Annotated in this window: 49 protein-coding genes and 3 pseudogenes (1 of these 52 running past the window's edge); 19 read left to right on the forward strand and 33 right to left on the reverse strand. The window is 34.1% G+C overall.

Translation table 11 applies throughout. From position 1 onward, the window contains the following. From MK119_RS16440 to MK119_RS16450, 3 genes are all read left to right on the forward strand, one after another. Positions 1-927: S8 family serine peptidase (locus MK119_RS16440; protein WP_290680783.1), on the forward strand; the 927-nt coding region annotated here is incomplete at its 5' end. Positions 928-1,075: 148 nt separating this feature from the next. Next, on the forward strand, positions 1,076-3,268 hold the full coding sequence (locus MK119_RS16445) for a prolyl oligopeptidase family serine peptidase (RefSeq protein WP_290680785.1): 2,193 nt from the start codon (positions 1,076-1,078) through the stop codon (positions 3,266-3,268). A 323-nt stretch (positions 3,269-3,591) separates the two neighbouring features. Next, positions 3,592-7,119, forward strand: a complete 3,528-nt coding sequence (locus MK119_RS16450) for a reprolysin-like metallopeptidase (protein ID WP_290680787.1) — start codon at positions 3,592-3,594, stop codon at positions 7,117-7,119. A gap of 176 nt (positions 7,120-7,295) precedes the next feature. On the opposite strand, the gene MK119_RS16455 is transcribed toward MK119_RS16450, so the two are convergent. From MK119_RS16455 to MK119_RS16465, 3 genes are all read right to left on the reverse strand, one after another. Beyond that, on the reverse strand, positions 7,296-8,855 hold the full coding sequence (locus MK119_RS16455) for a class I SAM-dependent methyltransferase (protein ID WP_290680788.1): 1,560 nt from the start codon (positions 8,853-8,855) through the stop codon (positions 7,296-7,298). A gap of 577 nt (positions 8,856-9,432) precedes the next feature. Beyond that, the gene (locus MK119_RS16460) at positions 9,433-9,564 is read right to left on the reverse strand and encodes a hypothetical protein (RefSeq protein ID WP_290680790.1); all 132 of its coding nucleotides are present in this window, start codon (positions 9,562-9,564) and stop codon (positions 9,433-9,435) included. 210 nt (positions 9,565-9,774) lie between these two features. Further along, complete coding sequence (locus MK119_RS16465) at positions 9,775-11,445, reverse strand: ABC transporter ATP-binding protein (RefSeq protein WP_290680792.1); 1,671 nt, start codon at positions 11,443-11,445, stop codon at positions 9,775-9,777. A gap of 343 nt (positions 11,446-11,788) precedes the next feature. Here MK119_RS16465 and MK119_RS16470 point away from each other — a divergent pair, with 343 nt between their 5' ends. Then, a complete protein-coding gene (locus MK119_RS16470) occupies positions 11,789-14,593 on the forward strand; it encodes a S8 family serine peptidase (RefSeq protein ID WP_290680794.1) in 2,805 nt (934 codons plus the stop codon). 6 nt (positions 14,594-14,599) lie between these two features. Then, a complete protein-coding gene (locus MK119_RS16475; protein WP_290680795.1) occupies positions 14,600-15,382 on the forward strand; it encodes a T9SS type A sorting domain-containing protein in 783 nt (260 codons plus the stop codon). 645 nt (positions 15,383-16,027) lie between these two features. On the opposite strand, the gene MK119_RS16480 is transcribed toward MK119_RS16475, so the two are convergent. From MK119_RS16480 to MK119_RS16500, 5 genes are all read right to left on the reverse strand, one after another. Further along, entirely contained in the window at positions 16,028-16,741 is a 714-nt protein-coding gene (locus MK119_RS16480; protein WP_290680797.1) for a 3'-5' exonuclease, read from the reverse strand. Between the two features lie 38 nt (positions 16,742-16,779). Next, positions 16,780-17,307, reverse strand: coding sequence for a DUF4442 domain-containing protein (locus MK119_RS16485; RefSeq protein ID WP_290680799.1), 528 nt, complete (start codon positions 17,305-17,307; stop codon positions 16,780-16,782). A gap of 200 nt (positions 17,308-17,507) precedes the next feature. Further along, a complete protein-coding gene (locus tag MK119_RS16490) occupies positions 17,508-17,810 on the reverse strand; it encodes a hypothetical protein (RefSeq protein ID WP_290680801.1) in 303 nt (100 codons plus the stop codon). A gap of 966 nt (positions 17,811-18,776) precedes the next feature. Then, a complete protein-coding gene (locus tag MK119_RS16495; protein WP_290680803.1) occupies positions 18,777-19,262 on the reverse strand; it encodes a methylated-DNA--[protein]-cysteine S-methyltransferase in 486 nt (161 codons plus the stop codon). Positions 19,263-19,478: 216 nt separating this feature from the next. Then, on the reverse strand, positions 19,479-20,558 hold the full coding sequence (locus tag MK119_RS16500; RefSeq protein ID WP_290680805.1) for a CNNM domain-containing protein: 1,080 nt from the start codon (positions 20,556-20,558) through the stop codon (positions 19,479-19,481). Between the two features lie 298 nt (positions 20,559-20,856). On the opposite strand from MK119_RS16500, the gene MK119_RS16505 reads away from it, so the two are divergent. After that, on the forward strand, positions 20,857-21,204 hold the full coding sequence (locus tag MK119_RS16505) for a hypothetical protein (protein ID WP_290680807.1): 348 nt from the start codon (positions 20,857-20,859) through the stop codon (positions 21,202-21,204). Between the two features lie 46 nt (positions 21,205-21,250). Beyond that, positions 21,251-22,057, forward strand: a complete 807-nt coding sequence (locus MK119_RS16510) for a hypothetical protein (RefSeq protein ID WP_290680809.1) — start codon at positions 21,251-21,253, stop codon at positions 22,055-22,057. Positions 22,058-22,814: 757 nt separating this feature from the next. On the opposite strand, the gene MK119_RS16515 is transcribed toward MK119_RS16510, so the two are convergent. The 3 genes from MK119_RS16515 to hemB form a co-directional block, all read right to left on the reverse strand. Continuing rightward, positions 22,815-23,447, reverse strand: a complete 633-nt coding sequence (locus MK119_RS16515) for a DinB family protein (protein ID WP_290680811.1) — start codon at positions 23,445-23,447, stop codon at positions 22,815-22,817. Between the two features lie 116 nt (positions 23,448-23,563). Then, entirely contained in the window at positions 23,564-23,962 is a 399-nt protein-coding gene (locus tag MK119_RS16520) for a cytochrome c (RefSeq protein ID WP_290680814.1), read from the reverse strand. A 9-nt stretch (positions 23,963-23,971) separates the two neighbouring features. Then, on the reverse strand, positions 23,972-24,946 hold the full coding sequence (gene hemB / locus MK119_RS16525) for a porphobilinogen synthase (RefSeq protein WP_290680817.1): 975 nt from the start codon (positions 24,944-24,946) through the stop codon (positions 23,972-23,974). Between the two features lie 68 nt (positions 24,947-25,014). Between hemB and MK119_RS16530 the strand changes: the two genes are divergently transcribed. The 3 genes from MK119_RS16530 to MK119_RS16540 all read left to right on the forward strand — a co-directional run bounded on the left by MK119_RS16530 (position 25,015) and on the right by MK119_RS16540 (position 28,762). Continuing rightward, on the forward strand, positions 25,015-26,817 hold the full coding sequence (locus tag MK119_RS16530; protein ID WP_290680820.1) for a DEAD/DEAH box helicase family protein: 1,803 nt from the start codon (positions 25,015-25,017) through the stop codon (positions 26,815-26,817). Positions 26,818-26,823: 6 nt separating this feature from the next. Beyond that, a complete protein-coding gene (locus MK119_RS16535; protein WP_290680823.1) occupies positions 26,824-27,669 on the forward strand; it encodes a hypothetical protein in 846 nt (281 codons plus the stop codon). 148 nt (positions 27,670-27,817) lie between these two features. After that, positions 27,818-28,762: a hypothetical protein gene (locus MK119_RS16540; RefSeq protein ID WP_290680825.1), complete on the forward strand. Its 945-nt coding sequence runs from the start codon at positions 27,818-27,820 to the stop codon at positions 28,760-28,762. Here MK119_RS16540 and MK119_RS16545 read toward each other — a convergent pair. The 20 genes and pseudogenes from MK119_RS16545 to hemA all read right to left on the reverse strand — a co-directional run bounded on the left by MK119_RS16545 (position 28,752) and on the right by hemA (position 44,219). After that, positions 28,752-29,978 carry a tetratricopeptide repeat protein gene (locus tag MK119_RS16545; protein WP_290680828.1) on the reverse strand — a complete coding sequence of 409 codons (1,227 nt, stop codon included), beginning with the start codon at positions 29,976-29,978 and terminating at the stop codon, positions 28,752-28,754. The genes MK119_RS16540 and MK119_RS16545 overlap by 11 nt on opposite strands. Continuing rightward, complete coding sequence (locus MK119_RS16550; RefSeq protein WP_290680831.1) at positions 29,978-31,270, reverse strand: AAA family ATPase; 1,293 nt, start codon at positions 31,268-31,270, stop codon at positions 29,978-29,980. The genes MK119_RS16545 and MK119_RS16550 overlap by 1 nt, the downstream gene beginning before the upstream one ends. A gap of 90 nt (positions 31,271-31,360) precedes the next feature. Then, entirely contained in the window at positions 31,361-31,771 is a 411-nt protein-coding gene (locus MK119_RS16555) for a hypothetical protein (RefSeq protein ID WP_290680834.1), read from the reverse strand. Then, positions 31,768-32,199, reverse strand: a complete 432-nt coding sequence (locus MK119_RS16560; protein ID WP_290680837.1) for a PaaI family thioesterase — start codon at positions 32,197-32,199, stop codon at positions 31,768-31,770. Before MK119_RS16560 ends, MK119_RS16555 begins: the two co-directional genes overlap by 4 nt. Positions 32,200-32,227: 28 nt before the next feature. Further along, positions 32,228-33,274 (reverse strand): annotated as a pseudogene (locus tag MK119_RS16565) (DUF4421 family protein). A 214-nt stretch (positions 33,275-33,488) separates the two neighbouring features. After that, positions 33,489-33,980: pseudogene (locus MK119_RS16570) on the reverse strand (site-2 protease family protein); the annotation flags it as partial. Between the two features lie 90 nt (positions 33,981-34,070). Continuing rightward, entirely contained in the window at positions 34,071-34,973 is a 903-nt protein-coding gene (hemF, locus tag MK119_RS16575) for an oxygen-dependent coproporphyrinogen oxidase (RefSeq protein WP_290680839.1), read from the reverse strand. 134 nt (positions 34,974-35,107) lie between these two features. Further along, positions 35,108-35,308 carry a hypothetical protein gene (locus MK119_RS16580; protein WP_290680842.1) on the reverse strand — a complete coding sequence of 67 codons (201 nt, stop codon included), beginning with the start codon at positions 35,306-35,308 and terminating at the stop codon, positions 35,108-35,110. Positions 35,309-35,425: 117 nt separating this feature from the next. Continuing rightward, positions 35,426-35,599: a hypothetical protein gene (locus tag MK119_RS16585; RefSeq protein WP_290680845.1), complete on the reverse strand. Its 174-nt coding sequence runs from the start codon at positions 35,597-35,599 to the stop codon at positions 35,426-35,428. Between the two features lie 84 nt (positions 35,600-35,683). Beyond that, entirely contained in the window at positions 35,684-36,271 is a 588-nt protein-coding gene (locus MK119_RS16590) for an EI24 domain-containing protein (RefSeq protein ID WP_366512836.1), read from the reverse strand. Continuing rightward, on the reverse strand, positions 36,187-36,426 hold the full coding sequence (locus MK119_RS16595; RefSeq protein ID WP_290680848.1) for a hypothetical protein: 240 nt from the start codon (positions 36,424-36,426) through the stop codon (positions 36,187-36,189). Before MK119_RS16595 ends, MK119_RS16590 begins: the two co-directional genes overlap by 85 nt. Positions 36,427-36,429: 3 nt before the next feature. Further along, positions 36,430-37,254, reverse strand: a complete 825-nt coding sequence (locus MK119_RS16600) for a hypothetical protein (RefSeq protein WP_290680851.1) — start codon at positions 37,252-37,254, stop codon at positions 36,430-36,432. 23 nt (positions 37,255-37,277) lie between these two features. Next, entirely contained in the window at positions 37,278-37,802 is a 525-nt protein-coding gene (locus MK119_RS16605; RefSeq protein WP_290680854.1) for a GNAT family N-acetyltransferase, read from the reverse strand. 37 nt (positions 37,803-37,839) lie between these two features. Beyond that, positions 37,840-38,844: a hypothetical protein gene (locus tag MK119_RS16610; RefSeq protein WP_290680857.1), complete on the reverse strand. Its 1,005-nt coding sequence runs from the start codon at positions 38,842-38,844 to the stop codon at positions 37,840-37,842. A 333-nt stretch (positions 38,845-39,177) separates the two neighbouring features. Then, positions 39,178-40,200, reverse strand: a complete 1,023-nt coding sequence (gene hemE, locus MK119_RS16615) for a uroporphyrinogen decarboxylase (protein WP_290680860.1) — start codon at positions 40,198-40,200, stop codon at positions 39,178-39,180. Positions 40,201-40,225: 25 nt separating this feature from the next. After that, entirely contained in the window at positions 40,226-40,351 is a 126-nt protein-coding gene (locus MK119_RS16620) for a hypothetical protein (RefSeq protein WP_290680863.1), read from the reverse strand. A 9-nt stretch (positions 40,352-40,360) separates the two neighbouring features. Then, positions 40,361-40,873, reverse strand: a complete 513-nt coding sequence (locus MK119_RS16625) for an alpha-ketoglutarate-dependent dioxygenase AlkB (protein ID WP_290680865.1) — start codon at positions 40,871-40,873, stop codon at positions 40,361-40,363. A 33-nt stretch (positions 40,874-40,906) separates the two neighbouring features. Next, positions 40,907-41,263 (reverse strand): annotated as a pseudogene (locus MK119_RS16630) (four helix bundle protein). A 122-nt stretch (positions 41,264-41,385) separates the two neighbouring features. Continuing rightward, entirely contained in the window at positions 41,386-42,963 is a 1,578-nt protein-coding gene (gene hemC / locus MK119_RS16635; protein WP_290680868.1) for a hydroxymethylbilane synthase, read from the reverse strand. Further along, entirely contained in the window at positions 42,960-44,219 is a 1,260-nt protein-coding gene (hemA, locus tag MK119_RS16640; RefSeq protein ID WP_290680870.1) for a glutamyl-tRNA reductase, read from the reverse strand. Before hemA ends, hemC begins: the two co-directional genes overlap by 4 nt. A gap of 203 nt (positions 44,220-44,422) precedes the next feature. On the opposite strand from hemA, the gene MK119_RS16645 reads away from it, so the two are divergent. The 4 genes from MK119_RS16645 to MK119_RS16660 all read left to right on the forward strand — a co-directional run bounded on the left by MK119_RS16645 (position 44,423) and on the right by MK119_RS16660 (position 47,108). Next, positions 44,423-45,307 carry an AraC family transcriptional regulator gene (locus MK119_RS16645; protein ID WP_290680873.1) on the forward strand — a complete coding sequence of 295 codons (885 nt, stop codon included), beginning with the start codon at positions 44,423-44,425 and terminating at the stop codon, positions 45,305-45,307. A 312-nt stretch (positions 45,308-45,619) separates the two neighbouring features. Next, the gene (locus tag MK119_RS16650) at positions 45,620-45,760 is read left to right on the forward strand and encodes a hypothetical protein (protein WP_290680876.1); all 141 of its coding nucleotides are present in this window, start codon (positions 45,620-45,622) and stop codon (positions 45,758-45,760) included. 59 nt (positions 45,761-45,819) lie between these two features. Next, positions 45,820-46,749, forward strand: coding sequence for an aminotransferase class V-fold PLP-dependent enzyme (locus MK119_RS16655; RefSeq protein ID WP_290680878.1), 930 nt, complete (start codon positions 45,820-45,822; stop codon positions 46,747-46,749). A gap of 5 nt (positions 46,750-46,754) precedes the next feature. Further along, positions 46,755-47,108: a hypothetical protein gene (locus tag MK119_RS16660; RefSeq protein ID WP_290680881.1), complete on the forward strand. Its 354-nt coding sequence runs from the start codon at positions 46,755-46,757 to the stop codon at positions 47,106-47,108. A 27-nt stretch (positions 47,109-47,135) separates the two neighbouring features. Here MK119_RS16660 and MK119_RS16665 read toward each other — a convergent pair whose 3' ends face one another. After that, on the reverse strand, positions 47,136-47,477 hold the full coding sequence (locus MK119_RS16665) for a hypothetical protein (RefSeq protein ID WP_290680883.1): 342 nt from the start codon (positions 47,475-47,477) through the stop codon (positions 47,136-47,138). 110 nt (positions 47,478-47,587) lie between these two features. Further along, complete coding sequence (locus MK119_RS16670) at positions 47,588-51,037, reverse strand: TraB/GumN family protein (protein WP_290680886.1); 3,450 nt, start codon at positions 51,035-51,037, stop codon at positions 47,588-47,590. A gap of 212 nt (positions 51,038-51,249) precedes the next feature. On the opposite strand from MK119_RS16670, the gene hemH reads away from it, so the two are divergent. From hemH to MK119_RS16695, 5 genes are all read left to right on the forward strand, one after another. Then, on the forward strand, positions 51,250-52,287 hold the full coding sequence (gene hemH / locus MK119_RS16675) for a ferrochelatase (protein ID WP_290680889.1): 1,038 nt from the start codon (positions 51,250-51,252) through the stop codon (positions 52,285-52,287). After that, positions 52,287-53,627: an MATE family efflux transporter gene (locus MK119_RS16680; protein WP_290680891.1), complete on the forward strand. Its 1,341-nt coding sequence runs from the start codon at positions 52,287-52,289 to the stop codon at positions 53,625-53,627. Before hemH ends, MK119_RS16680 begins: the two co-directional genes overlap by 1 nt. Positions 53,628-53,905: 278 nt before the next feature. After that, positions 53,906-57,013, forward strand: coding sequence for a glycosyl hydrolase (locus MK119_RS16685; protein ID WP_290680893.1), 3,108 nt, complete (start codon positions 53,906-53,908; stop codon positions 57,011-57,013). Continuing rightward, a complete protein-coding gene (locus tag MK119_RS16690; RefSeq protein ID WP_290680896.1) occupies positions 57,014-57,568 on the forward strand; it encodes a CopD family protein in 555 nt (184 codons plus the stop codon). A gap of 92 nt (positions 57,569-57,660) precedes the next feature. Beyond that, positions 57,661-57,671, forward strand: the 5' end (the start) of a protein-coding gene (locus tag MK119_RS16695; RefSeq protein ID WP_290680898.1) for an ATP-binding protein. 1,450 nt of this gene lie beyond the right edge of the window; 11 of the gene's 1,461 nt are visible here — the first part of the coding sequence; the start codon lies at positions 57,661-57,663; its stop codon lies off the right edge, out of view.

Genomic DNA, 57,671 nt, shown 5'->3' on the forward strand with positions numbered 1-57,671 from the left:
CACCCATTAACTAAAGAAGAGAAGCAAAATTGGCAACATAAAGATATTTTAGAAGATTCCATCCCAGGCGTTAGTTTAGATAAAGCTTACAGAGAACTTTTGACTAATAAAAAACGGGATACAGTTATTATAGCTGTGATTGATACACGATTAGACGTAAATCACGAAGAAATAAGAGATTATATTTGGACGAATGAGGATGAGATTCCCAATAATAGGTTAGATGATGATAACAATGGATATATTGATGATATACACGGTTGGAATTTTCTAGGTAATGAAAAAGGAGAACAGGCTTACAGAGCAAATTTTGAATATGTTAGGATTATCAGAAAGTTTAAGGAGAGATTTGAAGGTAAAAAAAGAGAAGAAATAGGTAGTGAATTTATCAACGATTACGATTTATATCTTAAAGCTAAAAAAGCCTACAATGACGAATTAAAATATGTGAGAAAAAAACTGAGTTCTTTACATTATAAAAAAGTAAAGAAGAATTTTCTTGAACGGGAATTAGCAAAAATATATCCAGAACAAAAAGTATCTGTAGAAACATTACAAAATATTGAAACTGCTGATAAAAAAGTTTCTCAATACGTAAAGGATCTTATAAAACTTAAAAAAGATAGTTTACGAAATGCAAATAATTTTGCATTGGAAAAACGCTATCTTAATATTTACTTGAATGAAGGCTATAAAGAAAGAGAAATTATTGGAGATGATGTTGATGATATAAATGATGTTCCTTATGGTAATAATAAAATAACCTCTGATAATTCTGAAGGGACACATATACATGCAATAAAAGTAGCTGGAATCATTGCTGCAAGCAGAAATAATGAAACAGGAATAAAAGGAATTATAAATCGAGTAAAAATTATGCCTATTGCAATATCGCCTTATGGAGATGAAAAAAATCAAAAACCTTAAGTTAATTAAATCGCAAGTAGCTAAGCTACAATTTTCTTCCAAAATTATAGGAGGTACAGGAGGTAATGGAGATCCTCAAAGAAGTAAGAAGGCTGGTCCAATGTGTGTCCCTGACCTAACAGAAGATGGAGTAAATTGCTAAAATGTAATGGATAAAAAATTAATATATATTTTCCTTGGTATACTTTTTATTACTTCTTGCTCTAATAAAATGGTAAGAAGTTATAAAGGAAAAAGTTTTAAGGGCAAAAGTATTGTAGATATCTATCATGGCGTTTCGATTACGGATTCATATAGAAACTTAGAAAATTTAAAGGATTCGACTGTATTGGATTGGTTGAAAGCACAAAATGCTTATGCAGAAAATATCTTAACTCAAATTGAAGGAAGAGATCAACTTGTCGAAGTTCAAAAAGAAATTGAAAATAATAAGAAACATACTGTAAGACAAATACGATCATTAGCTTCTGGAAAATACTTTTATCTAAAAAAATTTGCTGGGGAAGATGTATTTAATTTATATTATCGTGACAGCTTAGAAGGAGGAGAACAAAAGATATTTGATATAACTAACTATATCAAAAAAACAGGTAAAAAAGACTATCTTATTAACTATATTAAACCTAATTGGAAAGGAAGCAAAATAGCAATTAGTATTTCGAAAAAAGGAAATGAAGTATCCGAAATTATTGTTCTTGATCTTGAAAAAAAAACAATTCTTACTAATACCTATTCAAATGTGGCTCCTGCAAGTATTGGTGGGATTGATTGGCTTTCTGATGATTCAGGGTTTATAAGTTCTTATTTACCATATATTGATCCAAATGATGAAAAATTTTGGTTGAACACCAAATCTTATTTGTATACTTTAGGAAAAAAGGAAGGGAAAGATATTTTTTCAAAAGACAATAACCCTGAAATAAATATTAATATTGAAGATTTTCCAATGGTCTATAATCTTTCAGAAACAGATGGATATTTGTTTGGTCAGTTTTTGGGTAAATCAAGTTTTATGAATATATATTATGTAAATGAATCTGAAATTAAAAAAGACAACATACGATGGAATCAATTATGTTCTGAAGAAGAAAAAATTACACAGTATAAAATTGATGGTGAATGTATATATTATCTTACGTCAAAGGACACTTTAAGTCTTGAGATAAGGAAAACAACTATTAAAAATCCAAATTTTAAAAATGCAGAATTAGTAGTAGCTTCTTCACCTGAATCGGTTATTACAGATTTTGAAATCACTAAAGATGGACTCTTTTATGTAAAAGTTAAGAATGGAATTCAAGCAAGACTATTCCATAAGGAAGAAGGTAATCAAGAGAAAGAGATTATGCTACCCAATACTTCAGGTAGAATTTTTCTGGGCTCACTTGGAGCAAGATATACAGACCTATGGGTAACAACTAGAGGATGGATTCAGCCCTCATTAACATACAAATATAAGCTAAGGAGTAATTCTTTTTCTAAAATAGAATTAAATAGAAACAAAGTTCCTTCAGGATTTGAAAATATGGTAGCTGAGGAGATTGAAATAACTTCACATGATGGAATTAAGCTTCCAGTATCTTTAATTTATAAAAAAGGGCTGAAAAAAGATGGGCAAAATAGGGTGCTTTTTTATGGTTATGGAGCTTATGGAACACCTTTATCACCCTTTTACTCAACAAGCTTTCTATTATGGGTGAAAGAGGGAGGAATAATTGTTATGCCGCATGTTCGAGGTGGAGGAGAAAAAGGAGATGCTTGGCATAAAGCAGGTATGAAAACTACAAAATCTAATACCTGGAAAGACTTGATTGCCACAGTAGAATATATGATTGCTAAAAGATATACTAATCCTAAAAAAACTGTTGTTTGGGGAACCAGCGCTGGAGGAATTATGGCTGGAAGAGCTATTACAGAACGTCCAGACTTATTTAAGGTAATGATAGGAATATCTCCATCAATGAATACGATGAGATCAGAACATCAACCTATGGGACTAAATAGCATAAAGGAGTTTGGGACTTTAAAAGATTCCTTAGAGTTTAGAGGGTTATTAGAAATGGATGCTTATCATTCAATCAAAAAAAATGAAAAATATCCTGCAGTATTGATTTTAGCAGGATTAAAAGATGGGAGAGTAGTTGCTTGGGATCCTGCAAAATTTATAGCTAAACTCTTAGATTATAGTACATCAAATGATCCTGTATTATTTCAAGTAAATACAGAGTCTGGTCATGGTGGAATGAATTCTAGTGAAAATAAGCTTTACATAGATTATGCCAATATATATGCCTTTGCGCTATGGCAAACAGATCATCCGGATTATAAATTAAATAAATAATAGATTATTTACAGCTGAAGAAGTCTCTAAAAAGAAGAAAAGAAAAAACTAAATACAAAACTCGCAAGCTTACAAGCTTGGGAGTTTTTTTATGTCTCAATATGTAAGTAAATAAGAATGACAATTGTTGTACATTTTTTAATAAAATGTATAAATTTTATGTATTTCATCGAAAAAATACGCTTTTCGTCGTTGATTTGTCAAATTTTTAACAATTTTATATGTAAAATAAGGACTACAGAAAACTGATAATGGCTAATCAATTTAATATCAACTTATTAGATTTTGTGGTAATTATAGATACTTAACCTAAATCTTACATTATGAAAAAGAACCTACTTTTCATGGTCCTTTTGGCGATGCTACATTTTTCTATGGCAGAAGCACAAGGACGACAAAACTTTTGGTCAACCTCCCAAAAGTCATTAACCAACAATAACATTGTTGAACACAATAAGGATTTACCCAGAATAAAAGTGTTTGACCTAAACATTGATGGTTTCAAAAATGCTTTGCAAAATGCCCCGCAGAGAAATGAAACCAACAGTAGTTCAAACATTGTACTTTCGTTTCCAAATGCGAAAGGTGAAATGGAGCGTTTTCAAATTTTTGAAGCGCCTGTATTACATCCAGACTTAGCAGCACGATATCCAGGAATAAAATCGTATGCAGGGCAAGGAATTGACGATCCAGTAGCCGTAATACGCTTTAGTGTATCGCCTTTAGGAATACAAACGATGCGTTTGTCTGCCTCAGAAAAAGCGGTATTTATTGAACCGATTACTGACGATAGAACAACCTACACAGTGTATGAAAGAGCAGATAGATCTGCTTCGTTATCAGACTTTGAATGCCAAGTCATCAGTGATGCTTCTAGTAATTTTGAGCTTTCAGCTACCGCACGACCAAACGCAGATGATGGTATATTAAGAACCTACAGATTGGCAGTTTCTACTACAGGAGAGTACACAGCATTTCATGGAGGAACAAAAGCAGGTGCATTAGCAGCCATCAATACAACCATGACACGTGTAAATGGTGTATTTGAAAATGATTTTAATGTAACCATGGTTGTCATTGCTAATAATGATGATGTTATTTACACAAATGCTGGTAGTGACCCATATTCTAATGGAGGCTTTAACAGTCAAGTACAAAATACATTGACTAGTGTTATTGGAGAGGCAAACTATGATGTTGGTCATTTATTTGCAAGAGCTTCCGATAATGGAAATGCAGGATGCATAGGATGTATTTGCGTAAATGGGCGAAAAGGAAGTGCTTTTACGTCAAGAAGCACACCAGTAGGAGATCCGTTTGATATTGATTATGTAGCGCATGAACTTGGGCATCAATTTGGAGCAAACCATACATTTAGCTTCAGAAATGAAGGAACCAACGCACATTTTGAACCAGGAAGTGGTACTACTATCATGGGATATGCAGGAATTACAGGAGCTACCGATGTACAGTCAAACAGTGATCCATATTTCCACTGGTTTTCTATTCAGCAGGTAACTAACTATGTAAAAAGTACTTCTTGCCAAACAAATACGGCTATAGGAAATGCAACTCCAACAGTAGATGCAGGATCAGATTATACAATTCCTAAAGGAACACCATTTGTGCTTACAGGTTCAGGAACAGACGCAGATGGAGATAGCTTAACATACTGTTGGGAACAAGCAGATGAAAACAATGCAGCAACTACCTATCCAAGTGTTACAGGAACTAGTGGAGTAGCGTTTCGTTCGTTCAATCCAACAACATCTTCAAGTAGATATTTCCCAAGATTATCAACCATAAAGAGTGGCGCAACTTCATGGCAATGGGAAGCAGTTCCAAATGTTGCTAGAAGCTTAAACTTTAGATTAACAGTAAGAGATAACAGAGCTGGTGGAGCATCAAACAATAGTGACGATATGGTAGTTACCGTAAATGGAACCGCAGGGCCATTTGTAGTAAACGCTCCAAATACTGCAGTAACTTGGAATGCAGGAACAACACAAACAGTAACTTGGGATGTAGCAGGAACAACAGGAAATGGTGTAAATGCAGCAAATGTTGACATTTTATTGTCTACAGATGGTGGAGATACCTATCCAATTACCTTAGCTTCTAATGTTGCAAATGATGGATCGTATGACATTATTGTGCCAAACAATCAAGGAAATCAAAACAGAATTATGGTAAAAGGAGCAAATCATATTTTTTTCGATATTTCAAATGCGAATTTTACCATTGCAGGACAAGTAGCGTGTAATGCTACCGTACCGACACGTGTATCAGATGCAAGTATTACATCTTCAGCAGCATCTGTAAGTTGGGATGTTGTACAAGGAGCTTCTTATGATCTACGTTACCGTGCGACAGGAACTACTTCTTGGACAACAAATGCCGTAACAGGAACTTCTACAGCACTTTCAGGATTAACGGCAGAAACCGAATATGAAGTGCAAGTACGTAGCAAGTGTACTAGTGGAAACTCAGCATATTCTAGTTCTACAAACTTTACAACGACAAATGTTCAATTGAACTATTGCGATTCTCAAAGTACGAATATCAATGACGAATATATTGGTCGTGTACAACTGAATACGATCGACAATTCATCAGGAGGTCAGTTCTATACTGATTTTACCTCTATTTCAACAGATTTGTCAAAATCGCAAGCGTATACAATTACAGTAACACCAACATGGACTGGAACGGTATATAGTGAAGGTTACTCGGTTTGGATTGATTACAATCAAGATGGAGATTTTACCGATGCAGGAGAACAAGTTTGGTCTAGAAACGCCACTACAACTACACCAGTAAGTGGAACATTTACCGTTCCAAACACAGCAACAAATGGAGCTACAAGAATGCGTGTATCTATGAAATATAATCGAATACCAACTCCATGTGAAACATTTACATATGGAGAAGTAGAAGACTATACAGTAGTTATTGGAGCTGCAGGACCAGATACACAACCACCAAGCATTCCAACAGGATTGACTGCTTCTGGAACAACACAAACAACGACAACGTTAAGCTGGACAGCTTCTACAGATAATGTGGGAGTTACTAGTTATGAAGTATTTCAAGATGGAACAAGTATAGGAGCTAGCTTAGGAACGTCATTAAATGTAACGGGACTTACAGAAGGCACAACCTATGCATTTACAGTGCAAGCACAAGATGCAGCAGGAAATGTTTCATCTTCAAGTGCAGCTTTAAATGTAACCACATTGTCTTCAAATATAGGCATAACCTTAACACTTAATTTTGATAACTATCCAGAAGAAACAAGTTGGCAAATTAGAAATAGTAGCAATCAAGTAGTGGCTTCTGGAGGAACATACGGATCACAACCAGATGGTTCTACGCTAGTAATTAACCAAAACTTACCTGCAGGATGCTACAGCTTAATTATAAGAGATAGTTATGGAGATGGAATGTGCTGCTCATGGGGAATAGGTTCGTATTCATTAAATGAAGGAGCAACAGTATTAGCCTCTGGAGCTTCTTTTGGAAGTAGTGAAACAAGCAATTTCTGTATTGGTGGTGCAACAAGTAGAGGAGACAGTCCTATAAGTGCTACCGCAGATGATACAAATGATCCAATTGTGTTTAATGTTACTATCTACCCGAACCCAGTAAGAGGAGATGAAGTTAAATTAATTTTAAAAGATCAAGGTGTTCAGCAAAGTACGTATGTAATCCGTGACTTAGTCGGTAGAGGCGTAAAAGAAGGTGTTATTGAAAGCAAAACAATAAACGTTGCGAATTTACCTAAAGGAATCTACTTACTCGAGATAAGTAATGGAGATGTTAGAACAACGAAAAAGCTCGTTCGAGAATAATAACCTAAACCTAACTTATGAAAATCAAAAGCCTTGAGAAATTCTCAAGGCTTTTTTTATGGTGTGTCTTTTTGCGAAAATAGAGGTGTAAATTCAAGAATCTGGACTAACTGTTGTTTTTTGATCCTAAGATATTCACGTTATTAAAAAGGTAAATGAGTCCAAAGAATAACGAACTATTGTATCAAATTAATGCTAATAGTTGAAATTTCTTCACTTGGAAAACGATAAGAATGCATTGGGTCAATCGTAATTCCCGCTTTGTTAATAGCATCTAAAAATACATCCAATTCCACAATATACTGATCTGAAAAGCCATGCGTCACATCATACGCAGTACAAGGCGTTTTGCCTAAATTTAAAGCAACCGTATTAGGCGCAACCGTATGTAATTCAATAAACAGCAAACCGTGTGTTGAAATATAAGGTTTCCACTTTTGAAAATGCTCTATCAAACTTTGAGCAACAGCCGAATTGTGCAATTGTTTTCCACGATGCGCAAAAGCTCCTGAAGACAGTAAATTGCCAGTATAAACTCCAGAAGGTTCATTAAAAGGTCTATTATGATCTAAAAACGAACGAACATTGAGCAACTCATCTAACTTCACATTATATAACTCTTGTAACTTCTGATCAATCTCTGCAGGATTACCAATATCGCCCCAAACAACTTCTGCCCATACATTGGCTTTTTTTAAATTTCGTTTGGTACTCAACAAAGCTTCTTTATTATAATCGGCACCAATCAAGATCAATTTATTGGCACTCAAGTCGTCTTTGCGTTGGGTTTTGTCCCAAATCAAATCAAAGATATGCTCTAACAAAGCACCATTTCCACAACCGACATCGATAATTCCTTTGGGTTGTTCAGAAAGTGGTTTGTTAAAAATATCAACCAAAACGGCATCAAACTTATTAAAATAGGTGGCATGACTTCCACCACTTCCCCAAACATTAATGCCTCTAAACACATGTTGCTCATTTCCTAAACGATCTTGCTGGAAAAATGATAAAAAATCACCTGTCAAATAGCTTTCTATATGACACATAATCGGCATATAGGAAGCAGTAACTCCATAAGCATAGCTCTTGGCAAACAAAAACGAACCTTTTGTAGTCAATGAAGAACCATCATGTAACTCTAACAATTGCAATACTTTTAAAAGCGAAGCATCTTTTAAAAAAGTAGCCGTTTCTATGGTTTCCAAATCTGCATGATATCCCAAATACACAAGCAAAGGCGCTAGTAACACACCTTCTAAATGAAGCGCTACTTCTTCTTGAAAATACGTATCTGCTTTCAAAGCTTGTTTGGTTATTGACCAATAGGTAGCCATTGAAATTAAGATATCAATTTTTGGTAATGGAAATTGATACGGCTGTTTTAACAACTCATAATAATAAGAAAACAACGTATTCAAGTTTTCATAATGCGAAATGTGAGGTAGAAAGTTGTTAAATTTTTCGGTAGTTTCAATCTGAATTTCTTCTGTAGTAACGGTATATTTTAAAATTCCTTGTGAAGCCAAACTTCGTAAAGAAACATTCAAATAACCTGAATGAAATTGTGGAAACTTTTTAAGAATTGCTGTGATTGAAGTACCATGTTCTGCAGCCAAAAAATCAAAGACAGAATGTTTTTCTAATACGGCTATTGTTGCAGTAATGGCAAGTCCATCCTGATGTTTAAACAACAAAGATCGAAATGCGCGTTTTTGTTCTCTAGTTAAACTCATATCTTCTAAAGATACAGAATTTTCAAATGTAGCTGAGAAGAAAAGTAGTTAAAAGAAAGCTAAATTATTATCGTAATAAAATAGCTTTCTAATAAGAGTTAAATCTCTATATATTGATAGGACAATTTCCGTAAGGTCCTGTGCAAATTTCAGGATTAGATGCGGGTAAAGGTTCCTGTGGACAGCATACAAAGATGTGTGATTTAGTAATACAATTTGGACCTCCAGATGGACATAGCATAGAGAAGGCTGCACCTCCTTGGATACTTGCTTGTTTGTCTAACTAAGAAATAGTATTTTTTCGTAAAGCTAAATTTTTTAAAGTTTGTTTCTTCATGATATATCTATTTTTTGTTCGATGCAAAGATTCATCAATAGAAATAATTGTGTTAACGTGAAACAACTGAAAATAGAATAGGGAATTGACTATATAATTTTCCCCTTTTAGATAAGTTAAAACACCTGAAAAGGGTAGTATAGGTGTAAAATATTCTGTAATATAGAATATTGATTTTCTATACGATTTGTAAAAAAACAGAAGAAAATTAAATCCCTCCTGTTTTTGCAATACTCAGTTTTAATTAATTGGGCAATTTCCCCAACCTCCAGAACATATTGCTGGATCTGATGCTGGTGTAGGATCTGCTGGTTTAACTGAGCAGCAAACGAAGATGTGAGATTTTGTAATACAATCTGGAGTTGTTGACATACAAAATGCTGAAATTGCTAATCCTCCGTGAATGTTTGACTGTTTTCTAACTTAGAAATTGTGTTTTTACATAAGACTAAATTTTTTAATGTTTGTTTTTTCATGATTGTAATTAATGTTTCGATTATACCATAAAACGATGTGCATAATCGGACGAACTATAGAAAAGTTTCCAAAGTATAAAAAAATACTTTCTGAGTAGAATTGTGCTTAAATTCCCTTTGGAATAGCGTCAATTAATTTTTGTGTGTAGGAAGATTTTGGATTGGCATAAATAGCATCTGCTTCGCCCAATTCTTCAATTTTTCCAGCATTCATGACCAATAACTGATCAGAAATGTATTTAACAACTGCCAAATCGTGAGAAATAAAAATATATGTAAAGCCAAAATTATCTTTCAGCTCATTTAAAAGATTCAATACTTGTGCTTGCACCGAAATATCCAAAGCTGAAACCGATTCGTCACAAATAATCAACTTTGGTTGTAATGCAATAGTTCTAGCAATTCCAATACGTTGACGTTGTCCGCCCGAAAACTCATGTGGATATCTTCCGTAATGGGAAGCATCTAAACCGACACGCTCAAGCAACTCAATAACTTTCTCCTTACGTTCGGCATCATTGGCGTACAAACCGTGCACTTTCATAGGTTCCAAAATGGCAGTTCCGACAGGAATTCTAGGATTTAGCGAAGCAAAAGGATCTTGAAAAATAATTTGAATCTCTTTTCGCAAACTACGAATTTCGCTTTTAGACAACTTGGTAATATCTTGTCCCTTATATAGAATTTCACCTTCGGTAGCCGTGTGCAATTGCAAGATAGTATTTCCTAAGGTAGATTTCCCGCAACCAGATTCGCCTACCAAGCCAAGCGTTTCGCCTTCATATAAAGAAAAGCTAACATCGTTTACGGCTTTCACTTCCGTAGATTTTCCAAAAATACCTGCTTTACTAAAAAACGACTTCGATACATTTTTCACCTTTAAAATGGGCGCTTTTTCGTAAATAGACTCATGACGAAGTTTTCGTGCTGCTGAAGAAACGATTACATTTGAAACCGTACCAGCTAATACATCTTGAATTGTTGGAAGCTTTTGTAAACGAACGTCCAAAGAAGGTTTGGACTGCAATAAAGCTTTAGTATATTTATGTGTAGGATTGGAAAAAATAGTTTTAGTATCTCCATGCTCTACAATATCTCCTTTATACATGACCACTATTCTATCGGCGATTTCGCTGACCAATGACAAATCGTGCGAAATAAAAATAATGCCCATTTCTGTTTCTTGCTGCAACTCTTTCAACAACAAAATGATTTCCTTCTGAACCGTTACATCTAAGGCAGTCGTAGGTTCATCAGCAATTAGTAATTTTGGTTTGCAAGCAATGGCCATAGCAATCATAACACGTTGTTTTTGCCCACCGCTCAATTGATGCGGATACGATCGATACATTTGATCAACACGTGGCAACTTCACTTTTTCAAAAAGTGATAAAACTGTTGCTTTGACCTCTTTTTTTGTGCAGAATTTATGTTGTAGTAATACTTCCTCTACTTGTTTTCCACAGGTCATAGATGGATTTAACGAACTCATAGGTTCTTGAAAAATCATAGAAATTTCATTCCCGCGTAAACGTTGAAAGGCTTTATGAGAAAGAGAAATTAAATTTTCATTGTTATATACAATTTCACCAGTAATCGTAGTATTTTTTGAAGGTAATAAACCTAAAACTGCCAAAGAAGAAACCGATTTCCCACTACCAGATTCGCCAACGATTCCTAAAATTTCGTTAGAGGTAACGGTATATGAAATTCCATGTATCAATTCATTACCTTTAAAAGCAATGCTGAGATTTTGTATGTCTAATAAAGTATGCATTTCTCAAAAATACGGAAACAATTTAACCTGCTAAAATAGTATTTAAAAAGTACTTTAAGTCCTCTTTTTAAGTAAAATAAGTAAGGTTTTAATGTAGTTTTTAACTTTAAAATGTGTGATTTGTAAGAATTTCTTAATAAAAGCTGTATTTCGTCGAAAAATTATTTAAATGCTTACATAATTCACAAAAAATTAACACTTTTGCAACGTTTTAATGAAGATAAGTCAAAGATTGTCATTTAAAAATACATTATCTATACTATAGTCACCGCATAGTATATTCAGTCCATAGGTTTACTTTTTTGAGACGCAATTATTAACCTAATAACAACCAAAATCACACATGAAAAACAAGTACCTATCGCTAGGCTTTCTAGCCTTTTGGGTATTTTTTGCTCAGTCTTCCATTGCACAGACAGATGCAGAAAAGCAAAAAATTATCCAATCGTATGATCAAGGAAAATTAAGTGCTATTGAAGTTTCATTTCAAAACAAAGCACAAACAGAAAAAGAAGAGGCTTACAGGATTGCGATTCAGCAAGGCTGGGAAGTAAAAATTCAAACACCAGACGGAAGATTTTTAGAACTACAAAAAGTAGTAGATGGGCAACCTATATATTACACCACTTTCAATGTAGATGCAGCAAGATCTACAAGGACGAATCACTTAAATTCTGGCGGATCATTAGGACTCAACCTAATGGGACAAAACATGACAGCTCATATATGGGATGGTGGAGTTGCTAGGGCATCTCACCAAGAATACGACGGTCCTGGAGGAAACAATCGTTTTTCTACAGGTGATTCTGGATCATTAAATTTTCATGCTGCACACGTAACGGGAACTATCATGGCTTCAGGAGTACAACCTGCTGCTAAAGGAATGGCACCACATACAAGGGCTGTTGGTTATGACTGGAACAGTGACAAATCTGAAGCTACAGCTGAAGCAGCTGGTGGAATGCTTGTTTCTAATCACTCTTACGGATTTAGAGGTGATTTAGTTCCTGACTATTACTTCGGAGCTTATATCACAGAATCAAGAGATTGGGATCAAATACTTTTCAATGCACCCAATTATTTAATGGTTGTTGCTGCTGGAAATGATGGAAATCAGAACAGTTATAACGGGAATCCATTAGCAGGAAATAGTTCTTATGATAAGTTAACAGGGCATTCTACTGCTAAAAATAACTTAGTTGTTGCAAACGCACAAGATGCAAATATCGATGGAAGTGGGAATTTGATTTCTGTTTCAATCAATAGCTCAAGTAGTGAAGGACCAACAGATGATTACCGTATAAAACCTGATATCACTGGAAATGGTACAGGAGTATATTCAACGTATCAAAATAGTGACACTGCATACAACTCAATCACAGGAACGTCAATGGCATCACCTAATGTAGCAGGATCTGTATTATTGTTACAACAACATTATAATAACACCAACGGTTCATTTGCAAGGGCTGCTACGGTAAAAGGACTTGTTTTACACACAGCAGATGATGCTGGACCTTCAGGGCCAGATGCTGTTTACGGATGGGGATTGATGAACGCTAAGCGTGCTGCAGAAGCCATTTCTGATAACGGAAATGAATCTAGAGTTGAACAATTGACGTTGACTTCTGGTCAATCGTATACGATTACAGTTGATTCAGATGGAACAAGTCCATTGTTAGCATCTATTTCTTGGACTGACCGTCCTGGAACTGCTACAACAGCGACAAACTCATCAACGCCTGTGTTAGTGAATGATTTAGATATTAGAGTAACTAAAGGAGGAACATCTTACAATCCTTGGAGATTAACAGGTGTTAATTCAAATGGAACAGGAGACAATTCTGTAGATCCTTATGAAAGAGTAGATGTTTCAGGAGCTTCAGGAACTTATACAATTACAGTAACACACAAAGGCTCTTTAGTTGGCGGAAGTCAAGACTTTTCTTTAATTGTAACTGGATTAACAGGAACACCTGTAGTTTGTAATGCAACGACACCAACTGGAGTTGCTGCTTCTAATATTACTACATCTAGTGCTGATATAGACTGGAATACAGTAACTGCTGCCACATATGATGTCCGATATAGAGTCTCGGGAACATCAGCATGGACTACAAGCTCAGAAACTTCAAACTCAACAAGTTTAACAGGATTGGCTGCGAGTACTTCCTATCAAGTACAAGTACGTAGCGTGTGTCCAAGTGGTAACTCTTCATATAGTTCATCCACTACATTTACAACTGCAGCAGCACCTGTATTTTGTTCTGGTGGTATTTCAACATTTCCATATAGTGAAGGATTTGAAGCAAATGACGGTTGGACACAAGTTGGTGGAGATGATGGTGATTGGTACCGCGGAAGTGGAAGCACACCATCAAGTAACACAGGACCTTCAGGAGCAGTACAAGGTTCTAATTACTTATTTTTGGAAGCATCTACAAACGGAAGCGCAGGACAAATTGGAAACAATGCAACAGCAATTTTAGAAAGTGATTGTTTTGATCTTTCTGGAAAAACATCAGCTTCGTTTAGTTTCCAAAATCATATGTATGGAACTGCCGTAGGCACATTAACAGTGCAAGCATCTACCGATGGTGCTTCATGGTCAAATTTATGGACAGATTCTGGAAGTCAAGGAAATCAATGGAATTCCGTTTCTATTAACTTAAGTGCTTATTTGGGACAACAATTTAAATTGAGAATCGTGGGTACTACTGGAAACGGTTGGTCTAGTGATATCGCTATTGATGACTTATCATTGACAGCATCAGGCGGTGGAGGAGATCCTGACCCAGGAAGTTGTGCAGGTGAAGTTTCATCATACCCTTACAGTGAAAGTTTTGAAAATACATTTGGAGCATGGACACAATCAACAGCAGACGATATTAACTGGAGTATAACATCAGGAGGAACACCTTCAAATAATACAGGACCTAGTTCAGCAACAGAAGGATCATACTATACATTTGTTGAGGCTTCTGGAAATGGCACAGGATACCCAAACAAACAAGCAATTTTGAATTCTCCTTGTTTCGATTTAGGTGGAGAAACACAAGCTACTTTTGCTTTTAGTTACCACATGTTTGGATCATCTGACATGGGAAGTATCTCTTTAGAAGCTAGTGATGACGATGGAGCAACTTGAACATCGTTGTGGAGTGAAACTGGAAATCAAGGTAACTCTTGGCAAACTGCTAGTGTAGATTTAGCTGCATATGTCGGGGGAACTGTTCAATTACGTTTCAACAGAATTACAGGTGGTACTTGGCAAGCAGATATCGCTATTGATGGCGTAAGTCTCTCTACTAGTGGCGGCGGTGGTCCATCTTGTTCTAATGTATCATTATCAATCACATTTGATAACTACCCAGAAGAAACAAGCTGGGAAATTACGAATAGCTCAGGAACAGTAGTAGCTTCTGGAGGAACGTATGCTTCTCAACCAGACGGATCAACATTAACTATTGATGCTGGATGTTTAGATGATGGATGTTATGACTTTACAATCAGAGATTCGTACGGAGATGGAATTTGCTGTGCATATGGTAATGGTTCATTCACGCTGACAAATAGTGATACTGGTGCTACATTAGCTTCTGGAGGATCATTTACAACATCAGATACGACTAACTTCTGTTTATCAGCTTCTGGTTCAACTTCGACAAACAATTATGTGACTACAACAAGTGACAATAGATTTGACTCTTCTCTTGAAGTTCGTATCTATCCAAATCCTGTAAAAGGAGCTACACTAAATGTAATTACTGCACAAGATAATGCAAGTTACACGATCACTAATATGGTTGGACAACAAGTAGCAAAAGGAAATATAAACTCAGGAGCTATCAATGTTCAAAAATTAAAAGCAGGTGTATATATGATTCAAATTAATGCTGGATCACAAACCGTAACTAAGAAATTTATTAAACAATAAATAACTAATAAATAAATTTAGAGTGCTTTAAAGGTCCAAACATTCGTGTTTGGGCTTTTTTATATGTTCTTTTTTGAGGAAATTCTTCAAACTTCAAAAAGTACAATTCTTAGTTCTTTTTTTTGTAGCGTAAAAACTTGCATTCCCTGTGATCTTTATAATCTAATAATCGCACAAATCACAAATCATATAATTCGTAATAAAAAGAATTCACGCAGTCTTAGACTATCCAGTAGCAATTACTTCACTAATTTTACCTTTTGTTCTAAACTTGGGAAGCTCTTTGCAATCGTATTTTATTTATCAATAGCAACAGGTGTAGAAGCGTTTGTTTTAACATTTTTGTTGACAAATCACCTTTTTGGTGTGTTTCGTATCATTTCTTGTTAGACTTCGAAGTCGGAACAGTATTTATTACGGCACCTTTTATTTTAGAGGAATAGACGCGTATTACTATTACTATTGGATAAATGGAATTGCAGTACTTATAGTCGTTAGTTTATACAAGCTAGAATTGTAAGAATAGATGCTAAAAATAGACAGGTTAAATAAGAATAAAATCCTTTCGTAGAATATATTCTTATTGAATTATTTGAGTTTAGTTAAGAATCTAAAAGCGAAGCACCCAAAAACCCAACACCTGACTTAAACATGCAACACTTCATCATCTTCTAACAATCCTTCATTGCGGAGTCTAAGTAAAATTTGCGCTACAGCAATGACATCTTTTTCACAATAGGTAATGATACGATCAATATCACCTTCTTTATAAAAAACATCACGCACTTGGCTACCATCAATATCATCTTTTGGAGAAGGAATTCCTAATACTTTGGTCATTAAACGCAACGAAGTATAATGCTTATAATCACCAAATTTCCACAATTCCATTGTGTCTAAATGCGGAATTTCCCAAGGTTTCTTACCAAACAAATTCAATTTAAACGGCAAGGTAATTCGATTGATAATCATACGACGTGCAATGTATGGAAAGTCAAATTCCTTTCCATTGTGCGCACAAAGCAAATGATGAGGTCGGTTAAAATGCGATTCGAGCAAGGCTTTAAATTCGCGTAATAATTGTTCTTCTTCTCCATGAAAAGAAGTCGTGCGAAATTGCCTAAGATCACCTTTATTGGCAAAATATCCGACTGAAATACAAATAATTTTACCAAACTCTGCCCAAATTCCTGCGCGATCATAAAACTCGTCCGCAGTAAATTCATCTTTACGTTGATAGGTAGTTTTTTGTTCCCAAAGTGTTTTTTCTTCTGCATCCAAATCGTCATAATATGGATACTCAGGAACTGTTTCTATGTCTAGAAACAAAACATTTTCTAAGTTTATTTTCTGTAACATACGTCTTTATTTAGTACGTTCATGAGGAAAAAATTGTACTAGGAAGACTTTGCTTGCTTACGTTTTTGTAGCTTCTTCTTATAAAAAGCCTTTTCGGCAATATAAAGGGTTTTAATGACTTCTGCAAAAACCTGCTCTTTCGTGTTGGTGAGATAGGTTGTTTTTTTAATTGTCATTTCATGTGTTTCTACCACCTGTTTTTTGATAGCTACAATTTCTTCATCAGTAAAGGTAAATGTACAATATAGATGTTCTTTTGCAGGACGTTTGTAATTGATGGTAGCAGACTTATCCCATACTACATAATTCTCACCTAAAATTTGCACCAACTGAATCATATAAATAGGATCAGTGGCCGAAAACATACTTCCACCAAAAATGGCGCCTACATAATTTTTGTTTTTATAGCTTAATGGAACTTTGATTTTTACATGTTTCAGATCGTCACTAATTTCAATAACTCTTGCGGTGGTTCGGCGATACATCGGTGATAAATTGAAACCATATTTAAAAATTGCCGCAGTGGACATAAATTTTTTCAAGAAGTTGGTAGCTGTTCTATACATACATTTAGCTTTGAGCGTTAAAGATAAAAAAAACCGTTCCTAATTTAGAGACGGTTTCGTTGATAATTAAAGCCAAAGAAAATTAATTCTCATTTGGTCTGTGACATTGCGTTCCACATCTGGTATGAACACTTTCACAATTAATTCGGAAAAAGGATAAAAGTCCTCCATTAATGTACGCCGTTTTTTCGGTGTCAATTTTAGCAATAGTTAACTTTTTTAAATTGATTTTTTTCAAGTAACTTATTGCTTTTTTGTAAAAAACAAGACTTATATTCATTATTTATACTATTGAGTACATGTATTTTTTGTGGATCTAACACTTGCTCATAGCATTGACCATATTTCTCGTAATAAAAATTAGCGTTTTTATAACCCTCTATTTTTTCATAACAATTACTCAACAATAAATAGGCATCCAATAAATTTCTGGTAGAAGAAAATTGATACTTTTTTTCAAAGCCTTTAATGGCCTTTTTTTCCAAAATAGATAGCAGTATCATATTCTTTTTTCATCAAATAATTTTTCCCTTTGTAAAGATCACACTCTAAAGAAAAACTATGAATTTTTAAAGAGTCTTGTAAGGCTTTTGCAGAACTAAAATGTTGTAAAGATTCGTCAAATGCTTTTTGATGAAAAGCAATAATTCCTTGATTTGTGAATAAATGTCCTTTTAGTCTTCGGTGAATACTTTTGTCTCTAGGACTTAATTGTTTGTGATCTAATATTTGCTGGTTGCGTTTTAACCCTTACACATCATAAATATGAGCATTATCAAGGTTTTTTAGTCTTCTATGTGCTGTAGCAATATTCAATAAGGTGGCTATGTATTCTACATCGTATTAATTATACGAATTATAATTTTTAGGATCTATTTTTTTTAGGATTTGTAAATTATTTTGATGTAATCGTAAAGCTTCTTTAAAGTCAGAAACTTCAGATTTTATCAAAGCTATATTGGCCTGAATAGATACTCTTGAGTCATTTAAATGATATTTATGTATGGTGTCTAAAGCTCTCGAAAAACAATGATACTAAGAATAAATTTGCTGCGCGCATGAAAAATTTTGTTCCTTTTGTTTCAGGAGGAATACAATTTCTGTTGCGTATGCTATTGTATATTCTTGAGGCTGTTTTTGTATTGCCTTCATAGCTTTGTTGTAGTATTGATGCGCTTTTGTATACTTCTTAAGATGGTAATTGATTTTCTAAATGTTTATATGCTTCAGCTATTTCAAAGGCGTTTTTTGCGGGAGTATTCTATGTAAATATTCTAAGGCATGCGCTTCTATGGTTGCAGCATTTTTTCAATATGATCAACAATGATATTTTTTAAATTTGATGTTGAAATCGTATCTAAACTCAATGCGAGATCCTATATTTTGAGAGTTGATTTTAACAGAAAAAAATAAAAAGATTCCTAATAAAAGAAAAGGAAGTTTTTTAAGCGATGCTATCATTATAAATTTTAAAAAAGAGATTGCTGTTTTACAGGATTTTCATGCTCTAATAACCATTTTTTGCGCCACAATCCACCAGCATAACCCGTAAGCGATCCGTCACTTCCAATAACTCTGTGGCAAGGTGCTACAATCCATAATGGGTTTTTTCCGTTAGCAGAGGCTACAGCGCGAATTGCTTTTACATCTCCTAATTTTTTGGAGAGTTCTAAATATGAACACGTTTTTCCAAATGGAATTTTGTTCAACTCATGCCAAACTTTTTGTTGAAAATCTGTTCCTTTTGGAGTTAGATTTAAGTTGAATTCTGTTCGTTTTCCTTCAAAATATTCTTCTAATTGACAAATACAATCTTTAAGAACTTGGGGAATATCTGCGGAATTTTCAATATTGATTTTTTCATCCAATACAGAAATTTCTTGGATACCAACTTCGTCAGAAACGACTTTAGCAATCCCTAAAGGAGTTTGAATATGTGCTGTATGTTTATTCATCGAACTTAAACGCATAATTCATCGATAAAATGACCAAAAGTATAGATGAAATGCATTTTTTTTATAGATTTGTTATGCATGAATAATTGATATATTAACAATATTTTACAAAAAAAATTGTAATTTTATAATATATTAATGCACAAAAAAAGAAAGTTGTTATTAGTTGGTTATTTTATTAAAGAATTTACCAATGTTAAATATACCCATTTGAATTTATTCTTCTGGGTTATTTTTTTCTATCAAGCCTAACTTTTTTGCTCTCCTTTCCCAGCTCTTTCTGGCAAGCTGTTGTAAGTCTGCTACATTATCACTTTCGTCCATAATTTCTAAGCCAAGTAAGGTTTCAATTACATCTTCCTGACTAACCAATCCACTAACCGAACCATATTCATCTACCACCAATGCAATGTGCTCTCGATGTTCAATAAGTTCTTCAAATAATTCTGGAATTGGTAAATTTCTATTTGTAACTAAGATTTCACGTTTGATAGATGAAAGCGGTTCAGAACCTTTTCCATGAATAATAGCTTCCATCAACTTATCTTTTAAAATATATCCTGTAATATCATCTGTTTGTTCTCCATGAATTGGAATTCTAGAAAACTTCAAATTAGGATTTTCATCAAAAAATTCCTGAATGGTCTTTGAAACAGTATCAATTTTCATTACAGAACGCGGCGTCATAATATCTTTTACTAAAATATCTTTAAAACCTAATAAGTTGCGAATCACTTTACTTTCCGATTCCTGAAAAACACCTTTATCAGTAGCAATTTCTGCCATCGCACTAAAATCTTCACGGCTCAATACACTTTCGCCATGACCTTTGCTTCCAATAATTTTGGTAAACAATTGTAAAATCCACAAAATACCTGTGTATTTTAAAATCAATACCATGAAATCTAGTGTTCTAGTAGAAAACCCTGCAAGCTGTTTCCAGTACATTGCTCCAATAGTTTTTGGGATAATTTCTGAAGCCACTAAAATTAAAATTGTCATCACAACAGAAATGATAAATACACCATAACTATCTTCGTCACCATATAATTTTTTTGCTTCCGTTCCTACCATAATTGCACCAACAGTATGTGCAATGGTATTCAATGTCAAAATAGCAATCAAAGGCTTGTCAACATCTTGTTTTAGCGCTTTTAGATTATCCGCATACGATTTTCCTTCTTTTTTCTGAATGTTTACAAAAGTAGGTGTAACACTCAGTAAAACGGCTTCTAAAATAGAACATAAGAATGAAAAGAAAATGGAGAGTACTCCATATAGTATTAATAGTGTCATAAGCTATTTAAAATTGTATATAGCGAATTTAGATAATATTTTTCTCAATTTTTTAGATATGCAGCTCTAATCTGAAAAGTTTCTGTTTTTTGGGAGGTTTTTACCGTTAAGTGCTCTTGTTTAGTGTAAAAAAAAAATAGCGGTGGCGTTTTAAAAAATGTAAGTTACTCCTTTATAAAACATCATTACATACACTTTTTTTCAGTGGTTTCTGTCTCTAAGTTTGTTTCAAATCAATAAAACATTTAATTATGAAAAAAGTATTTTTAATCGTTCACTATTACAAAAGTGCTACGTAATGCTTTTTGTTTTAACGGTGGTAAATCTTTCCACATTTAAACTAAAAACACAGGAAAACCAAGAAGTTAAAATTGAAGGTAATCATATTGAAATCTCTCAAGAATTATTTGATCAAATAAAAAATTGGCAAAATAAAAGGGACGGACAACTTCCTTTAGATAAGTTTCTTGCTACTAAAAATATTTCACGAGAAATGCAGCCAAAAGTAGTAAAGCTTATGAAACAGTTGCGCGGAGGATCGAGAGAAACCGATTGTAATTGCGCTATGCTAACGGTAAATTCTTCATACCATGTAGCGCCAGATTTTACAATCAATTTTCACCACCAGAAAATCAAGGAGGATTAACAATATGGTATGCAGAATCTATTAGAGGAGCAGAACACGCCAACGATTGAGATTGAATTCGCCTTCACATAACAATGATTGTGAGTATGGAAAATCTATAAATGGAGATGGGGTTTCTTTAAATAGTTATGCGCGTATGTCATTTAACTATATCTGTACAAATGGAGTTTTATTTTCAGAAGATTGTGGATGTTCTAAAAATATCTATTTAAAAGCTAAGTATTATGGAGCATCATGGGTATCTACTTCGGCAGATGGTAATTTTGGAAACCATGCTTGTTTTGCAGCTGTAGAAGATGATGTAGCTTTATTTACAATTGATCAATATTTAAGAGATACAAATGTTACAGTACTAGATGGAAGACAATACCAATTATCAAGAGCACAAGATGATGCTTGGAATCCTCAATTTTGGATGAATATTGTGGATTTAGCGTCTTCGATTGCAGGAGTTGTAGAAGATTTTGATAATGGAATTGACTGGAGTGATACTATTACTGAAGTAGGAAATCAAATTATTACTGTTTTTGAAACACCAATAGATATCCACTATCAAGAAGAACAAAATGGTTCTGAAAATGGAAGTTTTTCCATGAGTTATGATGGCGGAGTTACTTTAGAACCGAATCATATTTTAACGGTGTCAATGATTTCTAAAGGATATATTTATGGAAAAGTAAAAGGGAAATTTGTAAGTGACTCAGAGCATACAAGTGCATACCTAATATCTGCAGTATTACCTTTTGATGATTCAAATCCTGAATGTTGTATGGAAAAATATGGAAAATGGGTTTCAGGATCTTTAGGAGCACAAGGTTCCACAGGATTGCAAAATACAATTTCAGCATACTAAACATTATGGGGACCTTGGGATAATTTATCAGATACTAATGGTGATGGAAATGTTAATACTACTCAAGGAATTGGACATCTGTATCAGTCAGATCAATGTGATGTTTTTGGAATAGAGTCAGTTACAGGATTAAGCGCACGTGCAACAGGAATAAATATAGGACCAAATACGCGACCAGCACATTTATCATGGGATGGACAAGCAGGTGTATTATTACATACGGTGAGTACAACAAATACAACTTATACCTAATATCTAGCGCCAGGAGATTATAGTTTTTCTGTAGCAGCTATTTGTAAAAATGGCGATTCAACAGTGTCAGGAAGGCATCCATTTAATGTAAAACCTTAAGAAGCTCCTGTAGATCCAGTACGTTTTAAAATGTCACCAAACCCTGGGAAATCTGATGTAGAAATTAAGGTAGAAAACTACAAAGATTTTAAAACACTAGATTAAGAAATTACAGATGTAAGAGGACTTCCATATTATAAAGCACAAATAAAAGATGGTGTGTACAAGATTAATATTCAACGATAGAATACAGGAATCTATTTTTGTAAAATTACAACGAATGATAACCAATCAACAGTAAAACAACTAGTAAAAGAATAGTTAGTGAAGGTTATATAAATGAAAAGAGTCTATGTTTTTGTAGACTCTTTTTTATAAAAAAAGAAGTGACATTTTATAAAGCATCACCATACTTATTTGGTTAATAATTTGTTGCATAATAAGTTAGCGTTATAATCAAAACATATTATATTATGAAAAAAAAGAAAGTAAGCTTAGATAAGTTGAGCATTAAAAAATCAACAATTGCTGCTACACAAGGAGGAAGACCTCCATACAAGCCAGCAGAACCAGTAGAAGAAGAAAGATGTATATCACGTCCGCAAGTTTCTTGTATTTTAGACTGGTGGCCATAGGATTTTAAAAACAAAAGGCTGCTTTGAAAAATGGCAATGTTAGTAAATTCAAAGCGGCCTTTTTTAGTTTGCCAACCGCGATATATCGTTGGTTTTAAGTCGTTTAAATTCAAATAGACTATAATTTGTCCTCTGTGATGCGTAACGTGATCTTGTAATAAATTTAAAATTTGAAGTTTGGTTTTTGGACCTGCAAAAAACGCAACCACTTCTTTCAATTCTTCTGGAGATGCATTTTTGATAATCGCTGCTGTATTATCAAATGCTTCTTTGATAGCAGTAATGACCTCTGCTTTGGTAGTGTAGGTTGCTTTTGGAGTTTTCTTTCCATCTTTTGAAAAATAAGTTGTGCTCAACCAATCCATATTTTGTTTGATGTGCATCAGTTGCTCCTGAAATATTTTTTGACGTTCAGTAGTTTTAAAACTATACTTATCTTCTGGCATAGCTTCCGCCATTTCCACCAAGTAATTTTTAGAATTCTCTCATTTCTCTAAAAAAGCAGAAATTGGTGTGTCTTGTGCATTTGCAATAAACGCTGCAAATAATGTAAGTTATGGAAGGTATTTATTCATGATTTTTATTGTGTATAATGTAATATGTTTTGAATATCTGTATCAGTGATTTCGGGAGTTATAAAACAGGATTTGTTTGTGTTGTTTTCTCTTTGAAACCTTCTTTTGTAGAAAAAAGAATCTAAACTTGAACTTCTCTCCTCTTCGTAGCGTATTACAATACCGCGTAAAGCTGGTCCTGTAGATTTAGAATCTAACTTATGACAAGCTACGCAATTAGCATTGAACAATTGTTTTCCAAATTTGGTACTTTCATCTAAAGGAGAAACTGTACCACAGAAAAATCGTGGACTTTCCTCAATTGCTAAGGCAGTGGCATATTGTTGCTCTTTAACATGAACAAGATATAAAACCGCCATTCCCGCAGAAATTAAAAATACAAATATGGAAATAGCAGCTTTCATTTTTTCCCTTTAAGATAATAATTTTATCACATCTTTAGCAAAATAGCTCGCAATCATATCAGCTCCAGCACGTTTAAATGCCATAATGGATTCTAACATTACCTGATCGTGATCTAGCCAACCTTTGGCAGCAGCAGCTTTTAACATAGCATACTCACCACTTACTTGATATACTGCAACTGGAACATCAAATTCATTTTTAACTTCACGTACGATGTCCAAATACGGCATACCAGGTTTTACCATCACAATATCCGCACCTTCATCAATATCCATTTCGGTTTCACGCATAGCTTCATGACGGTTAGCAGGATCCATTTGATAGGTTTTTTTATCGCCAAATCCTGGAGCAGAATCCAACGCATCACGGAAAGGTCCGTAAAAAGCAGAAGCATATTTGGCACTATAACTCATAATACCCACATCGGTAAAATTTTCATCTTCCAAAGCTTCACGAATACTCAAAATACGTCCGTCCATCATATCACTTGGTGCTACAAAATCAGCGCCAGCTTCTGCATGAGAAACGCTCATTTCTGCCAAAACTTCTACGGTTTCATCGTTGATAATTTTTCCTTTTTCTACAATACCATCATGACCAAAAGAAGAATACGGATCTAACGCAACATCGGTCATCACAATCATATCTGGACAGGTATTCTTAATCACTTTGATGGCACGTTGCATCAAACCATCTGGATTTAACGCTTCTGTTCCTTTGTTATCTTTTAAGTTATCGGGCACTTTTACAAACAACAATACAGAACGCAAACCTAAACTCCACAACAATTTTAATTCGTCAACAAGTGTGTCTAAGCTATGTCTGTAATAATTTGGCATGGACGGAATTTCTTCCTTCACACCTTTGCCTTCTACCACAAAAAGTGGCACTAAAAAATCGTTGGCTGTAATGATATTTTCTCTAACCAAACCGCGAATGGCTGCATTGGTACGTAAACGTCTATTGCGTCGAAGTGGAAACATAAATTCTTATTTAAAAATAAAAGGTAACCTCTAAAATATCTTTTATATTTTTATAAATTACAAAGATAATGAATAAAACGCCGAAACTCATACCAAAAACGCCTTTTGAATCCTTACAATTTCAATTGACATGGCGTAATTATCAGGAAAAGTTTTTAGCGTTTTTTGATTTGCATTTAAATGACAATCATTTACATGTGGTTGCGCCACCAGGTTCTGGAAAAACAATTTTAGGTTTGGAAATGCTGCGCCGAGTGCAAAAGAAAACCATTGTATTTGCACCAACCCTAACCATTCGGAATCAGTGGAAAGATAGATTGCAATCTTTTTTTACGAAAGATGCTTCTTTTACAGCATTTTCATTTGATTTAAAACAACCTGCATTACTCACCTTTACAACCTATCAATCGCTTCATTCGTTTTACAAATCGTTTGAGACCAAAGAAGCCTTTTTACAGCATTTTGAAAATTTCGGAATTGAAGCCATTGTGTTAGATGAAGCACATCATTTAAAAAATGAATGGTGGAAGTGTTTGTTTGCTTTGAAAGATGATCGAAAGTTAACAACCATTGCTTTAACAGCTACGCCACCAATTGATAGTACAGATCAAGAATTATCTCGTTATTTTGAATTGTGTGGTCCAATTGATGAAGAAATTGCCGTGCCAGATTTGGTAAAAGAAGGCGATTTGTGTGCGCATCAAGATTATATTCACTTTTCTTCACCAACAGAAGAACAGACAGCATCTATTGTGGAATATCGCGAGAAAGTAGCAGATTTTGTAGATAATTTGGAAGAAGATAAACAGTTTCTTTTTTTGTTAGAAACCCATCGTTTTTTAACAGACACAGATGATCATTTAGAGGAAATTTATAAAGAACCAACTTACCTTTCGAGTATTTTAATCTTTTTGGAAGCAGTTGACGAAGCTGTTAATCCGTATTTGTTTGAAGTCTTAGGTTTTGATGTTGATAAAGATGTGAGTTTGCCTAAACTGAATTATGATTGGATTGAAGTTTTACTGCAAAATATACTATTTGCCGATCGTGAACAACTGGTTCAGCATGAAGAATTATTGCAGAAATTAGAAAATCGTTTGCGTCGCAACGGAATGCTTCAAAAGAAGCGTGTGCGTTTTTTTGGAGACGATCAATTGTATAAAACCTTGGCAAATAGTCCGAGTAAATTGCAAAGTATAGTTGATATTGTTCAGCAGGAATATAGAAACTTAGATACAGAATTGCGCGCGGTAATTTTGACGGATTACATTCGGAAAGAATTTTTGAAATTTACAGATATTCAATCCGTAAATCAATTAGGTGTATTGCCAATTTTTCAACACTTGCGGACTTCTTTGAAGCATGTGCGATCTATCGGAGTACTTTCAGGAACGATGGTGATTATTCCAAAATCTTGCTTGTCAATTTTAAATACATTTCATCCAGATAAAAGTTATAATTATTCATCGTTAGATTACGATGATGAATTTTTAAAAATATCAATTAGTGCCAAAGTAAAGTCAGGTTTGGTTGCAGACATCACCAGACTTTTTGAACTAGGACATATCCATGTGTTGATTGGGACAAAATCGTTACTCGGCGAAGGTTGGGATTCACCAGCTATCAATAGTTTGATTTTAGCTTCGTTTGTAGGTTCGTATGTATCTTCCAATCAAATGCGCGGACGAGCCATTCGTAAGCAACAAGGAAATCCTGATAAGATCAGCAATATATGGCACTTGGCATGTATTGATCCAACTGCGGAAGATGGAGGAGACGATTTGGCAAAATTGCAGCGACGTTTTCATGCTTTTGTAGGTGTTTCATATGACGATCCAGTTTATATTACCACCGGAATTGGTCGTTTATAGCTGCCAATGGCGTATGATAATGACATTATTCATAATATAAACATACGAACTTTTGAAAGTGCTGCAAATCGCCAAACTATCAAAAGGAGATGGGAAACTGCTATTGAAAAAGGAAATTCGTTGACTACAGAAATACAATACTTTACAGAGCAGCCAAAATTAGCATTGAGACGCAAGAAAGTTTACCAACGAGAAATGTCGAGTTACATTGCTGCTGAGGTTATTATGGTAGGTTTAGTTGCTGTATCTGAGATATACATACACAATGTTTTGGCAACGCTTTCTTCTGGATTTTTATACTCTCTATACAGTATTATTGGAATCCTGGGAATGGTTTTAGGATATCAGCTGTTTAAAAAAATCAGTATTTATTCGCAGTCGCAATTTGTCTATAAAAATATTGAGAATATTGGAAAAGCAGTACTGTATTCGCTTCATGATTTAGGATATATTACAACGCCATTAGATGAAATTAAAATTAGGTCAGAAGAAATATTTTTAAGTGGAACTATTTGTAATATTGATGGTGCCACGCGTGTGGAAAGTGCTCTGTTTGTAAAAGCATTACAGGAAATATTGAATCCTATAGAAAACCCTCGCTATTTGCTAGAAAAATCAAGCCTGTTTAAGGAGATTACAGAATTGCAAAATTACTTTGCAGTACCCGCAATTTTTGGAGGAAAAAAGAAAGATGTCGAGATTTTTCTCGGAAATTGGAGAACTTATGTAGGCGGCGTACGATTGCATTATACACGCACTGTGGAAGGAAGAAAACTACTCATAAAAGCGCGTTTGTTCCATGTGACAAATGTTTTTAAAAATACCTCCAAAAAAGAAGTGATTTGGAAATGATTTGAAAGCAATGGTATTGTTTTTGAGGCGATTGATTATAATATAAAACCAGATTTTTAAGATATAAATAGTGAAAGCTTTCTTAATACCTTTTGATTTGAATGAAGAAATGAGTAGCTTCAAACAATAACATTAAAAACAACCGATCATGAAAAGTAAATTTCTAAAACTTAACAAAGCCTGTAGTGAACAATGGGAAAATATGACACCAAATGAAAAAGGTAGTTTTTGTGATGTATGTTCCAAAAATGTCATCGATTTTACACAGTTAAGTACACGAGAAATTTCAGAAAAGATCAAAAACTCAAAAGGTGAAATCTGCGCACGGTTGACCCAAAAACAACTGGCAACACCTTTAATCGATTTAGAAGTTCAAAAAACATACAAATTACCGTATTCAAATATTGCGGCAAGCGTACTATTGGCCTCTACACTAGCTGTAAGTACTACTTCGTGTACTCAAAATGAAAAAGCACCAACCGAATATGTAGAGACAGCCTCAAACCTGTCTTCAAAATCAAATATCAAACGAAACAAAACAAAACCGACGCCAACTGCATCAGATAGTTTTGTCACTTTTAAAGGAATTGTAAAAATTAATGAAAAGGGAGTGCCAATTGAGAACGCTAAAATTACATTGGTAACAGTTCAAAAAATACTCAGTACACATAGTTTATCAGATGGCACATTTTCGTTAAAAATTCCTTCAGAATTAATTGATGACGACAATGTGATTCGAGTTTCTTACGATGAAGTTGAAACGAAAAGCGATGAAACAAACAGATTTGGATATGGAGATAAAGACTATATTTTATCCAAAGAAGAAATGAGTTCTGAATATGCTATAAAAGCGGAACCATTAGTTTTAGTTTTGGGAGGAATTGGTCATGTCAGAAAAAAGGATCCGGTAATTATTCAAAATCAGAAAAGAGTTGATTATGAGGAATTCAGAAAAGCGCGACTTGGAAAGAAAAGCAGTTGTAATGTAGAAAACAAAGAGTTTTTATTTTTCGAATCGGAAGCAGCAGTTGCTATTTATGGAAAAGAAGCAGAAAGCGGTCTATTTATTTTGGTAGATAAGTCTAAGAAATAAAATTAAATACCCAAGTATACACAACCATCATTCCTAAAACAATTCCACCAACGAGTATAATATCGTTGGTAAAAAGCATGCCTAAGAAACCTACGCAAAGTATCGCAATTCCGTAGAAAAGTCCTAGCATTCTACTTTTTTTGGAGTTTCGTAAAAATGACCCAGGTAATGGGAGCAAGGCGCAAAAACTGGTAAATCCAAACAACATATACAGAGGATTGTTGAAAACAAAAAAGGCAATAACTCCTAAAATTCCTGTAATGGTCAACCCGCCAAAAGCATATCCACTATATTTTTCATTTTCAGTCAATAAATATTTTCCATACGAATCGCCTAATAAAATAGTGTTCGACAAGGCTTCCATAATCCATCCGCCAAGGACAAAAACTAAGTAGATGATGATTAATGGAATGATTAAAAACGTTAAATCAGAGGCTTCTAATACTTTCACGCCTAAACGGTACGCAACATACAATCCAATAATAAAAATCCATTGATTTCGAGACGATTGCTTGCTGATCCAAAAGGCATATTTTAGATACCATTTGTACAATAAATTCTTCGATTTTATAGCCGTTGCCATGCCTTCACGTGCATACTGCATATTTGGGTTGAGTTGCAGTGCTTGTTTGAAATGATGTAAGGCTTTTTTAGTATCGCCATTTTCCAATGAAACCCATCCAACATTAGCATGTGCATAATCATCTTCAGCATTATCAAACAAAATATGTTCTACTGTTTGATTGGCTTCTTCCTTGCGATTGAGTTTGGTCAACAAGCGTGCGCGAATATTTAAACAAGCTACATTTTTAGGATCTAATCGTAAACCTTCGTTGACAAAGTGCAAGGCTTCTTCAAACTTCTTTTTATCCATTAACAAGGCGCCTTTAAAACCAAAATAATCGGCTTGGTACGGATCGAGTTGTATGCTTTTTTCTACTAAATCAATGGCATCTTGAAGTTTGTCTAAACGGGAAGCGATTTGTGCTTTTAAAAAGAATAAATTTCCTTCATTTGGTGTTTCACGGAGTAAATCGTCAATCATTTGAGATGATTTTCCGTAGTCTTCTACGTTGAAAAAACACAGTGCCAAATAATATTTACTTGGATAGTTATAAACGTCTTCTGAAACAGCATCACTCAAATAGCTAATAGCTTCTTGAAAACGTCCTAGTTCAAATAATTGAACACCTCGTAAATGATTTTTTGACTCCATTATTTCTTAATGTTTAAATAGGCCAAAATATCGTCATACAATCCGCTGTCGTTTGCGTACAAGGCGTAATTTTTAGAAGAAACAAACCATTCTTTGGTGCTTGGTTTTATCTTTTTAATGGCTTTTAAGATATCTTTTGTACTCAATGGCTTTGGAATGCCATCTTTGAAAGAAGCTTCTAATTTTCTTTCGATGGCAACATCAATAGCAGATTGAATATCTGCTCCCGAAAATTCTTTGGCTGCTTTTGCCAATGCCATATAATCAATGGTTTCTGTTGGCTTTTCTTTGAGGTGAATATTAAAAATAGCTGCTTTGGCTTCTACATCTGGCGGTGATACAAAAATGATACGATCAAAACGTCCAGGACGACGAAAAGCAGGATCTAAATGCCATGGTGCATTTGTAGCACCTAACACTAAAATTCCATCATTATCTGCGTCAATTCCGTCCAATTCTGCCAAAAATTGATTAATTACAGTTCTTCCCGAAGTTTTATTGACATCGTTTCTATTCGCGCCAAGTGCATCAATTTCATCTATAAAAATGACACACGGTGTATTTTTTCGAGCGGTTTCAAAGATTTCGTGCAAGTTTTTCTCCGAATTCCCAATCCACATGTCCAAAATATCATTGATGCCAACACTGATAAAATTCGCATTAATTTCTCCAGCCGTAGCACGCGCAATATGTGTTTTTCCACAACCAGGCGGACCGTATAATAGAATTCCGCCACCAATTTTTTTGCCATAGGCTTTGTACAAATCACGGTGTTCTAAAGGCTTGATAATTTTCATGTCAATTTCCTTTTTGATGTCTTCCATACCACCAATACTTGCAAAATTGGTTGTTGGTTTTTTCAAAAAAGACAAGCCATCTTCATCGATAAAATCAGGTTCGCGTGTGGTAGTTACTTTTAGCGCATTGTCAAAATCTTCATTTACATAATTTCTGTCTAATGCCAGTAACTCTTTATATGTCTCTTGTGCGTCACTATAATTTTCTTGATTGATTTGACAGTAGCACAATAATTCTAAATATTTCTGATCGGGATTTATTTTTATGATTTCTTCCAACAACACTTCGGCAGCTGTAATTTTTTGCTGCTTGTAGAAGCAACTTGCCAATTCGTATTTGGCTTCCAAATGACTTTCGTCTAAATCAATAATTTCAATGAACTGTTGTTCGGCTTCTTCAAAACTTCCTTGTTGCACATACAGTTTTGCAATTTGGAGTTTGAGCGGAATATTATTTGGGGAAAATTGTAAGGCTTCTAATAAACTTTCTAACATTCGTTAAATCTTTTCGGTAATCTTTTAAAAATTATCTAAAAATACGATAGTTTTTTAAAAAATACGATGCTATGTATGTGCTTAAAGCGCTTATTTTTTTACGAGATTTAAATGTTCTGTAGCAAAAAACTCTGATCTATCTATGGGTTTGAGTTTTCGTCTTTTTTTCAAATAACGTAGTTTAGAGTTAATTTTTGTCCACTCAGTATCTGATTTATTTTCTTTTATTTGCTGCACATTTAAGTGTAAAGTATCGTTCTTAATTTTCCAATCTCCTTTTATTTCTACATTGATAATTTCATGAAATTTATACGAACGAGTTCGATGAAAAGTGCCATTTTTATATAAAACCAAACTGTCTAGACTAGTAATGTCCCATTGATTACTGTGTCGTGTTTCTTTTTTTTGTAGATATGTCTTATGGATTTCTTGAGAAATTAAACTATTGGTTAGTGGACCGAAGATGAATAAAAGTATTATTTTCTTTGAGCTTATTTTCAAATGTATCCAATTTCTTCTGTCAATGCAACTCTACTTTTGGCAAAATTCCCTGTTCCAAAAGCAATTTCTCTGCCTTTTTCATCGACCAAAGTGCTTTCTGCAACAAATAAATTTCGCGATTTGAATTTGAGTTTTCCTGTCGCTGTAATTTTTCCTTCGCTGATAGGTCGTGTAATATTGATATTAAAAGAAGTCGTTAAGACAAAAGCATCTTTTACAATAGAGTTTACGGCAAAAAATGCAGCATCATCCAATAATTTAAAATATACAGAACCATGAATGGCGCCTAGGGCATGAAAATACTTTGGGTCAATGGTCATTGAAATGATGGCAGTTTCATCTTCAATCGTAATTTCAGTAGTTTGATAAATGTGCGTATTCATATTTGCAGACAAATACATACGCTCTAACTTTCGATAGTGTTCCATGTTTTAAAATTAATAAAATCGTGTGAGATTAAAGTCCCGTATTTTTTTCAATCCAATCAAAAGGTTTTTTGATAAATTTTGGTGCATCAAAACGATATCCGATTAAGAATTCAAAAAAGTTTTCAGTTTGAAGAGAGTTTTCTTCTGATTTATCAAAATTCGAAAGATTTTTAACATTGTATCTTGCACCTCCGTACAACGAATTTGAATTGTAGCCTAAAATTAGTGTAGCATTGTAGGTGTAATGTAATTCGTTACTATTACTAGTGCCGCTTGTATTGTCTAAGATATTGATTTCGGTATCTTTTGTAAAATTTATTCCAATCCCAGGAGCTTCTTCTACAGATAAAAACCAATTATTTTGGTATACAAATGTGTATAAGTATGAAGGTTTGAGTGTTATGTTTACTTCTTTTGATTCTATTTCCGAAATTTCGTCCGTATGTTTTAATTCTGCACTTATATAGTTGTAATCTAAAGAAGGAATAAAGCTTCCAGCAGATTTTTTTTGCCAATGAATATATCCATTGATCGCTGGTAGTGAGAAGTTATCGTTAAATTTATAAGCTGTATTTCCTGAATATGTAGTTGTGCGCAATCCTGAAAATTGTATTTATGGATCAATTCCTTCGCGCCAATTTTCGATAAAATCACCTGTGTTATTTATATAAAATCCTTTGATGCGTTCATAACTTATGCGCTGCAACCATTTATTAAAGTAAAATTGAAGACCAAAATTGTTCAATTCGGTTTTTCCTTTTAGATTTTCATCATCATTTCCAGGTAAAAATTGAGGACTAAAACCAAGCGTGATACCACAAAAACGATAATCAACTGTTAGGGAAAGTCTATATTCACTATTCGGTGAAAACTCTATCGAGGATTCAGAATCTTGTATTTTGTAGGATCGTACATCACCACTGAAATTGGTACGAATGCTAATTTTTTCCTTCAACTTATCAAAGTATTCATTTTCTGAAACAATTGTATCTTTTGTTTCAGGTACGTTAGGTGTTTGTGCTTTCATACTGAATAGCATACCTAAACACAGACATTTACAAAGAAACCATTTCATAATGGTGTTAAATATACTTATTCATAGGTAAAATCTTAACACATGCTATAATTATAAGGCTAAAAATATATACAGGAGTCATAAATTTTAGCAGACTTACTAGTAAATCTGAAAAACTATACATTGAGAAATAAAGCGCTCCTAATTTTTACAGTATGTATATGTAGCATATAAGTATCACCATGTATAAAAATATCAACGCTTTTTCTACTTTTTATCCCATGATAGCAACCATCATTGAGATTGCAGAGCTAATGGCAATTACCAGTGTTAATATTGAAAAAATGACTGGAAATAGATTCGCATTTTGGGTAATCGTATTCCAACTGTTTTCTGTTTGAGTAGTATCAATAGTTCCCGAAATGTATTGGTATATATTGTGGAATACATCAATTATTGTTTGAAAGCTTTCACTAAATGAGCCACTTATCGCAACAAAGCTCGTGCTAATTAAAAAAGGAATTAATAATAAAATTGGAGCGCCAAAAGTACAGATGAAACGTACTATTGGAGGCTTAAAAAGAAGCATATAATCTTCTATCTCAAACGGCTCGCTTGTATCTAATCTTTCGTCAATCATTCCTGAAATTTTGACAAAACTGCCTGTTGGAATAACACCTAAAGAATATTCAGTATGATGACGTTTAAATTTTAAAATATACTTATTCCTAAGTGCTATTAATAAACCGAACTTTTCAATACGTACGTTAAAAAGTCTTAGCTATAATGCAGTGAAATATGTTAAACAAAAAGATGACAACAGCAGCAGAAATTCCGAAGTAAATAGCAGCTGTGTTTAAATCCATGCTTTTGGTGTTTTTAAGACTTCCAATAATTTTGCTTCGTGACTTCCTTCTTCTGGATGATGATTGTATTTCCACTGAACTGTAGGTGGTAAACTCATCAAAATGCTTTCAATTCGCCCGTTGGTTTTGAGTCCGAATAAAGTCCCGCGATCATGCACTAAATTGAATTCTACATAACGTCCACGACGTACTTCTTGCCAATCTTTATGTGCTTGTGTGTATTCCATTTCCTTGCGACGTTCTACGATAGGAACATAACTGTTTAGGAAGCTATTTCCGACTTCTGTTACAAAATTGTAACGATCTTGCATGGAGAACTCGTCCGTTTCTTTCAAATAATCAAAGAACAATCCTCCAACACCACGCGCTTCATTGCGATGCGCATTCCAAAAATAGTTGTCGCAGATTTCTTTGTATTTTGGATAGAATTCAGGATGATGTTTGTCGCAAGCTTCTTTACAAATTGTATGGAAGTGAATGGCATCTTCATCATACAAATAATAGGGTGTTAAATCTTGTCCGCCACCAAACCATTGTGTCACTACATTTCCTTGCTCATCATACATTTCAAAATAACGCCAATTGGCATGTACTGTTGGGATGAATGGATTTTTCGGGTGTAGTACCAAGCTCAATCCGCAGGCAAAAAAATCACCTTGCTCTACCTTAAAATTTTTGCGTAATGCTTCTGGAAGTTCACCATGAACCGCTGAAATATTTACACCGCCTTTTTCAAATATATTTCCATTTTCAATTACGCGTGTACGTCCGCCGCCACCTTCTGGACGTTTCCATAAATCTTCTTGAAATGTAGCTTTTCCATCAATTTTTTCTATGGTTGAAGTAATCGTGTCTTGTAATTGATGAATGTAGTTTAGAAAAAGGTCTTTCATTATTTTTGATTTAGCATCGATTGCTTAGTAAGTGATACAAAGGTACTTTTTATATTAGAAATAGACCATTGCATAAAACAAAAAAGAAGCCATTGCTGACTTCTCTTTTATTAATTGTATGTTGAAATATGTTTTTAGTTAAAACATTTTGGATAGCCATTACATGATAAGTTACAGCTATTTCTTTCACTTGCACAATTTCCGCCTCCACCAGGGCAACTATCCGTTGGTGCTTGTGGAGAGTCAAAGCCACCAACAATCATTTGTTGTGCTTTTTTCTCTAGAGAAACAATTGTGCTTTTTCCTAGACTTAATGTTGTTTTACTTTTTTTCATTGTTTTTGAATTTTTGTTGGTAATTAAAAAGAAGCCATTGCTGACTTCTTCTTTTTTTAGATACATTTTTGCTGAAGTTTTTAGTTAAGTTCCTCAAAAACTTCTCAAAATTGTGTCTTACTGATCTTGAATAGTTTTTTCACATGGTCCATTTTCACAACTTTTTCCTTTTTCAGTAGGACATTGATCACCTGGACAACTATAGGAAGTTACAGAGCGTCCTCCCTTGATGTTTTCTAAATTAGCAACTGTTTTTTTGCTGATTTCTAATTTTTTTTTGCTTTTTTTCATAGTATCTATGTTTTAAAGATAAGTATGAAATGTACCGAAAAGATATAGGAAATATTCTACACTTAAGTTTAAAAAATAAATTTTTTACTTTTTTGTATGCAATTCTCGTAAAGTAGTAATGGTTCCCGCTACAGCAGATAAAGGCAATACGACAAGAATTCCCACTATTGGTATCATTAAGATTAACATAAATACAATTCCGTTACCAATAGCAATCCCGCGGTGATTGCGTACGTATTCAACACTTCTATTATATGGAAAATACCGTTCTAATGTATAGTCCATATTTCCAAATCCTGCATAATAGGCTTGTACTAAGAAGATCATTAGTAGAAAAACGGAACCAATTACTGGAATAAAACTAAAGATGAAAAACGGAGTAATCCACAAGAGTTCTACAACAAAATTTCGAATACCTAATTGAATACTTCTTGAGAATGCAGAAGCTTTTGCTTTTAAACTTGATCCTGGGCGTTTTACAATTCCGTAAATATGGCGTTCAATTTTCTCTGAAATCGGACTCATAAATGGCGCAGCAATAATCATGAGTGCGTGTTTAAATATGACAATTCCAATGGCAAAAACTATTAAACCACCAATAAAATTACTGATAGCAATGATGGTTTGTTTTCCCCAGGAAAATCCCCAAGCGCTTGAGAGGACGCTACCGATATCATCCGAAAAACTCCAGGAAGCAAAATGACGGTAATTCCTAATAGAAAACTAATGACAATAGGAATTTTGAAATATTTCCATAAGTTGAGTTCATTCAGCAGTCTGTACGCTGTAAAGTAGTCTTGAATTCCGTTGAATACTTCTTTTACCATGGTTTAAATATATAAATCTCTTGGGTTAATATCACTAGATCCTCTTTCAATACTAGAATATGAGCTCTCTATTTTTTCTAATAGTTCTTTTATTTCTTCGGAAATGTCTGAAAAAAAGATGTCCGAAAACTCAAAGATATCAAACAAATCAAAGTATTCATCTTTTAGTTCTTTTTTATGAAGTTGAATCAGGTTGTTTAATTTTTCTAGTACTTCAGCAGGAATATTTCTCAGCAAGAAAAAGTTTCCTTTTAAAAAAGAGACTAGACGCAATGCTTGTTTTGGTGAATCTTCTATGATTTGTTCTAAATTCTGTTCAATTGTTACAATATAGCGTATGATTTCATTTCTAATTTTGACTCCATTCCTATTCAAACGAAATACACTTAAAGTGTCAAATACAAAAACTATAGAAAATAAATTACGGATTTTTTGCTCTTTTATGATGCTTTTTTTCACTGTATTGTCTACAGGAAGTTCATCATACACGCGAAATACATATGAATATAAGTGAAAGTAGCTGTATTCATCAATAATTCCTGTAAAGTACGTTTCGTAAACACTTTTTCGATATGTATTAAAATTTGTGTCTGTTTCTACAAAAGTACGGAGTCTTTTATACGGATCGCTAGGATGTAATTGCACTTCTTTACGTTGAATAGAAAGTACTTTTTTTAAAGTTAAATCTAGCACAGTAAGTCGGATGATATCTTTTAAATCCGTTTCGGAAGGTGCTAACAAAATCATAACAGCAGCAGGTTTTAACACCGATAAATAACTGATGATTTCTTTATCAAATTTTATGTTTGCGATCGTATCAATTGGCATAAACTCTACATGTAGATTTTGATTTACAAAAGTCGCTCAAAATGTAATACATCCATAATATTCCCGTGAAAATCCTCATGTCCATCTTTGACACGTTTGGTAAGAATAAAATTGTGTTTTTCGGCAATACGTAGGCTTCCAGGGTTGTCTTCTCCAATCCTAATAATTGCTTTTTGTAATGCTAGTTCTTCTTTAGCATAGTTGATGAGTTTTAAAATTCCTGCTGAGGTAATGCCTTTTCCTTCATACGCATTGTCGATAAAATAAGCGAATTCACATTCTTTCGTTTGCCAATCAATTTTTTTAATAATTAATAAACCAATCAAACTTTGAGAATCATTCGCAATAACTTTGAACGTAAAGTTTTCTTTTGCTGCTACCTCACGTATTTTTTTATGGATATAATCTTCAGTTGCTGTTAGAGAACATACACTTCTAACAGTGATAGGAAAGTATTGATGTAAGCGTTTGGCATTTGCTTGAACCAATTCAAAAAGTGCTTTGCTGTCTTTTTGTTCTAAAAGAGCTATGGAAAATTGTATTTGCATTCTTGTAAATGTAGTACAAATTCTAATAAAAATAATTTTACTCTTTTATTTCCATAAAATCACTACCTCTTAGGCATCCACGATGCAATGTAAATACCTTTTTCATAGATTTTTTAAAAAGTAATTCGGAAGACCAAGGATCAAACCTCCAAATATTGAAAAGCTTTATAATTTCACAATCATCTTTACAGTTTTCATCCTTTATTTCATCATATTCTTGAGCAACTTCATAATAGAATTTTCCTGAATAAGGTGTGTTTTCTCTATATCCAAACTTTAGGTATGTTTTGTAATCTGCATTTGATACTTTTAATTTGTTTTGTCTGCATGTTTGTATTGCTTTTTCCTTTGTAATGGTAAATTTTTTCTTGGGAATTTTATCAATATTTTCTAAAATAAGCGATTTACTATATACATTGCCAACAGAATCTAATTCTATATGTAATAGATCATTATATAATTCATTATCTGACAATTTAATGTCATACGCAATCACGAATGAATTTGGTTTTTGATATACAGGTTCAATCCAACTTCCCAGATACGGGTTTTGCATCCAATACGTTCCTGTTGTATTGGTTTGCCATTTTTTCACAGATGTGCAGCCATCAAAGTTGAAAACGATGTTGTTGTCAAAAAAATCTTTTCCAAATATACCTTGCAGTATTTTATCTGCTTTGGTTTTCATAGAGTCTTTTAGGGGTTGATACTTGAACTCTTCTTTGTTGTACTTCCAGGTGTGATTATTATAATTAATGGTGTACAACCAAGTCCCGTCAATTTTATATTTAGACCATTTTCCAATGTATTGTTCGTTTTTTCGAAACCAACCTTCTGTATGAATCTCTGTCGTATCTTTTATATATCGAACGCTGTAGAATATGGAATCTTTGTTGTTATACGTTTCTTCCCATATTCTGTATTCAGAGTTTTTAACTAATTCTACCTCTGTACTATCAGTTTTGAAAGTAACTGAGTGATACTGAGAATGAACTTGTGTTGCAAATAGAATTGTTATTATGAGAATGATATACTTTTTCATAAGTATAAATAGTAACGCGACTTTAGAGGATAAGTTGTAGTATGTATAGAGATTTTTTGAAACTTTGCGTTAAGGATGGAGGTGTTATCCTTTTTGGCTTTGCAACGTCATTACGAGGAAGCATGACGAAGTAATCTGTTACATAACAAACAGGTTGCCATAACAAATTAGAAATTTGTCTCGCAATGACTGAATTAAAAAGATATAGCCGAGAGCCTGACCTCAAAAGGACGTTGAAAGAAGTGGAAACGTACTTTGAGGGAACGCCCAAAATAAAAAAATCCGTTGCTTACTCATGTAAATAACGGATTTGATTTATGAAAAGTAACTCTTTTATGCTTGATACTCTTTTACAGCGTCAATGAAAGCTTTGGCATTGTCTATTGGAATGTCAGGCAAAATTCCGTGACCTAAGTTGACAATGTACTTATCCTTTCCGAATTCATTAATCATTTGATGCACCATTTTTTTGATTTCTGCAGGTGGCGAATATAAACGTGTTGGATCAAAATTTCCTTGTAGCGTAATGTTTCCGCCTGTTAAATAACGTGCATTTCGTGCAGAACAGGTCCAATCCACACCTAAAGCAGCTGCATTCGATTTTGCCATTTCTTGGAAGGCAAACCAACAACCTTTTCCATAAGCAATTACGGGAGCATCATCTTTTAGCGCTTCAATAATTTGGTTAATGTATTGCCAAGAAAATTCTTGATAATCCGTTGGTGATAACATGCCGCCCCAAGAATCAAATACTTGTAAAGCATTGACACCAGCTTTTACTTTTTCTTTTAAATAAGCAATCGTAGTATCGGTTATTTTTTGTAATAATTGATGTGCTGCTACTGGATTTGTAAAGCAGAATTTTTTGGCTTTATCAAAGTTTTTACTTCCTTGTCCTTGTACACAGTAACAAAGAATTGTCCAAGGCGAACCCGCAAAACCAATCAATGGAATTTCATCATTTAACAACTCTTTTGTTGCTTTGATTGCTTTATAAACGTAATCTAAAATTTCAGGATCAGGAACAATTACATTATCTACATCTTGTTGAGAACGCACAGGATTTGGCAAATATGGACCAAAATTTGGTTTCATTTGCACTTCAATATTCATTGCTTGCGGAATCACCAAAATGTCTGAGAATAAAATGGCTGCATCCATTCCGTAACGACGAATTGGTTGTACGGTAATTTCACTAGCCAATTCAGGTGTTTGACAACGTGTAAAGAAGTCGTACTTCTTTTTAATTTCCATGAATTCTGGTAAATATCTTCCTGCTTGGCGCATCATCCAAACAGGTGGACGTTCTACCGTTTCTCCTTTTAACGCTCTTAAAAATAAATCGTTTTTTAGCATAGATGTAGCTTTTGGCTCTTTGCTTTTAGCTGTTAGCCGTTTTTAATTTTTTTATTAATCCGTTAATCATTTTACCTTCTTTTTGAATCAATTCTAAAATTGAACTTATTTTAGAAGCTTCAATTAGATATAGTTTAGTAATAATGATCATTTGTGTTTTTCATTTCATTTTACGAAACGTCAAACTCATTCTTCCGTTTTCGGTGTTCGATTTAGGAATTGCGTGTTGCCATTCGTCTTGTACTTCTTTGGTCATATACAAAAAAGAACCTGAAGGTAATTCAAAATCTTTTATAATGTCTTTATTTTCAATATGGCGAAATCGTAATGTACGTGTTTCTCCAATTGAAACAATTCCGACTCCTGTGTCTTCAACTAATATATCTGTTTGATCCGAATGAAAACCCATGTGTGATTTTCCATCTAAATAATAATTAATCAAACAGTTATTTGGCGCAAAGCTGAGTTCTTTCTCAATAAGACCTACAACTTCTTGTATTTCATTTGTAAATACTTGGTACGGATAACTAATTTGAGAATAATTGTAAGCTTTACCAAAACTTGCTGTTTTTCGTGCAGCCATGCGTACATCCCAAGAGACATTGTTTTTTAGAAATTCAAACAATATTTCTGGTTGTTTGATGAAATTCTCTATAAAGGTTATTCCGTTCATTTTAATAAGCTTTTGACTATTAGCTTCTAGCCTTTAGCTATTTTTAATTCTGTTGACTAATCCATTAATCATTTTCCCTTCTTTTTGAATCAACACTAAAACCTTTTCAACTTTAGCGGTTTCAATCAAATTAAGTCCAATAATGATAATCATTTGTGTTTCTAGTTCAAACAAAGAGCCCATGGCAATCTCGAAGAATCTTTTGAATTCTATTTCGCTATTTCTACTGCAACCTTCAGCTTTATTTGAAGGAATAGAGACAGCGGCACGAGTTGTTTGACTTTTAAAACCCTATTTTTCACTTGAAGGTAAATCTTCAGATAGTTTGTATACTTGTTTTACAAGTTCGATTCCCTGTTTCCAAATCTCAAGTTTTTTAAAGTCCCTCATTATCTGCTTTTATAGCTATTTTTTAATTTTAGTTGATTTTCCAGCTTCTTATTATTTTATTCATAAATATATTCAGAAAATCACAACTGAGCCAATAGCTAAAGGCTAGAAACTAATACCTATTACACATAATGCTCATTCACCAATTCTATGACACTTTCTACCGTTGGAACTTTAGCAATACGAACATCTTCAAAATGTTGTCTTGCTTCTTTAGCAGTTGTTTCTCCTATGCAAAAAGCAATTCCTTTGGCTTTGTTTGCTGAGATATAACTTTGTACTGTTGATGGACTGTAAAACATAACGCCTTCAATTCCGTCTTGTAATTTTTCAGCATCTAACATGGTTTTATAGGCATGTACTTCGGTAACTTCTATATGATTTTCTTCCAAAATACTTGGTAAAGCGTCCAGACGAATGTCACTACAAAAATACGTTGCCGTAGTACCTTCAATATACTCAAGTAAATATTCTGCTAATAGTTTTGAATTTCGTGCCGATTTTACCACAGGACCAATTTTCTGCTCAATGAGTTTTTTGGTTCTTCGTCCTACACAGTAAATATTTTCAAATTGTAATTCGTCAGAAGAGAAATTATTTGCTAAAGCTTCTACTGCATTTTTACTGGTAATGATTACATTTTTAATTGGCTCACGAACTACTTGTGGCTTCATTCTGTTTAAGCTGATTTTAATGAAATCGCTACTTTCAGAAACAATTCCTTCCGTAAATAGTTGGCGTTGTGCTTCTGTCAATAACTTGGTAGAATACACATTGATTTGCTTTCCAGAATTTTTGATTTCATCCATCAAGCGTTTTCCGCCCCTTTCTATGATGTAGTTTGAACAGTATTCTGCCAACTCGTGATGTTCGCCTAGTTTTTCATAACGTTTTGTATAAATTCGTTTTGTTCCGTCAGTACTTAACAAAACACCTTCAAGCGTTACTACTTCATCTTTTACATAGGCAATTGCTCCAATTGGTGCTGTACAACCGCCTTCTAATAAGTTTAGAAATTTACGTTCAATGGAAGTGCAAATTTCTGTTTCTTCATGATTGATTTCTGCACAAATTGCTCTTACTTCTTCATCGGCTTCCAAAGCAGTAATCATAATAGCTCCTTGAGCTGGCGCAGGAATCATCCAATCTAAATTGATAGATTCTTCTGGTCGTAAACCAATACGACCCAACCCGGCAGCGGCGAAAATTGCTCCATTCCAATGCTCGTTGTCTTTTAATTTTTGCAAACGCGTATTTACGTTTCCACGTAAATCTTCAATAGAATGTGTTGGATATCGGTTGAGCCATTGTGCTTTTCGGCGTAAGCTTCCCGTAGCAATCACTGCATCACGTTGCGATAAAAACTCTTCGTTCTTCTTAAAAACTAAGGTATCACGTACATTTCCACGTTTTAAAACGGCTGCTTGTACAATTCCTTTCGGTAATACTGTTGGAACATCTTTAAGAGAATGCACGGCAATATCGATATCATTATTGAGCATCGCAATATCGAGCGTTCGTGTAAAGATTCCTGTAATTCCGAGTTCGTATAATGGTTTGTCTAAGACTAAGTCGCCTGTAGATTTTACGGGAACTAATTCGGTTTTGTGACCTAAAAATTCGAGTTGTTCTTGTACAACTTTGGCTTGCCACAATGCGAGATCACTATCTCTAGTCCCGATTCTGATAAGTTTACTCATAACGAGTTATTTTCCAATTGAAATACTTTTTGTATTAATGCTACACTTTCTTCCGAAGTTGTGTTTTCATCTTTGAGATGATTTGCGAATTGTGTGGTTATTTTTTGAATGATTCTATTGCTGATGATTTCTGCTTGAGATTCGTCGAAATCACTAATTTTTTTACGTTGAAAGTCCAATTCAGCATTTTTGATGGCTGTTAGTTTTTGCTTTAACGCTTTGATTGTTGGTGCAAACTTTCTGGTTTCTAACCAAGCTGTAAATTCAGCTTTTACTTCATCAATAATTTCTTCAGCTTTTGGAACATCTGCTTTTCTACGTTCTAAAGTTTCATCGGTTATTTGCGATAAAGCATCTAAATGAACTAAGGTTGTATTTTCTAATTCCGTCACATTACTTGATACATTCTCAGGAATTGATAAGTCTAAAATCAATAATTCCTTATCGGTAAGAATGTCGTCTTTAGAAACTGTTGGGCGTTCTGCACCTGTGGCTACGATTAACACATCTGTCTTTTGAATTTCTTCAGAAAGTGCTGCGTAATCTTTCACTGTTAAGTTAAACTTTCCAGCAATTTTCTCCGCTTTGTCTTTGGTTCTATTGATCAGTGTAATGTGATTGTTTTTGGTATGTTTTACCAAGTTTTCACAAGTGTTTCTTCCAATTTTACCAGTTCCGAATAATAAAATATTCTTTTCAGAGATGTTATCTACATTCTTTAAGATGTATTGAACCGAAGCAAATGCTACCGAAGTAGCTCCTGAAGATATTTCTGTTTCGTTTTTGATACGCTTGCTTGCCGTAATCACTGCATTTAACAAACGCTCCATGAATCCGTTGATCAGGCCTACTTTTTGAGAAGCTTTGAATCCTTTCTTTAATTGTGAGATGATTTCAAAATCTCCTAGAATTTGACTGTCTAATCCGGTACCAACTCTAAATAAGTGATTGATGGCATCTTTATTTTTGTGGATATAAGCAACATCGCGAAATTCTTCTGCACTTCCATTAGAATAATCGCAAAGTAATTTGATAAACTCGCAAGGATGCGGAGCAAAGCCATAGATTTCTGTTCGGTTACAAGTAGATATAATCAATGCACCATCTCCAATATTTTCCACCTTTGTAGTTTCAAGGATAGAAGCTTGAGCTTTATCAGACAAACTAAACTTTCCACGGATGTGTGCTTCCGCTTTTTGGTAACTTAATCCAACACAGTAGAAAGAATTATGTTTTGAAATATTGTATTGCTTCATAGGGATTCAAAATCGTTAACAAAAGTATCATTCAACACGAAATAAAAATAACGCTCAAAGGACTTTTTATATCGCTATAAGTTTTTTAGATGCATTTCTTATTAAAAACCTGCGGAATGTTGTAATTTTACTGCAAAATAAGGCTTTTTAAGCTGTTTAACATAGAATCATTCTAAATAAGATAAAAACAGGTAATTCTACTTATGGAACTAAAAAATAACGCTCAAGGTACTTTGAAAGAGACTCAGGTTGAAGATGGCTTTTATATTTTAAAGCTTCAAAATGATGGTAATGATACTCAACAACTTATACGTGAAATTGACAGTAGTTTTATACAGTTTCATTTTTGTGTAAAAGGAGAATGCAAGTTTAATTTTAATAATGGAAGGTATTCTTTTAATGTGTTGGATGAACATGCGTTATTGCTGTACAATCCACAAACCGATTTGCCCATTAATGTAGATATAAAGCCCAAAACCTGGTTGATTTCTGTGTTGATTCCTATTAAAAAGTTCCATTCATTATTTTCTACAGAAGCCAATTATATTCACTTTTTAGACGCCGATAAGAAAGATAAAAAGTATTACGATAATAAAAAAATAACGCCAATGATGGCTGTTGTGCTGAATCAAATGTTAAATAACAACATGCACGAATCTATTAAAAAGCTCTACCTAAAAGGAAAGGCATACGAGTTATTGAGCTTATATTTTAATAGAAGTGAAGATGCTGATATAGAACAATGTCCGTTTTTAGTGGATGAAGATAATGTTTTGAAAATTCGTCGTGCAAAAGATATTGTGATTGCAAATATGGCAGAACCGCCAAGTTTACAAGAATTGGCAAATGAAGTCGGTTTGAATATTAAAAAACTTAAAGAAGGTTTTAAACAAATTTACGGAGATTCTGTGTTCAGTTTTTTGTTTGATTATAAAATGGAATACGCGCGTAAATTGTTAGAATCTGGTAGTTATAATGTCAATGAAGTCGGGCTTAAAGTTGGGTACAGTACTGCAAGTCATTTTATTGCTGCGTTTAAGAAGAAATACGGCACTACACCTAAGAAGTATATTTTGTCTGCTAGTTAGATTGTTAGATACGCTTCACTTCGACAAGCTCCTTGAGCGCACTTTGTTATTGACCTCGCCTTTTGGTAGGTTAGTAGTCTCTTCTTTTGTATCGAGAAGTATTTTATCTAGGCTTATTATTTAAAGTCAGCTTTCAATTCTTTCATAACATTTTAAGTATAAATACGGTATTGTATAAGTATAAGCCGCAATGGCATTTTCCGTATTTTCGGTCTGTTTTATTGATGAATTTCCATTCAAATTTGTGTTTGATTACAAAGGTGAAATCTGAAAAATCTTAAACGAGTAAGAAACACAAATACATAAAAAAATATGGAAACCAGTATGATTCAATACGAAATGCTTAAACTTCTAAAGAAGATGGAGCAAAAATCATTAATCCCTCAAGAACAATATAATGCATTAAAGGAAGATTTTAAAGCGCATTTATACGAAGAAAGCTTTGTTGATTGATTAGAGGTTAGAAAGATATTTTTAACAGCGGAGTCGATCCTAAGTTTGAAGTAGAGCCAATGAACTCTGCAAATTTATGTCCTAGGTTTGTTCCAGTACTAAATAGAATTCGTCAACTGTATTCTCAATTTAATGCAGATTTTTCTATGCAGTCAAGACAAGAACGTTACGGAATTATTATGGAAGCAATCCGAAAAGTAATTGGGCAACATGTTGGCGCCGTATCTGAACCAAATGTTAAAAATATTGCATTGGTGCGAAATACAAGCGAAGGAAATAATCAACTTTCGAAAGGATTTAAACTTTGGGAAGGGAATACTGTGCTTTTATGGGACGAAAATCATCCTACAAATAATAATGTCTGGAAATTGAGAGCTACTCGTACAAAAAAAGTCAAAATGTTTTCACTTAAAGAAATAGACTGTTTTAATTGGACTGATGAAAGGATTGTAACTGAAATTTGCAATATTATTATAAATACTATCAGAAAGACAGAAGGAAAAACTGTATTGTTAAGTTTTTCGGAAGTATCCAATATTTCAGGGATTTGCATGCCTTCCAAAGAAATTGTACAAAGACTACGTGCAGTATATCCAGATATTCATATACATATAGATGGAGCGGTGAGTTGGGGCGGTTTGGAAATTAATTTGAAAGAGAAAAACGGAATACAAGGAGTAGACTGTGATAGCTTTACTTCTAGCTCACATAAATGGTTAATGGGACCTTTTGAAACAGGTATTTTTTATATGAAACCTGAACGTACTAAAAATTTTGATATTAGTATTCATGCCTATGATGGCAAAATTGACTTTGAAGATAAATTGCCAGAAGACACATCTCGATTTGAATTGCTTGGACAACGAGATGAAGCAAATATTTACGCATTTGGACAAACCATTGCAAAACATAATAAAATCGATGGAAATGATCCAAAAGAATTGAAGCTAGAATTAAGTTTCTTCAAAATGATTTGCGAAGAAAATTAGTGGTTATGGCACAAAGATTAGGTGTCAGAATTGTACATACAACACCAATGTCTAGTAAATTTTCCAATGGTGTTACTGTTTTTACAATTGTCACCCCAAGAAACACCATTAACCATAAAGATTTATATGACTGTTTATATGGTAAAAAAGGAGAGGCAAATCGTTTCGCAGTAGGTTTTATTCCAGAAAGAAAAGGAGACAATCCACATCCAGAAGCGCTTCGAATTTGTCTACATATTATGAATTTACCAGCTCAAATTTCCGCAGTCGTACATAAGATTGCCACTTTTATTATCAAAGATCATGACATGACTATGGAAGAGTTGAATGCTATATCAGTGGAAGAGTATGATTGTTAAACTAAAATATTAAGTTTAGTGCAAGTTTTAAACTTGCGCTAGCTGCTTTGTTATTAAACTAATTGCTGTTTCCATTAAGTTTTTCAACTCGATTACACTGCTAGCTTTTTTATAATATAGTAAATTAGACCAGTCTTCATTTACAATAACTTTTACCGCAAAAAAGCTGTCTTTAGAGACTTCAAAATCCTCAGAATGCCAGCCGATATCAAGCACATAAATTAAGTCTTTGCTTGTATAACTTACTTGTAAAATATCTTCGAATAAATTATGTTTTTGATCTTCCAAAGGAACATACAGTAATAATACTGCCTTCGTGGCAGACAATTTTCCATTACAAAAATTTATATGCGAGAATATATTTGCCATTCAACAGTGAGCGTTTTGAATTATTCAATAACAAAATAAATACTGAATAAAGTTCGGATTGAAAAGCTTTTGCTTTAAGAGATATAAAGCTTTAAATTCGTCCAATAAAATCAATACCTTCCGCTTGCACTAATGCGTTTTCGTCTTTTATATTTCACCTGTTCTATAGCATCTTCAAACATTTCTTCATCAATTTCTTCGCCATAAATACGCTCACCTCTTGTTTTGGTGACCAAATACGGTTCTGTATTCAATGTTGGTTTGTCTAGGAACGCAACATGATACAGTTTATTTGTTTCACGGTAGCGATTTTCTTCTTTTACTTTAAAGAAATAAATGGTGATATCTCCATCTTGGTTCTGCACTTTAATCGTTTTTACAAACGAAATAGTGTCTTTCTCTTTATCGAGCCCAATACGACTAACCAATCCTGCTTTTGCATAGCGTTGCTGTGTTTTCAGTGAATCAGGTACAATAGCAAGCAAGTCTTTTTCAGCCAATTTCCATAAAGTCGAAGCTAAAGCTTTGTCATTAAAAAATGTTTTTTCTTTGAGTTTTTGCGGAATATGCTCATTGTTTTCGGCTAATAAAGCAACATAAGTTGTCAATGCCGATCTTGCTTCTGTTTTGATCAATTTTTGGTAAAAATCTTTAATGTTTTTGTCTTTTCTAAACGGAAATAACAATTTTACATATCGTTCTAAAGCCAAACCACTTTTATAATTGTATGACGATTTTCCTAAGTTACGCTTCACTTCAATTTTGGCGTCATTCAACAATTGGTTTTTATATTTTTTATAGATTTTTGGTTTAATGAGACTACTATCGCTTAATTGCGTTAACAGTTCATAAATAGGAGTTTTATACTCTTGTATACTTGAATACTTTAGCAACTCGGGAAACAATTCTTTTTTCAATTCCAAATTGTCTTTCCCTGTCTTAAACAATCTGTTTGTTGCTCTTGAATCTAGAGGAAAATCTTTTTCTAATAACTCCAGAATCATTTCATAGGAATCTTTTTCCTTGTGTTTTAGCAAAGTTCTCAATATGGCTGTTTGCGTTTTTGGCTTATCATACGCTTCTACGTACAATTCTTTTAAAAAAGGATAGATTCGTGGATTTTTAAGCTTTCCTAAAGAAAAGATTAAATAGTTTTTGATGTTTTCACGATCGTCTGGAAAATCATGTTTTTTTAGCAAAGAAATAATTGGATCCGCGTGTTTATCCTTGAATTTAATTTTTGCATACGATTTAAGAACAATACTGTCATTTTCTTTAATACCATTAAAGAAAATATTGGTTTTGTCAACAAACACATCTTTTCCTAGCAAGGTGTCAAGCGGCGTAAACGTTTCGTAGAAGTTTTTTACAAATTCAGAACGATCCGAAATAGAATCTTCGAGTGTAGAAAGACTGTATAAAACACCTTTTTTCAAAATGTTCTTGTGATATATACGCTTTGCACTAGCAGTATCTTTGAGTATATATGTGCTGTAGTACATATCGTCTTTTTGTGCACTTTTTTTATTTTCAATCACAAAATTATACTCATAAAAACGTTCCATGCCAGCCCACAAACTATCAATATTGTGAAACATTTGTAAGTCGTGATATTTTATTCTTCGGACTAGTATTTTTTCATTGCTTTTGGAAGTGTATGAAATGTATTTTTTCTCTTGATCGTATGCTTTTTTATCCAAATTGTATTGTGAATCATACGCTGGTCTCACAGTAGGTTGTTTGGTGTTTGTAAGTACAGAAAAATATAATGAAGTATCAATCACAGTTTTGAATCGTTTGTACTTTGGAGTTTTAATTCTGAACGAATTAAAATACGTTTCTGCCTTTTTTGCATCATCACTAATCATTCCTAGTAAATAATAACTTTCGTCTTTTATGACAGTTTTGAGGTAGATTTTTTTCTTCGAAATAGTATCTATAATTCCAGACGATTCATAGCTTTTATAGTTGTAATTTTTAAATGCACCATCAAGCTTTTTTATGTTTAACTTTTTATAAAAATTATCATGAATGTACTCCGCTTCAAAAGCATCTTCTTCAATATAACGAGTATCATTATTGAATACTTCTTTAAAGAAATAATACTCATCATTTACGGCAGCTTGTAGCAACTTATTTCCAATATTTTTGGTATTGTCTGAAATATAATTTACTGGAAATATAAACTCATATTTATTGTATTCAGAAGTATATGTTTTCAGCGCATCAGAAGGTTTTCGAAACTTGATAGAATCGAAAATTTCCTTTTCATATTGCAATACAAAATCCTTTTTCCCGCCAAACTTTATGATGATGATTTCTAAAGGAGTTTTGTATATATGATACTTTTGATAGTCGCCTTTTTTGGTTTTATTGACAATACTAAATCCTGGAAATGGACTTGTGATTGCTTCTTTTGAAATAATATCACCTGGAATATCTTCGTATAATAATGGATCAATTTCTTCCAAGGTAATTTTTTCCTCATTCGGGAATTGATCGTAGGTATTTAAGCGTGTAATAGTCAAATAAGCACCATTTGTCATATCGGGCGCTAAGTAGAACTTTTGTTCTTTATATACAAATTCTCTGAGCTCATCAAAGGTTTTAATGGTAATAAAACCATCGGGTGTGCTATAGGTATTCAAATACGGTTGTACATGTAAATCTTCTAAGTTTACTTTGGCTTTCAGTGCAAAATCGGTTTGTTCAGAGGTTAATGGTCTTATCGTATAACCACGATCTTCTAACATTTGAAGCATACCTTTTTCTCCGGCTAAATGTGCCGCGCCAACTCCTGCAAAAACAGTTTTATGCTGCATTAATGAATCCATCACAATGACCATATTTTCATTACGCTTGTACAGCATGTGTTCGCGATAAAAATAGGTGTTTACAGCCGCGCCAATAGAATCGAGCAACTCAATATTTCGGTCTCTATACACATCTTCTTGGACTGTATATCTGTTTTGATTCTTGAACATTTTTTGAACCCATTCGTCTGGTTTTTTCTTTAAAATATTATAGGCAGCGCGCGAAGTAAGATATCTAGATTCTTTGATGTCTTCCAGACTGATAATAGGTTTGTTGTGCTTCTTTCCTGCCTGATAAATAAACATATCTAAGTATGTTTCTTCTTCAAAATCATCTGCACCAGCTTGTTTTCGGTACAAATAGCCATTAATAATTCTATTGTCAAATCGGATAATGCGTCGTACGGCTTCTTTCTTTGAAAAGCGCGGATTAAAATTTCGGTTGTAAAAATTCTCACCACCATAAGTTATCGAAGATGCATCCGTATCTGACATTTGTTCATAATTATACGCAAGCCATGTTGTTGGATCAGATTCTAAAGCAATCGTTTCCGCTTCAGCGAGTGCCTTAAAAAAAACATCGTCCAATCGAAAAGCAACTTTCTTACTTACATGCATCGTTCCGTACAAATTAGAAGGTTTTTCCATACCATTTCCTGAAACTTCCCAGAGAAGACTTTGCCTTTCTTCTTGAGCAATTAAAAAGGATGTGCAATACAGAAATAAGAGTGAAATATATATTTTCATAAAATAAGTAGAAAATTTAATGGTAAAGTGTCATCGGTAAAATGTCAACTAATGTACTAAAGATAAAAATTCTATCATGTTAACAGAATCATAATGCGTAAAAAAGGCTTTTTAATGAGTGTATAAAGATTTCCTATACTTGTCTGTTTATTTATTGAAGATAGAGTCGTATTTTTGTGTTTAAGAAAAAGATTGAAAACTAAAACAAGCAGATGAAAGGTGTATTACTCATTAATCTTGGTTCGCCAGATACTCCAAACCCTAAAGACGTAAAAAAATATTTAGCTGAATTTTTAATGGATGAACGTGTCATTGACGTTCCAAAATGGTTGCGTACATTTTTAGTAAAAGGAATTATTTTAAATACGCGCCCCAAAAAATCAGCAGCAGCATATCAAAAAATTTGGTGGGAAGAAGGTTCTCCGCTAATCATCATTTCAGAGCGTTTTCAAGAAAAAGTACAAGCGCGTGCCAAAGTTCCTGTTGCGTTAGGAATGCGTTATGGATCTATGAGTATTCAAAAAGGATTGCAAGAATTACACGACCAAGGTGTAGATGAAGTGTTAGCAATACCTTTGTATCCACATTATGCAATGTCATCTTCGGAAACTGTAATTGTAAAAACCAAAGAGGAACAACAAAAGCATTTTCCAAACATGCAGTTGACATTTGTGCCAGCGTTTTACAATCATCCAGATTATATCAAAGTATTATCTGAAAAAATAAAATCACACATCAAAGACATTGATTACGATCATATTTTGTTTTCGTATCACGGAATTCCAGAACGACATATTCGTAAAACAGATCCCACAAAATCGCATTGCAAAATGGATGGAAGTTGTTGCAATACACCATCAAAAGCACATGAGTTTTGCTACAGACATCAATGCTTTGAAACCACAAAATTAGTGGGCGAATATTTAGACTTACCAGAAGGAAAATATAGTAACTCATTCCAATCTCGTTTAGGAGGCGACCCTTGGTTAAAACCTTATACTGATAAAGAATTTGAACGTTTCCCTGAAGAAGGAAAAAAGAATTTAGTAGTCATCACACCAGCATTTGTAGCCGATTGTTTAGAAACACTAGAGGAAATTGCGATGGAAGGTGAAGAAGAATTCAAAGAAGCTGGTGGAGAACAGTATCAGCATGTTCCTTGTTTAAATGATGATGACGCATGGGTAAAAGTAATGACACGCTGGATCAATGAATGGAGTGTAGCTTCTAAAGAAGAAGCAACCGCTTAATGGCAATCAAAAAATCTGCCGAACTTGGCATTGCGCCCATAGGAAAACTTCTCATAGCGCAAGCCTTACCTGCATCGATAGGAATCTTAGTCATGTCTTTAAATATGGTTGTCGATACCATTTTTGTAGGACAATGGATTGGAGCTATGGCAATTGCTGCAATTACGGTAGTGGTGCCGTTAACTTTTTTAATTGCTTCTATCGGAATGGCGATAGGAGTTGGTGGTGCATCCATTATTTCCAGAGCTTTAGGCGCAGAAGATCATGACAAAGCACAGGATACATTTGGAAATCAAATAGTTATGTCGTTTGGTTTGGCGGTTTTCTTTGTGATCATCGGGTTGATTTTTAAAGAAGAAGCTTTAGCGCTCTTTGGTGCGAATGGTAAAATTCTCGCTCCAGCGGAAATTTACTATGTCATTGTCATGTACGGAATTCCGTTTTTGTCGTTATGTATGACAGGAAATCCTGTGGTGCGCGCAGAAGGCAAACCAAAATTTGCGATGGTAGCGTTGATACTTCCTTCTATCGGAAACATATTCTTTGATTACTTATTTATCAATGTGTTAGATATGGGTATGGCTGGTGCGGCTTGGGCAACGTCTATTTCATATTTTATCTGTTTTCTATTTATCTATTGGTTTTTCCTTTCAAAACACAGCGAGCTTAAAATCCGACTCAAATGTTTCAAACTAAAACAGACTATTGTTAAAGAAATAACAGAGTTAGGCGGCGTAACCTTGGCGCGACAAGGAACTGTGAGTATTCTTTCTATCATTTTGAATCATACATTATTTCAATACGGAGGAGAAACTTCAGTAACCATTTATGGAATTATAAGTCGAATGTTGATGTTTGCGTTATTTCCTGTGATGGGAATCTCGCAAGGATTTCTGCCAATTGCAGGATTTAATTATGGAGCAAAAAAACTAGTGCGGGTCAAAGAAAGTATCAACATTTCAATAAAATACGGAACAGGTTTAGCCTTGATTATTTTTGCAATCATCATGGTTTTTCCAGAACAAATCACTGCAATTTTCACCAATGACGAAACGGTCATTCGCGATACTCCAAATGCGTTGCGATGGGTATTTTTAGTCACACCACTAATTGCCGTACAAATGATTGGTTCTGGATACTTTCAAGCCATTGGAAAAGCTATTCCTGCATTATTACTCACACTTACAAAACAAGGATTCTTCCTGATTCCTTTAATTTTAATATTGCCAAAATACTATGGAATCTTTGGTGTTTGGGTTGCTTTCCCAATTGCGGATTTACTCTCTACGATTGTTACAGGTTGGTATCTGAATAGAGAAGTACGACGCACACTTAAGTGATATTCAGTGATATTTTAGAGTGACTAGGGAAACCATTGAAAATTAGTACAATCACCAAATGAGTACGTATAAAATCATTCGTGAATTCGTCAAACTACTAGCAAGATGTGAGTTATGAGTACCGTAAATTGACAAAAAATCAAATCAACGATAAACAGCATATCAAATCCTTCAAGAAGCAAATCAATAGTTAAGAGAATCTTAAAAAAATGGTAAAGCCTATAATCAAAAAAAGAATAATCCGTATTTTTAGTAGCTAAACCAAACCAACCTAAAAAATGCGAATCTTTACCATTGCAATGGCGCTATTTCTTACCATAGCGAGCCAATTTGAAGCACAAGCGCAAAATTTTGACGAAACTTATTACAAAAATCTAGAATACAGACTTGTCGGTCCATTTCGTGGTGGGCGAAGTGCTGCTGTAACTGGAGTCCCTAACAAGCCAAATCTTTATTATTTTGGTTCTACAGGTGGAGGAATTTGGAAAACTACCAATGGAGGGCGTTCTTGGGAAAATATTTCTGACGGATATTTTGGAGGAAGTATTGGAGCAATTACAGTTTCTAAAAGTGATCCAAATGTAATGTATGTTGGCGGTGGAGAAAAAACCGTGCGTGGTAATGTATCTTCTGGTTACGGAGTATGGAAAAGTGTAGATGCAGGAAAAACATGGAAAGCTTCTGGATTAAAAAACTCAAGACACATTCCAAGAATGGCAGTTCATCCAACGAATTCAGATATTGTATACGCTGGTGTGATGGGAAATATCTATAAGTCGTCCAATGATAGAGGCGTATATAAAAGTATAGATGGCGGAAAAACTTGGAAAAAAACACTCTTTGCCAATGCGGATGCAGGTGTTGTTGATCTGTTAATTGATCCAACAAATCCAAGAATTCTATACGCATCTACATGGCGTGTTCGAAGAACTCCGTACAGTTTGAGTTCTGGAGGTGATGGTTCTGCCTTGTGGAAAAGTACTGATAGTGGTGAAACATGGACGGAAATCTCCACCAAAAAAGGATTTCCAACGGGAACGTTAGGAATTATAGGAGTTACGGTGTCTCCACTAAACAATCAACGTGTTTGGGCAATTGTAGAAAACAAAGACAAAGGTGGATTATACAGAAGTGAAGATGGTGGCGAAACATGGACGCAAGTAAATAGCGAACGTAAATTACGTCAGCGTGCTTGGTATTACACGCGTGTATATGCAGATACAGAAAACGAAGATGTAGTATACGTACTAAACGTTCGTTATCATAAAAGTACGGATGGAGGAAGAACATTCAATACGTATAACGCTCCGCATGGAGATCATCATGATTTATGGATTGCACCAGAAAATCCAAAACGTATGATTATTGGAGATGATGGTGGAGCACAAGTTACATATGATGGTGGTGAAACATGGAGCACGTATCATAATCAACCGACATCACAATTTTACCGTGTAACGACTGACAATAGCTTTCCATATCGAATTTATGTAGCACAACAAGACAATTCTACCATACGAATTCCACATAGAACGGATGGATATTCTATTTCGGATGAAGATTGGGAAAGTACTGCAGGAGGCGAATCAGCACATATTGCAGTAGACCCGAAAAACAATGACATTGTATATGGTGGAAGTTATGATGGTTTCTTAACCAGAGTCAATCACAAAACAGGAACAGTACGCGCTATCAATGTGTGGCCAGATAATCCAATGGGACATGGCGCAGAAGGCATGAAATATCGTTTTCAATGGAATTTCCCAATTATTTTCTCAAAGCACAATCCAAATCGCTTATATACATTTTCCAATCATGTACATGTTACGGAAAATGAAGGGCAATCATGGGAAATTATCAGTCCTGATTTAACGCGAAACGATCCAGAAAAACTTAAATCTTCTGGTGGACCGATTACACAGGATAACACTTCCGTAGAATATTACTGTACCATATTTGCTGCACAAGAATCACCTTTAAAAGAAGGATTATTATGGGTTGGAAGTGATGATGGATTGATTCACATTACACAAGACGGTGGACAAAACTGGGAAAATGTAACACCAAAAGGAATGCCTGAATGGATGATGATCAATAGTATTGAGCCAAGTGCGTTTGATGCTGGAACCTGTTATGTAGCAGGAACAAAATACAAAACAGGAGATTTTAAACCATACATATACAAAACAACCGATTACGGAAAAACGTGGGCAAAGATTACAAACGGAATCAATTCGGAACACTTTACGCGTGTGGTTCGTGAAGATCCAAAACGCAAAGGATTATTATATGCTGGAACGGAAACAGGAATGTACATTTCGTTCAACGATGGAAAAAACTGGCAATCGTTCCAATTGAACCTTCCTATAGTTCCCATTACAGATTTAACCGTAAAAGACAACAATTTAGTTGTAGCAACACAAGGAAGAAGTGTTTGGGTTATTGACGATTTAACCGTGATTCATCAACAATACAATATCACTAAAAACGAAAACATTCTATACAAACCAAAAGATACGTACAGAATGCGAGGTGGTTCAAGAAAAGGTAGTAAAACTGAAGGAACAAATCATCCAAATGGTGTGATGACATATTTTTATCTAAATGATTATGATGCAACAGATGAGGTTTCATTAACTTACATGGAAGCAAATGGTGATGTGATCAAAAAATTCAGCACAAAAAATAAAAAGAAAGACAAGCTTACCGTCGAAAAAGGAGCAAATTTGTTCGTTTGGAATACCATTTATAAAGGAACAGAACGCTTAAAAGGGATGATTTTATGGTGGGCAAGTTTACAAGGCCCAAGAGCAGTGCCAGGCGAATACAAAGTGAAGCTTACGGTTAAAAAAGAAGGGCAAGACGCTGTAGAAATCACAAAACCATTTACAATTTTGGCAGATCCTAGAGCAGAAAGTACACTTGCCGATATGCAAAAGCAATTTGATTTTATCAAAGATGTCAATGCAACGATGGACAACGCACACAAATCCATCAAAAAAATTAGAAAAATTAATGCAAAATTGAGTTCTTTTGCAACGCAATATAAAGATGATGAGAATGTAAAAGATTTGGTGAAAAAAGCGAAAGAATTGAAAAAACAATTCACAACTATTGAAGAAGCTTTGTATCAAACAAAAAATCGTAGTGGACAAGATCCGTTGAATTTCCCAATTCGTTTAACGAACAAATTAGGACACTTAAATTCACTGGTAAGCATGGGTGATTTTGCGCCAACGGCACAAGACATTGCGGTAAAAAATGAATTGACACAAAAAATCAATAAAGAATTGAATACTTTCAATGAGTTGGTAGACACAGAAATCAAAGCTTTTAACGACGCCTTTAATGCAAAAAAATTAAATTACTTATTTATAGAAGACTAAATGTTGTTAGAATATTACGGTTACATAAAAGCACTACATTTAATATTTGTAGTTTCATGGTTTGCGGCATTATTTTACCTTCCGCGTTTGTTTGTATATCAAATTGAAGCTTTTCACAAACCATCGCCAGAAAAGGAAATTTTGGGCAAACAACTCAAAATCATGGCAAAACGCTTGTGGTTTATTATTGGATGGCCTTCGTCAATATTGGCAACTTTTTTTGGAGTGTTGCTACTTGTGGCCAATTCATCATTATTGCAATTAGGTTGGATGCATGTTAAGCTGGCATTTATAGTACTCTTATGGATTTATCATTTAAAATCACATCAAATGTATAAGCAGCTGCAACTCGATGACGTTCGATATAGTTCTACTTTTATGCGCTTGTGGAATGAAGGAGCTACATTAATTTTATTTGCGGTAATTTTCTTAGTGATTTTAAAAAGCTCCATCAATTGGATTTTTGGTGTGATTGGAATCTTTGTATTAGGAATTCTATTAATGCTAGGATTTAAGCTTTACAAGCGCATACGCGAGAAAAATCCAGAAGCTTAGGAGACTCAATTTTCAACGATTTTTTGTGAATGTTAAAATTCTTATTTTTGGCTTGATTATTGCGCGAAAGCAAGGAAGATAAACCCGCACTCATGAAACCAGC

The organism is Kordia sp. (assembly GCF_022447245.1).
Classification (GTDB): domain Bacteria; phylum Bacteroidota; class Bacteroidia; order Flavobacteriales; family Flavobacteriaceae; genus Kordia.

Coding starts and splice junctions, on each gene's coding strand:
- MK119_RS16495 (WP_290680803.1), bottom strand. CDS start 19,262: ATGAATAAACATACAGCACATATTCAAACTCCTTTAGGGATTGCTAAA.
- hemF (WP_290680839.1), bottom strand. CDS start 34,973: ATGAAAGACCTTTTTCTAAACTACATTCATCAATTACAAGACACGATT.
- MK119_RS16600 (WP_290680851.1), bottom strand. CDS start 37,254: ATGCCAATTGATACGATCGCAAACATAAAATTTGATAAAGAAATCATC.
- MK119_RS16595 (WP_290680848.1), bottom strand. CDS start 36,426: ATGGTAAAAGAAGTATTCAACGGAATTCAAGACTACTTTACAGCGTAC.
- hemC (WP_290680868.1), bottom strand. CDS start 42,963: ATGAGTAAACTTATCAGAATCGGGACTAGAGATAGTGATCTCGCATTG.
- MK119_RS16610 (WP_290680857.1), bottom strand. CDS start 38,844: ATGAAAAAGTATATCATTCTCATAATAACAATTCTATTTGCAACACAA.
- MK119_RS16605 (WP_290680854.1), bottom strand. CDS start 37,802: ATGCAAATACAATTTTCCATAGCTCTTTTAGAACAAAAAGACAGCAAA.
- MK119_RS16685 (WP_290680893.1), top strand. CDS start 53,906: ATGCGAATCTTTACCATTGCAATGGCGCTATTTCTTACCATAGCGAGC.
- MK119_RS16485 (WP_290680799.1), bottom strand. CDS start 17,307: ATGTATAGAACAGCTACCAACTTCTTGAAAAAATTTATGTCCACTGCG.
- MK119_RS16655 (WP_290680878.1), top strand. CDS start 45,820: ATGAACTCTGCAAATTTATGTCCTAGGTTTGTTCCAGTACTAAATAGA.
- MK119_RS16480 (WP_290680797.1), bottom strand. CDS start 16,741: ATGTTACAGAAAATAAACTTAGAAAATGTTTTGTTTCTAGACATAGAA.
- MK119_RS16500 (WP_290680805.1), bottom strand. CDS start 20,558: ATGACACTATTAATACTATATGGAGTACTCTCCATTTTCTTTTCATTC.
- MK119_RS16560 (WP_290680837.1), bottom strand. CDS start 32,199: ATGGAACACTATCGAAAGTTAGAGCGTATGTATTTGTCTGCAAATATG.
- MK119_RS16580 (WP_290680842.1), bottom strand. CDS start 35,308: ATGAAAAAAAGTAAAACAACATTAAGTCTAGGAAAAAGCACAATTGTT.
- MK119_RS16530 (WP_290680820.1), top strand. CDS start 25,015: ATGAATAAAACGCCGAAACTCATACCAAAAACGCCTTTTGAATCCTTA.
- MK119_RS16650 (WP_290680876.1), top strand. CDS start 45,620: ATGGAAACCAGTATGATTCAATACGAAATGCTTAAACTTCTAAAGAAG.
- MK119_RS16450 (WP_290680787.1), top strand. CDS start 3,592: ATGAAAAAGAACCTACTTTTCATGGTCCTTTTGGCGATGCTACATTTT.
- MK119_RS16540 (WP_290680825.1), top strand. CDS start 27,818: ATGAAAAGTAAATTTCTAAAACTTAACAAAGCCTGTAGTGAACAATGG.
- MK119_RS16465 (WP_290680792.1), bottom strand. CDS start 11,445: ATGCATACTTTATTAGACATACAAAATCTCAGCATTGCTTTTAAAGGT.
- MK119_RS16520 (WP_290680814.1), bottom strand. CDS start 23,962: ATGAAAGCTGCTATTTCCATATTTGTATTTTTAATTTCTGCGGGAATG.
- MK119_RS16550 (WP_290680831.1), bottom strand. CDS start 31,270: ATGTTAGAAAGTTTATTAGAAGCCTTACAATTTTCCCCAAATAATATT.
- MK119_RS16535 (WP_290680823.1), top strand. CDS start 26,824: ATGGCGTATGATAATGACATTATTCATAATATAAACATACGAACTTTT.
- MK119_RS16470 (WP_290680794.1), top strand. CDS start 11,789: ATGAAAAACAAGTACCTATCGCTAGGCTTTCTAGCCTTTTGGGTATTT.
- hemB (WP_290680817.1), bottom strand. CDS start 24,946: ATGTTTCCACTTCGACGCAATAGACGTTTACGTACCAATGCAGCCATT.
- hemH (WP_290680889.1), top strand. CDS start 51,250: ATGAAAGGTGTATTACTCATTAATCTTGGTTCGCCAGATACTCCAAAC.
- MK119_RS16645 (WP_290680873.1), top strand. CDS start 44,423: ATGGAACTAAAAAATAACGCTCAAGGTACTTTGAAAGAGACTCAGGTT.
- MK119_RS16445 (WP_290680785.1), top strand. CDS start 1,076: ATGGATAAAAAATTAATATATATTTTCCTTGGTATACTTTTTATTACT.
- MK119_RS16625 (WP_290680865.1), bottom strand. CDS start 40,873: ATGAACGGAATAACCTTTATAGAGAATTTCATCAAACAACCAGAAATA.
- hemA (WP_290680870.1), bottom strand. CDS start 44,219: ATGAAGCAATACAATATTTCAAAACATAATTCTTTCTACTGTGTTGGA.
- MK119_RS16545 (WP_290680828.1), bottom strand. CDS start 29,978: ATGGAGTCAAAAAATCATTTACGAGGTGTTCAATTATTTGAACTAGGA.
- MK119_RS16665 (WP_290680883.1), bottom strand. CDS start 47,477: ATGGCAAATATATTCTCGCATATAAATTTTTGTAATGGAAAATTGTCT.
- MK119_RS16585 (WP_290680845.1), bottom strand. CDS start 35,599: ATGAAAAAAAGCAAAAAAAAATTAGAAATCAGCAAAAAAACAGTTGCT.
- MK119_RS16620 (WP_290680863.1), bottom strand. CDS start 40,351: ATGATCATTATTACTAAACTATATCTAATTGAAGCTTCTAAAATAAGT.
- MK119_RS16690 (WP_290680896.1), top strand. CDS start 57,014: ATGTTGTTAGAATATTACGGTTACATAAAAGCACTACATTTAATATTT.
- MK119_RS16505 (WP_290680807.1), top strand. CDS start 20,857: ATGCTTTTTGTTTTAACGGTGGTAAATCTTTCCACATTTAAACTAAAA.
- MK119_RS16455 (WP_290680788.1), bottom strand. CDS start 8,855: ATGAGTTTAACTAGAGAACAAAAACGCGCATTTCGATCTTTGTTGTTT.
- hemE (WP_290680860.1), bottom strand. CDS start 40,200: ATGCTAAAAAACGATTTATTTTTAAGAGCGTTAAAAGGAGAAACGGTA.
- MK119_RS16490 (WP_290680801.1), bottom strand. CDS start 17,810: ATGATACTGCTATCTATTTTGGAAAAAAAGGCCATTAAAGGCTTTGAA.
- MK119_RS16680 (WP_290680891.1), top strand. CDS start 52,287: ATGGCAATCAAAAAATCTGCCGAACTTGGCATTGCGCCCATAGGAAAA.
- MK119_RS16670 (WP_290680886.1), bottom strand. CDS start 51,037: ATGAAAATATATATTTCACTCTTATTTCTGTATTGCACATCCTTTTTA.
- MK119_RS16660 (WP_290680881.1), top strand. CDS start 46,755: ATGGCACAAAGATTAGGTGTCAGAATTGTACATACAACACCAATGTCT.
- MK119_RS16460 (WP_290680790.1), bottom strand. CDS start 9,564: ATGTCAACAACTCCAGATTGTATTACAAAATCTCACATCTTCGTTTGC.